Source organism: Streptomyces sp. NBC_00483 (assembly GCF_036013745.1).
Lineage (GTDB): Bacteria > Actinomycetota > Actinomycetes > Streptomycetales > Streptomycetaceae > Streptomyces.
On sequence record NZ_CP107880.1, the window covers coordinates 4,277,800 to 4,335,470 of the forward strand.

Annotated in this window: 46 protein-coding genes and 1 tRNA gene (1 of these 47 running past the window's edge); 19 read left to right on the forward strand and 28 right to left on the reverse strand. The window is 70.6% G+C overall.

Annotated features, from left to right (window positions below; translation table 11 throughout):
* Positions 1-187 precede the first annotated feature (187 nt).
* From OHA73_RS18860 to OHA73_RS18875, 4 genes are all read right to left on the reverse strand, one after another.
* Entirely contained in the window at positions 188-1,006 is an 819-nt protein-coding gene (locus OHA73_RS18860; protein ID WP_327655605.1) for a hypothetical protein, read from the reverse strand.
* 151 nt (positions 1,007-1,157) lie between these two features.
* Positions 1,158-4,691, reverse strand: a complete 3,534-nt coding sequence (mfd, locus tag OHA73_RS18865) for a transcription-repair coupling factor (protein ID WP_327655606.1) — start codon at positions 4,689-4,691, stop codon at positions 1,158-1,160.
* Between the two features lie 292 nt (positions 4,692-4,983).
* A complete protein-coding gene (locus OHA73_RS18870; RefSeq protein ID WP_327655607.1) occupies positions 4,984-7,575 on the reverse strand; it encodes an ABC transporter permease in 2,592 nt (863 codons plus the stop codon).
* Positions 7,572-8,360 (reverse strand): ABC transporter ATP-binding protein, encoded by a 789-nt coding sequence (locus tag OHA73_RS18875; RefSeq protein WP_327655608.1) that lies wholly within the window; start codon positions 8,358-8,360, stop codon positions 7,572-7,574. The genes OHA73_RS18870 and OHA73_RS18875 overlap by 4 nt, the downstream gene beginning before the upstream one ends.
* A gap of 298 nt (positions 8,361-8,658) precedes the next feature.
* Between OHA73_RS18875 and OHA73_RS18880 the strand changes: the two genes are divergently transcribed.
* The 3 genes from OHA73_RS18880 (at position 8,659) to OHA73_RS18890 (ending at position 12,385) form a co-directional block, all read left to right on the forward strand.
* Positions 8,659-10,227, forward strand: coding sequence for an MFS transporter (locus tag OHA73_RS18880; RefSeq protein ID WP_327655609.1), 1,569 nt, complete (start codon positions 8,659-8,661; stop codon positions 10,225-10,227).
* Between the two features lie 116 nt (positions 10,228-10,343).
* Positions 10,344-10,751, forward strand: a complete 408-nt coding sequence (locus OHA73_RS18885) for a DUF485 domain-containing protein (RefSeq protein ID WP_266711038.1) — start codon at positions 10,344-10,346, stop codon at positions 10,749-10,751.
* Positions 10,748-12,385, forward strand: coding sequence for a sodium/solute symporter (locus tag OHA73_RS18890; protein ID WP_327655610.1), 1,638 nt, complete (start codon positions 10,748-10,750; stop codon positions 12,383-12,385). Before OHA73_RS18885 ends, OHA73_RS18890 begins: the two co-directional genes overlap by 4 nt.
* 15 nt (positions 12,386-12,400) lie before the next feature.
* Here the strand turns inward: OHA73_RS18890 and def are convergent, their stop codons facing one another.
* From def to OHA73_RS18915, 5 genes are all read right to left on the reverse strand, one after another.
* A complete protein-coding gene (def, locus tag OHA73_RS18895) occupies positions 12,401-13,003 on the reverse strand; it encodes a peptide deformylase (RefSeq protein WP_327655611.1) in 603 nt (200 codons plus the stop codon).
* Between the two features lie 160 nt (positions 13,004-13,163).
* Complete coding sequence (locus tag OHA73_RS18900; protein WP_327655612.1) at positions 13,164-14,066, reverse strand: cellulose-binding protein; 903 nt, start codon at positions 14,064-14,066, stop codon at positions 13,164-13,166.
* A gap of 152 nt (positions 14,067-14,218) precedes the next feature.
* A complete protein-coding gene (locus tag OHA73_RS18905; protein ID WP_327655613.1) occupies positions 14,219-15,217 on the reverse strand; it encodes an LCP family protein in 999 nt (332 codons plus the stop codon).
* A gap of 68 nt (positions 15,218-15,285) precedes the next feature.
* Positions 15,286-18,228, reverse strand: coding sequence for an SUKH-4 family immunity protein (locus tag OHA73_RS18910; protein WP_327655614.1), 2,943 nt, complete (start codon positions 18,226-18,228; stop codon positions 15,286-15,288).
* A gap of 7 nt (positions 18,229-18,235) precedes the next feature.
* Positions 18,236-19,228 carry an HNH endonuclease gene (locus OHA73_RS18915; protein WP_267070165.1) on the reverse strand — a complete coding sequence of 331 codons (993 nt, stop codon included), beginning with the start codon at positions 19,226-19,228 and terminating at the stop codon, positions 18,236-18,238.
* A gap of 299 nt (positions 19,229-19,527) precedes the next feature.
* On the opposite strand from OHA73_RS18915, the gene OHA73_RS18920 reads away from it, so the two are divergent.
* Both OHA73_RS18920 and OHA73_RS18925 read left to right on the forward strand, forming a co-directional pair.
* Entirely contained in the window at positions 19,528-20,091 is a 564-nt protein-coding gene (locus OHA73_RS18920) for a YwqJ-related putative deaminase (RefSeq protein WP_267070164.1), read from the forward strand.
* Positions 20,091-20,588, forward strand: coding sequence for an SUKH-3 domain-containing protein (locus OHA73_RS18925; protein WP_266711046.1), 498 nt, complete (start codon positions 20,091-20,093; stop codon positions 20,586-20,588). Before OHA73_RS18920 ends, OHA73_RS18925 begins: the two co-directional genes overlap by 1 nt.
* A 1,186-nt stretch (positions 20,589-21,774) precedes the next feature.
* Here the strand turns inward: OHA73_RS18925 and OHA73_RS18930 are convergent.
* A complete protein-coding gene (locus OHA73_RS18930; protein WP_267070163.1) occupies positions 21,775-23,091 on the reverse strand; it encodes a sensor histidine kinase in 1,317 nt (438 codons plus the stop codon).
* Positions 23,092-23,338: 247 nt separating this feature from the next.
* On the opposite strand from OHA73_RS18930, the gene OHA73_RS18935 reads away from it, so the two are divergent.
* The 6 genes from OHA73_RS18935 (at position 23,339) to OHA73_RS18960 (ending at position 28,111) form a co-directional block, all read left to right on the forward strand.
* A tRNA-Gln gene (locus OHA73_RS18935) sits at positions 23,339-23,410 on the forward strand.
* A 121-nt stretch (positions 23,411-23,531) separates the two neighbouring features.
* Entirely contained in the window at positions 23,532-24,992 is a 1,461-nt protein-coding gene (glmU, locus tag OHA73_RS18940) for a bifunctional UDP-N-acetylglucosamine diphosphorylase/glucosamine-1-phosphate N-acetyltransferase GlmU (protein ID WP_323187263.1), read from the forward strand.
* A 130-nt stretch (positions 24,993-25,122) separates the two neighbouring features.
* A complete protein-coding gene (locus OHA73_RS18945) occupies positions 25,123-26,100 on the forward strand; it encodes a ribose-phosphate diphosphokinase (protein WP_266711048.1) in 978 nt (325 codons plus the stop codon).
* Between the two features lie 196 nt (positions 26,101-26,296).
* Positions 26,297-26,893, forward strand: a complete 597-nt coding sequence (locus tag OHA73_RS18950; RefSeq protein ID WP_267070162.1) for a 50S ribosomal protein L25/general stress protein Ctc — start codon at positions 26,297-26,299, stop codon at positions 26,891-26,893.
* 88 nt (positions 26,894-26,981) lie between these two features.
* Positions 26,982-27,581 carry an aminoacyl-tRNA hydrolase gene (gene pth, locus OHA73_RS18955; protein ID WP_266711050.1) on the forward strand — a complete coding sequence of 200 codons (600 nt, stop codon included), beginning with the start codon at positions 26,982-26,984 and terminating at the stop codon, positions 27,579-27,581.
* 74 nt (positions 27,582-27,655) lie between these two features.
* Positions 27,656-28,111: a hypothetical protein gene (locus tag OHA73_RS18960; protein ID WP_266711051.1), complete on the forward strand. Its 456-nt coding sequence runs from the start codon at positions 27,656-27,658 to the stop codon at positions 28,109-28,111.
* A gap of 23 nt (positions 28,112-28,134) precedes the next feature.
* On the opposite strand, the gene ppc is transcribed toward OHA73_RS18960, so the two are convergent.
* On the reverse strand, positions 28,135-30,873 hold the full coding sequence (gene ppc, locus OHA73_RS18965; protein ID WP_327655615.1) for a phosphoenolpyruvate carboxylase: 2,739 nt from the start codon (positions 30,871-30,873) through the stop codon (positions 28,135-28,137).
* 294 nt (positions 30,874-31,167) lie between these two features.
* Here ppc and OHA73_RS18970 point away from each other — a divergent pair, with 294 nt between their 5' ends.
* Positions 31,168-32,157 carry an acyl-CoA desaturase gene (locus OHA73_RS18970; protein ID WP_266711053.1) on the forward strand — a complete coding sequence of 330 codons (990 nt, stop codon included), beginning with the start codon at positions 31,168-31,170 and terminating at the stop codon, positions 32,155-32,157.
* Between the two features lie 23 nt (positions 32,158-32,180).
* Positions 32,181-32,870 (forward strand): TetR/AcrR family transcriptional regulator, encoded by a 690-nt coding sequence (locus OHA73_RS18975; protein WP_266711054.1) that lies wholly within the window; start codon positions 32,181-32,183, stop codon positions 32,868-32,870.
* A 71-nt stretch (positions 32,871-32,941) separates the two neighbouring features.
* Here OHA73_RS18975 and OHA73_RS18980 read toward each other — a convergent pair whose 3' ends face one another.
* Both OHA73_RS18980 and OHA73_RS18985 read right to left on the reverse strand, forming a co-directional pair.
* Positions 32,942-33,310: a glyoxalase gene (locus OHA73_RS18980; protein ID WP_327655616.1), complete on the reverse strand. Its 369-nt coding sequence runs from the start codon at positions 33,308-33,310 to the stop codon at positions 32,942-32,944.
* The gene (locus OHA73_RS18985) at positions 33,307-34,101 is read right to left on the reverse strand and encodes a trans-aconitate 2-methyltransferase (RefSeq protein ID WP_327655617.1); all 795 of its coding nucleotides are present in this window, start codon (positions 34,099-34,101) and stop codon (positions 33,307-33,309) included. Before OHA73_RS18985 ends, OHA73_RS18980 begins: the two co-directional genes overlap by 4 nt.
* Positions 34,102-34,189: 88 nt before the next feature.
* Between OHA73_RS18985 and tamR the strand changes: the two genes are divergently transcribed.
* Positions 34,190-34,687, forward strand: coding sequence for a MarR family transcriptional regulator TamR (gene tamR / locus OHA73_RS18990; protein WP_266711058.1), 498 nt, complete (start codon positions 34,190-34,192; stop codon positions 34,685-34,687).
* Between the two features lie 18 nt (positions 34,688-34,705).
* On the opposite strand, the gene OHA73_RS18995 is transcribed toward tamR, so the two are convergent.
* Positions 34,706-35,455, reverse strand: coding sequence for a LuxR C-terminal-related transcriptional regulator (locus OHA73_RS18995; RefSeq protein ID WP_266711060.1), 750 nt, complete (start codon positions 35,453-35,455; stop codon positions 34,706-34,708).
* 287 nt (positions 35,456-35,742) lie between these two features.
* Between OHA73_RS18995 and OHA73_RS19000 the strand changes: the two genes are divergently transcribed.
* Positions 35,743-36,198, forward strand: a complete 456-nt coding sequence (locus OHA73_RS19000) for a GNAT family N-acetyltransferase (RefSeq protein ID WP_267070159.1) — start codon at positions 35,743-35,745, stop codon at positions 36,196-36,198.
* A gap of 3 nt (positions 36,199-36,201) precedes the next feature.
* Here the strand turns inward: OHA73_RS19000 and galK are convergent, their stop codons facing one another.
* Genes galK through galT form a run of 3 tightly spaced genes read right to left on the reverse strand, consistent with a single transcriptional unit; the run spans position 36,202 to position 39,420 of the window.
* Positions 36,202-37,365, reverse strand: coding sequence for a galactokinase (galK, locus tag OHA73_RS19005; RefSeq protein WP_327655618.1), 1,164 nt, complete (start codon positions 37,363-37,365; stop codon positions 36,202-36,204).
* Between the two features lie 19 nt (positions 37,366-37,384).
* Positions 37,385-38,356 (reverse strand): UDP-glucose 4-epimerase GalE, encoded by a 972-nt coding sequence (gene galE, locus OHA73_RS19010; RefSeq protein ID WP_327655619.1) that lies wholly within the window; start codon positions 38,354-38,356, stop codon positions 37,385-37,387.
* Positions 38,356-39,420: a galactose-1-phosphate uridylyltransferase gene (gene galT, locus OHA73_RS19015; protein ID WP_266711068.1), complete on the reverse strand. Its 1,065-nt coding sequence runs from the start codon at positions 39,418-39,420 to the stop codon at positions 38,356-38,358. Before galT ends, galE begins: the two co-directional genes overlap by 1 nt.
* 259 nt (positions 39,421-39,679) lie before the next feature.
* Between galT and OHA73_RS19020 the strand changes: the two genes are divergently transcribed.
* Both OHA73_RS19020 and OHA73_RS19025 read left to right on the forward strand, forming a co-directional pair.
* Entirely contained in the window at positions 39,680-41,362 is a 1,683-nt protein-coding gene (locus OHA73_RS19020; RefSeq protein ID WP_266711070.1) for a sodium:solute symporter family protein, read from the forward strand.
* An 18-nt stretch (positions 41,363-41,380) separates the two neighbouring features.
* A complete protein-coding gene (locus tag OHA73_RS19025) occupies positions 41,381-41,683 on the forward strand; it encodes a hypothetical protein (RefSeq protein WP_443063095.1) in 303 nt (100 codons plus the stop codon).
* Between the two features lie 233 nt (positions 41,684-41,916).
* Here OHA73_RS19025 and OHA73_RS19030 read toward each other — a convergent pair whose 3' ends face one another.
* From OHA73_RS19030 to rsmI, 9 genes are all read right to left on the reverse strand, one after another.
* On the reverse strand, positions 41,917-42,606 hold the full coding sequence (locus tag OHA73_RS19030; RefSeq protein WP_266711072.1) for a helix-turn-helix transcriptional regulator: 690 nt from the start codon (positions 42,604-42,606) through the stop codon (positions 41,917-41,919).
* Between the two features lie 249 nt (positions 42,607-42,855).
* Complete coding sequence (locus OHA73_RS19035) at positions 42,856-44,493, reverse strand: outer membrane protein assembly factor BamB family protein (protein WP_327655620.1); 1,638 nt, start codon at positions 44,491-44,493, stop codon at positions 42,856-42,858.
* Between the two features lie 174 nt (positions 44,494-44,667).
* Positions 44,668-46,491: an ABC-F family ATP-binding cassette domain-containing protein gene (locus OHA73_RS19040; RefSeq protein ID WP_327655621.1), complete on the reverse strand. Its 1,824-nt coding sequence runs from the start codon at positions 46,489-46,491 to the stop codon at positions 44,668-44,670.
* Between the two features lie 276 nt (positions 46,492-46,767).
* On the reverse strand, positions 46,768-47,670 hold the full coding sequence (locus OHA73_RS19045) for a 4-(cytidine 5'-diphospho)-2-C-methyl-D-erythritol kinase (protein WP_327655622.1): 903 nt from the start codon (positions 47,668-47,670) through the stop codon (positions 46,768-46,770).
* The gene (rsmA, locus tag OHA73_RS19050; protein ID WP_266711080.1) at positions 47,667-48,533 is read right to left on the reverse strand and encodes a 16S rRNA (adenine(1518)-N(6)/adenine(1519)-N(6))-dimethyltransferase RsmA; all 867 of its coding nucleotides are present in this window, start codon (positions 48,531-48,533) and stop codon (positions 47,667-47,669) included. The genes OHA73_RS19045 and rsmA overlap by 4 nt, the downstream gene beginning before the upstream one ends.
* Before the next feature lie 788 nt (positions 48,534-49,321).
* The gene (locus OHA73_RS19055; RefSeq protein WP_327655623.1) at positions 49,322-50,629 is read right to left on the reverse strand and encodes a ubiquitin-like domain-containing protein; all 1,308 of its coding nucleotides are present in this window, start codon (positions 50,627-50,629) and stop codon (positions 49,322-49,324) included.
* A gap of 163 nt (positions 50,630-50,792) precedes the next feature.
* Positions 50,793-51,725, reverse strand: coding sequence for a TatD family hydrolase (locus tag OHA73_RS19060; RefSeq protein ID WP_327655624.1), 933 nt, complete (start codon positions 51,723-51,725; stop codon positions 50,793-50,795).
* 24 nt (positions 51,726-51,749) lie between these two features.
* Positions 51,750-52,190 (reverse strand): hypothetical protein, encoded by a 441-nt coding sequence (locus tag OHA73_RS19065; RefSeq protein ID WP_266711086.1) that lies wholly within the window; start codon positions 52,188-52,190, stop codon positions 51,750-51,752.
* Between the two features lie 198 nt (positions 52,191-52,388).
* Complete coding sequence (gene rsmI / locus OHA73_RS19070) at positions 52,389-53,273, reverse strand: 16S rRNA (cytidine(1402)-2'-O)-methyltransferase (protein ID WP_267070154.1); 885 nt, start codon at positions 53,271-53,273, stop codon at positions 52,389-52,391.
* Positions 53,274-53,336: 63 nt separating this feature from the next.
* Here rsmI and OHA73_RS19075 point away from each other — a divergent pair, with 63 nt between their 5' ends.
* A complete protein-coding gene (locus OHA73_RS19075) occupies positions 53,337-55,100 on the forward strand; it encodes a dolichyl-phosphate-mannose--protein mannosyltransferase (RefSeq protein ID WP_327655625.1) in 1,764 nt (587 codons plus the stop codon).
* A 147-nt stretch (positions 55,101-55,247) separates the two neighbouring features.
* Here OHA73_RS19075 and OHA73_RS19080 read toward each other — a convergent pair whose 3' ends face one another.
* Positions 55,248-56,495: an XRE family transcriptional regulator gene (locus OHA73_RS19080; protein ID WP_327655626.1), complete on the reverse strand. Its 1,248-nt coding sequence runs from the start codon at positions 56,493-56,495 to the stop codon at positions 55,248-55,250.
* 158 nt (positions 56,496-56,653) lie between these two features.
* Positions 56,654-56,989, reverse strand: coding sequence for a winged helix-turn-helix domain-containing protein (locus tag OHA73_RS19085; RefSeq protein WP_327655627.1), 336 nt, complete (start codon positions 56,987-56,989; stop codon positions 56,654-56,656).
* A 424-nt stretch (positions 56,990-57,413) separates the two neighbouring features.
* Here OHA73_RS19085 and OHA73_RS19090 point away from each other — a divergent pair, with 424 nt between their 5' ends.
* Positions 57,414-57,671, forward strand: partial view of a DUF3307 domain-containing protein gene (locus tag OHA73_RS19090; RefSeq protein WP_327655628.1) — the 5' portion only. Its footprint extends 141 nt past the window's final position; the window shows 258 of its 399 coding nt (coding positions 1-258); its start codon is at positions 57,414-57,416; its stop codon lies beyond the right edge, outside the window.

The window sequence follows — 57,671 nt, forward strand, 5'->3', positions numbered from 1 at the left end:
TCAACCGACATCGCCTGCGGGCCGATTCGACTCGACGTTGTCACTGGCGTCAAGGTCGGACGATCCCCGCATGAACACCACGAACACCGGCGCGGGCACCGGCATCGGCCGGCGGATCACGGCGCAGGTGGCGGTGCGGGAGCGGCTGGCGGCCGGCGGCCGGCGGCGGCTCTGTCGCAGGTGTCCGTCAGGTGTTGACCCAGCGGTTGCGGCTGCCGTCCGGGGCGCACTTGATGATCCGGCCGTTCTCGGCGTGCGTGGTGCTCCCGACGTCGGCGTTGCGGCAGAACTGGCCCGCGCTGTAGCAGTTGCCCGCGCTGGAGACGATCTCGCAGGCCGGGGCGGCCGGGGCCTGCGTCCTGGAGTGCGTGGGGGCGGGCGGCGGGGCCTTGGTCCTGGTGTGCGTCGGGGCCGGGGCCTGCGTCTTGGTGCGGGGCGGGGTGGGCGTCGGGGTCGGGGTCGCCGAGTGTGTCGGCTTCGGTGTCGCACTCGGCGTCGCGCTGTGCGTGGCGGACGGCCGCGGCGAGGACGTGACCGGGGCAGGCGTCGTCGTGGACGCGGCGGGACGCACCGACCGCGAGTCGGCGACGTCATCGGTCTTCGGGGACGTACCGGCGCCGAAGGCACCCACGGCGACCATCAGGGCGACCGCGGCTCCGGCGACGGCCGCCAACGACCCGCCCAGCGACGGCTGTTGGACCATCCGCGTGCGCGGCGTGCGCAGTCCGGCGAGGACGGCCCCGCCGAGGGCGAGGACGACGGCCACGACCGCTCCGGCGCCACCGGTGCCGATCACCACGGCCACCACCGCGCCGACGAACGCGACGGCGGCGAGCCCCGCGTCCCCCGCCGAGCGCCGGCGCAGCGCGGTCCACGCGAAGGGCAGCCAGGCGAGCAGGCCGAAGCTGAGCACGGCTATGAGGGCTCGCCCGGCGCATCGGGCGCCGAAGTTCGCAAGGGGCTCGCCGCCCCGGGGAGCAGCCGGCGGGGCTGGTGTGTACGACATGCGCATCCCGTATGTGATGGAAATGTGAAGGATCGGGGGAGAAAGATAGCGCATGCACGGACCGCGGCGGCCCGGAACGCGGAAGACGGTGGTGGGCCCGGACCCCCGCAAGGGTCCGGGCCCACCACCGTCGCCGCTGAGACTCCAGGTGCTACGAACCCAGGATCGTCGTCAGGAACTCCCCGACCCACGCCAGCAGTTCCCGGCCGACCACCGGCTTGCCGCCCATCTTCTTCGGCTTCGGGCGCGGCACGAGGAGCTGGTGGGTGGCCGACTTGATGACCGTGCCGGGGTAGAGGCGCTTGAGGCGGAGTTCCTGGGACTCCCGCAGCTCCACCGGCGCGAAGCGGATGTTGTTGCCCTGGAGCACGATCTCGCCGACCCCGCAGGCCCGCGCCAGCATCCGCAGGCCCGCCACGAGCAGCAGGTTCTCCACCGGTTCCGGCAGCTTGCCGTAGCGGTCGACGAGTTCCTCGCGGACCTGCTTGACGTCGTCCTCCGTGTTCGCGGAGGCGATGGCGCGGTAGGCCTGGAGGCGCAGGCGCTCGCCGGGCGCGTAGTCGTGCGGTACGTGCGCGTCGACCGGGAGCTCGATCTTGACCTCCAGCGGCGGCTCCTCCTCGACGCCGCCTTCGAGCGAGGCGCGGTAGTCCGCGACCGCCTCGCCCACCATGCGTACGTACAGGTCGAAGCCGACGCCCGCGATGTGCCCGGACTGCTCGCCGCCGAGCAGGTTGCCCGCTCCGCGGATCTCCAGGTCCTTCATCGCGACGTACATGCCCGCGCCCATCTCCGTGTGCTGGGCGATGGTGGCGAGGCGTTCGTGCGCGGTCTCCGTCAGGGGCTTCTCGGGCGGGTAGAGGAAGTAGGAGTAGCCGCGCTCGCGACCTCGGCCCACGCGGCCGCGCAGCTGGTGGAGCTGGCTCAGGCCGAAGTTGTCGCCGCGCTCCACGATCAGCGTGTTCGCGTTGGAGATGTCGATGCCGGACTCGACGATCGTCGTCGAGACGAGGACGTCGAACTTCTTCTCCCAGAAGTCCACGACGACCTGTTCCAGGGCCTGTTCGGACATCTGGCCGTGCGCCGTCGCGATCCGCGCCTCCGGCACGATCGCCCGGAGCCTGGCCGCCGCCCTGTCGATGGACTCGACCCGGTTGTGGATGTAGAAGACCTGGCCCTCGCGGAGCAGCTCGCGGCGGATCGCGGCGCCGATCTGCTTCTCCTCGTACGGACCGACGAAGGTCAGGACCGGGTGGCGCTCCTCCGGCGGCGTCGTGATCGTCGACATCTCGCGGATGCCGGTGACCGCCATTTCGAGCGTACGGGGGATGGGGGTCGCCGACATCGTCAGCACGTCGACGTTGGCCCGGAGCTTCTTCAGCTGCTCCTTGTGCTCGACGCCGAAGCGCTGCTCCTCGTCGACGATGACGAGGCCCAGGTCCTTGAACTTGGTCTCGGAGGAGAACAGGCGGTGCGTGCCGATGACGATGTCGACCGAGCCGTCCCGCAGCCCTTCGAGCGTCGCCTTCGACTCGGTATCCGTCTGAAAGCGGCTCAACGCCTTGACGCTGACGGGGAATTGGCCGTACCGCTCGGTGAACGTGCCGAAGTGCTGCTGCACGAGGAGGGTCGTCGGCACGAGGACCGCGACCTGCTTGCCGTCCTGGACCGCCTTGAACGCGGCGCGGACCGCGATCTCCGTCTTGCCGTAGCCGACGTCGCCACAGATCAGCCGGTCCATCGGGACCGTCTTCTCCATGTCCTCCTTGACCTCGGCGATCGTGGTCAGCTGGTCGGGCGTCTCCACGTACGGGAACGCGTCCTCCAGCTCCCGCTGCCAGGGGGTGTCCGAGCCGAAGGCGTGGCCGGGCGCCGCCATGCGCGCGCTGTACAGCTTGATCAGGTCGGCGGCGATCTCCTTGACCGCCTTCTTGGCCTTCGCCTTCGTCTTCGTCCAGTCGGCGCCGCCCAGGCGGTGCAGCGTCGGGGCCTCACCACCCACGTACTTGGTGATCTGCTCCAGCTGGTCCGTGGGGATGTAGAGGCGGTCGCCGGGCTGGCCGCGCTTGGCGGGCGCGTACTCGACGACGAGGTACTCGCGGGTCGCGCCCTGCACCGTGCGCTGCACCATCTCGATGTAACGGCCGACACCGTGCGCCTCGTGCACGATGTAGTCGCCGGATTCGAGGGTGAGCGGGTCGATCGTCTTGCGGCGCCGCGCGGGCATGCGGGCGCCTTCCTTGCCTGCGGCCCGCTGCCCGGTGAGGTCGGTCTCGGTGAGGACGGCGAGCTTCAACCCCGGGTCCACGAAGCCGAATTCGAGGCTGCCGCAGGACACCTGGACGACGGACGGGGCGAGTTCACCGAGGTCCTTCTCCAGGCGGGCCGCGATGCCCTCGCCGCCGAGCACCTCGACGGTGCGGGCCGCGGGGCCGTGGCCCTCGGTGACGTAGACCGCGCGCCACCCGTCGGCGAGCCAGCCCTTGGTGTCGGCGAGCGCGCGGGCGGTGTCACCGCGGTACGTCTCCGGAGCGTGCATGCCGAGCTGGAGGGTGTCCGCCTCCCCGTCCACGGTGTCCGCCGCGAACGGGGACACCGACCACCACATCATCCCGAGCTCGCGCGCCCGGTCCCGGACGTCCGCGATCGCCCACAGGGACGCGGCGCCCACGTCGATGGGGGCCTTGCCGCCGGTGGCAGAGGCGGCCCAGGAAGCCTGGAGGAATTCCTGGCTGGTGGCTACGAGGTCGGCGGCCCGGGTCCGTACGCGCTCCGGGTCGCAGACCATGGCCATCGATCCGGCCGGCAGCACGTCGAGCAGCAGCTCCATGTCGTCGACGAGGACGGGGGCGAGGGACTCCATGCCCTCGACCGCGATCCCCTCGGCGATCTTGCCGAGCAGTTCTCCCAGCTCAGGGTGTTGTTCCGCGAGGTCCGCCGCGCGGGCGCGGACATCGGCGGTGAGCAGCAGCTCGCGGCAGGGCGGCGCCCACAGGCCGTGCTCGGCGATTTCGAGGGAGCGCTGGTCGGCGACCTTGAAGTACCGGATCTCCTCGATGTCGTCGCCCCAGAACTCGACGCGGAGGGGGTGCTCCTCGGTCGGCGGGAAGACGTCGAGGATGCCGCCGCGCACGGCGAACTCGCCGCGCTTCTCCACGAGTTCGACCCGGGCGTACGCCGCCGCGGCCAGCGCCTGGACGGTCTCCTCCAGGTCGGCGCTCTGCCCGCTGCGCAGGGCCACGGGCTCCAGGTCGCCGAGGCCCTTGACCTGTGGCTGCAGCACGGAGCGGATGGGTGCGACGACGACGGAGACCGGGCCCGTCTCCGGGTCGTCGGACGTGGGGTGGGCGAGGCGGCGCAGCACGGCGAGGCGGCGGCCCACGGTGTCCGACCTCGGGCTGAGCCGCTCGTGCGGCAGCGTCTCCCACGACGGGTACTCGACGATGCCGCTCTCCGGCAGCAGCGAGCGCAGCGCGCCGGCCAGGTCCTCGGCCTCGCGCCCGGTGGCGGTCACCGCCAGGACGGGGCGCTTCGCCTCGCGGGCGAGCGCGGCGATCGCGAAGGGGCGGGACGCGGGTGGGCCCACCAGGTCGACGTGCATCCGGTTGCCGTCCCCCGCGGCCTTCACCGCTTCAGCGAGGGCCGCGTCCTTGACGACGGCGTCGAGCAGTCCGTGCAGGCTCATGGAGAAGATCCGTCCCGGGTCAGTGGGCAACGCGAAGGGCCCGACACGTGGTACGGGCCGGGGGTTCCAGCGTACGTCGTCCTCCGGGGGCTCACCCGTTTGAACGTTTCCGGCTACCCGGGGTTGCGGACTCGGGGCTCTGCCCCGGACCCCGCGCCTCAAACGCCGGCGGGGCTGGAAAGATCGGGGCTCCGCCCCGGACCCCGCTGCTCAATCGCCGCAGGGGCTTGAATGGCCCAGCCGCCCAAAGGCCCCCGCGGATGAAGCTCCGCGGGGGCAGGAGGCCGGACGGCTATTCCGTCGCGATTGCGTTCAGGACGTTCATGCGGCCTGCCCTGAAGGCCGGGATCAGGGCCGCGAAGAGGCCCACGAAGGCGGAGGCGATGAAGACCGCGATGATCGTCGGCCAGGGGATCTCCAGGACGCCGAGGCCCTCCAGGGCGAGCAGCTTCTGTGCGGTGGCGCCCCAGCCCATGCCGAGCCCGAGGCCGAGGAGTGCGCCGAAGACGGCGATGACCACCGATTCCAGGCGGATCATGCGGCGCAGCTGGCGGCGCGAGAGGCCGATGGCCCGCATCAGGCCGATCTCCCGGGTCCGCTCGACCACCGAGAGGGCCAGCGTGTTCACGACGCCGAGCACCGCCACGATGATCGCGAGCGCGAGCAGCCCGTAGATCATGTTCAGGAGCTGGCCTATCTGGTCCTTCAGCGTCTGCTTGTAGTCGGTCTGGTCCTTGACCTTGACGGTCGGGTCGGCGGCGACGGAGGCCTTGAGCGCCTTGTACGCCTGGTCGGCCTTGCCGGGCTCCGCCTTCGCGAACATCATCCCGTTCAGCGGCACCCGGTCCGCCGGCAGGTATCGCGTGGCCGTCGCGACGTTCGTGTACATCGCGCCCTTGTCGAAGACCGTGTCCTCGTCCGAGGTGATCGCCGCGACCTTGAGCCTGGCGGTCCGCCCGTGGTCGAAGGCGACGGTCATCGTGTCACCGGCCTTGATGTGGTGGCGCTCGGCGAACTCCGAGCCGACCGACATCGCGTTCTTCCCGTACGCCGCCGAGAGCTGCCCGGAGGTCATGTCGCGCCGCAGGTCCTCGGCGTAGCTCGGGCTCGCCGCGGAGATCTCCTCCTTCTCCTTGGCGCCGGAGGGGGTGGTCAGTGTCGCCTTGACGAACTTGACCTCGGTGACATGGGAGACGCTCCCGCCCTTCTGGACCTTCTTCATGGCTGCGGCGGCCTGCGGTGTGATGTCGCCGTTGCTCGGCTCGACGATGAAGTCCGCGCCGACCGACTTGTCGAGCTGGTCGGTCGCCGAGGCCACCATCGAGGAGCCGACGACGGAGAGGCAGGCGACGAGCGCGAGGCCGATCATCAGGGCCGCGCCCGTGGCGCCGGTGCGGCGCGGGTTGCGCAGCGCGTTGCGCTCGGCCATGCGGCCCACCGAGCCGAACATCCTCAGCAGCACGGCGCTGATGGCGCGGACCACGATGCCGGCGAGCAGCGGGCCGATGACGACGAAACCGATGAGCGAGGCGACGATCCCCGCGCCGAGGAACAGCGAGCCCTCGCTCGCCTTGTCGGCCTGCGCGGCGAGGTACAGCGCGTACCCGCCGCCGCCCGTGAGGACGAGGCCGATGACTGCGCGTACGGCCCCCGCCTTGACGTCGGCCGGGGTGCCCGCGTCGCGCAGCGCGGCCATCGGGGAGACCTTGCCCGCGCGGCGGGCCGGCAGATACGCGGCGAGGACGGTGACGACGATGCCGAGCAGCAGGCCGATCGCCGGGGTCGTCCACTTCACCGTGAGGTCGCCGGTGGACAGCTCCATGCCCATGGACGACATGAGCTTCATCAGGCCGACGGCCAGGCCCACGCCCGCGCCGACGCCGACCACCGAGCCGACGACGCCGAGCAGCAGCGCCTCGACCAGCACGGACCGGTTGACCTGCTTGCGCGAGGAGCCGAGGGCGCGCATCAGGCCGATCTCGCGGGTGCGCTGGGCGACCAGCATCGAGAACGTGTTGATGATCAGGAAGATGCCGACGAGGAAGGCGATGCCGGCGAAGCCGAGCAGGGCGTACTTGATGACGTCCATGAAGGAGCCGACGTCCGCGGCGTTGGCGTCCGCGGTCTCCTGCTGGGTCTGGATCTTGTACGCGCCGCCGGTGCCGAGGGCCGCGGCGACGTCCTTCTTGAGCTGCGTGTCGCTGACGCCGCTGTCCGCGGCGACGTTGATCTGGGTGAACTGCCCGGTCTTGCCGATGAGTTCACGCTGGGAGGTCGCGGTGTCGAAGTAGACGACGGCCGCGCCGGGGTTGGTCACCTTGAAGGCGGCGATGCCGGTGATCTTCGCCTTGAAGTCGCCGGTGGCGGCGATGGTGCGCAGCTCGTCGCCCAGCTTCAGGTGGTGCTTGTCCGCCGTGTCGGAGTCGACCATGACCTCGGTGGGGCCACGCGGCGAGTGCCCGGTGGTGATCTCCATGGACCGCAGGTCGTTGTGCGTCCAGTTGCCCGCGATGGTCGGGGCGCCGGTGGTGGACCCCATGTTCTTGTTGTCGGAGTTCACCACGGTCACGTTCATCGAACTGACCGCGCCCTCGGCCGACTTGATGCCCTCGGACTTCTTCACGGCCGCGAGCGCGGACGCGGGCAGCGACTCGGGCCGCCCGGTGTCGCTGCCCTCGGCCCCGGAGCCCTTGGGGCTGACGGTGACGTCGGACGCGGTGGCGCTGAAGAGCTTGTCGAAGGTCTTGTCCATCGTGTCGGTGAACACGAGCGTTCCCGTGACGAAGGCGACCGAGAGCAGCACGGCGACCGCCGAGAGAGCCATCCGGCCCTTGTGCGCGACGAAGTTGCGCAGCGAGGTCTTCATGACCGTGTTGGCACTCATGATGTGCGACCTCGGGCGTCGAAGTCCTTCATGCGGTCCAGGACGGCCTCGGCGGTCGGGCGCGCCATCTCGTCGACGATGCGGCCGTCCGCGAGGTAGAGGACGCGGTCCGCGTACGAGGCGGCCACCGGGTCGTGCGTGACCATCACGATCGTCTGGCCCAGCTCGTCGACGGAGCGGCGCAGGAAGCCGAGGACCTCGGCGCCGGCGCGCGAGTCGAGGTTTCCGGTCGGCTCGTCACCGAAGATGATCGACGGCCGGGAGGCCAACGCCCGGGCCACGGCGACCCGTTGCTGCTGTCCGCCGGAGAGCTGTGTGGGCCGGTGCTTCAGGCGGTCGGCGAGCCCCACGGTCTCGACGACCTGGCGCAGCCACGCGGCGTCCGGCTTGCGGCCCGCTATGTCCATCGGGAGCGTGATGTTCTCGACCGCGTTCAGCGTCGGCAGCAGGTTGAACGCCTGGAAGATGAAGCCGATGCGGTCCCGGCGCAGCTTGGTGAGCTTCTTGTCCTTGAGGCCGGTGATCTCGGTCTCGTCGAGGAAGATCTGCCCGGACGTGACCGTGTCCAGGCCCGCCAGGCAGTGCATCAGCGTCGACTTGCCGGAGCCCGAAGGGCCCATGATCGCGGTGAACCGGCCGCGGGCGATGTCCACGTCGACGTGGTCGAGCGCGACGACTCGGGTCTCCCCCGTCCCGTACGCCTTCACGAGCTGAAGCGCCCGCGCGGCGACGGCCGAACGCTGTCCAGTGTCCCTGTACCCGGGAATGGTTGCAGCCGTAGTCACGGTAAGTCTCCTAAGTCGGTCACGCCTCGGATGCGTGGGATCAACGCCTTGTGCGGCCAAGTCTGGTGGAGCGGGGTATCCCGGCGCGTTGTGGAAAAGCCCCGTCTTTTCCGGGGGAAAACCCCACCACCCAAACGCTACGAACCCCCCTGTGCCCGCTCGTCCTCCAGCGGGACGAACCGACCCTGGCCCCTTGTACGGAGGCTCCCTTAGGGGAGGTCCACCCCTCGGTGGACGTCTACTCAGGGGCGCCTCCACCCGCATAAGCTCCTGACGTAGATACGTGCAGGGGGAACACATGCAGGGGACCACCGACCGACGCCGCGGAGCCGTCGTCGCCGCGCTGATGCTGAGCATGGCGCTCGCCGCGCTCGACACGACCATCGTCTCGACCGCGGTGCCGCAGATCGTCGGCGACCTCGGCGGCTTCTCCGTCTTTTCCTGGCTGTTCTCGGGCTATCTGCTCGCGGTCACCGTCACCCTCCCCGTGTACGGGAAGCTGTCGGACACCTTCGGCCGCAAGCCCGTGCTGATCGCGGGCAGCGTGCTGTTCCTGGTCGGCTCGCTGCTGTGCGCGTCCGCGTGGAACATGGGCGCCCTGATCGCCTTCCGGGTGGTGCAGGGCCTGGGCGGCGGCGCGATCCAGGGCACCGTGCAGACCCTGGCGGCCGACCTCTACCCCCTGAAGGAACGCCCCAAGATCCAGGCCAAGTTGTCGACCGTGTGGGCCACTTCGTCGGTCCTCGGCCCGGCGCTCGGCGGGCTGCTCGCCTCGTTCGCGGGCTGGCGCTGGATCTTCCTGATCAACCTGCCGGTCGGCGCCGTCGCGCTCTTCCTCCTCGTACGGCACCTGCACGAACCCCGGGCGGACCGGGAGAACGCGGCGCGGCCGCGGATCGACTGGGCGGGCGCGCTCGCGGTGTTCGCGGCCGGCGGGGCGCTGCTGACCTGGCTGGTGCAGGGCGGGGTCGCATGGGCGTGGGGGTCGGCGCCCTCGATCGCCCTGCTCTGTACGGGAGTTGCGCTCATCGGCGCCGTCTTCCTGATCGAGCGGCGGGTGGCCGAGCCGATCCTGCCGGGCTGGGTGTGGCGGCGGCGCACCATCGCGGCGGTCAACCTGGCGCTCGGCGCGATGGGCCTGCTGATGGTGGCGCCGACCGCGTTCCTGCCGACGTACGCACAGTCCGTCCTCGGCCTCTCCCCCACGGCCGCCGGCTTCGTGCTCTCCGTCATGACGCTGAGCTGGCCGGTCTCGGCGGCCCTGAGCCAGCACGTGTACCGCAGGATCGGCTTCCGGGACACGGCCGCGATCGGGATGGCGGGGGCGCTGGTGCTGCTCGCCGCGTTCCCGCTGCTGCTGCCGTATCCGGGTGAGGTCTGGCAGCCCACGCTGCTCAGCCTGCTGCTCGGCGCGACCCTCGGTCTCTTCCAGCTCCCGCTCATCGTCGGCGTGCAGTCCACGGTCGGCTGGGCGGAGCGCGGCACCGCCACCGCGTCGGTCCTCTTCTACCGGCAGATCGGGCAGACGGTCGGCGCCGCCGCTTTCGGAGCGGTCGCCAACGGGGTGATCGCGGGGCGCCTCGGCTCCGGCGCCGACCTCGACGCGGTGGCGCGCGACTCGGGCGCCGACGAGGTGCGCCGGGCGATCGACGCGGCCGTCGACTCGGTGTACGTGGGCGCGGCCTGCGCCGCCGGAGTCGCCCTGCTCGTCCTCCTGACGCTGGCCCCGCGGCGCTTTCCCGTCCTGGAATCGGAGGCTCCCGATCCCGTAGCGGAGAAGAGCGGGCAGGAAAAGTCATCCGCGGCACAACTCCCCCACCAGCAACACTCACCTCACGTACAAGAAAAGTCGCCCGGCACCGACTGATCGTTCACCCAAACGCTCCCCAACTCGTCTACCTACGAGTAACGTTCCGGCTCCCCACACACTCCCTGCGGTCCGCCCAGTCCCCGGCGGACCCGAGCCACGCAAGGAGAACAGGGATGTCGTCCCAGCCGCACCCGTCGCAGCCCTATCCGTTCCAGGCGTACCCTCCTCCCCACACGCGCGCCCCCGCTCACCCCCACTCGCACCGTCTCCCGCGCCATCCGGACGCACCCAGCGGCGAACTGCGCCTGCTGCGCACCGCCTACCGCTGGCAGCGCCGCGTCGCCACCCTCACCGCCCTCGGGTACTTCACGCTGTTCCTGCTGCTCTCCGCGTTCGCACCGGGCCTCATGAACCGCTCGGCCACCGGCGGCCTCTCCACGGGACTGCTCATCGGCCTGTGCCAACTCCCGGTCACCTGCCTGGCGTTGGTCCTGTACGAGTACTCGGCGCGACGCCGCGTGGACCCGCTCGTCCACCGGATCCGCCGTCAGTGCCGCAAGGGCGGGGGCTACGCGCGATGACCACGGGCCCGGCCGTCGCCGCCGCGTCCACCGACGCCATGTCCCTGGTCGCGTTCACCGCGGTGGCGACGATCACTCTGCTGCTGTGCGTCCTGACCGGCCCCGACCGCGACGGCCTCGAGGAGTTCTACACGGGCTTCGGCCGCCTCGGCCCGATCCGCAACGGCCTGGCCATCGCGGGCGACTACATCTCCGCGGCCACGGTCCTCGGCACCGGCGGCATCATCGCGCTGCTCGGCTACGACGGCGTGGTGCTCGCCCTGAGCACCGCGCTCTCCCTGATGCTGCTGATGTTCCTGCTGGCCGAACCGCTGCGCAACGCGGGCCGGTTCACGATGGGCGACACGCTGGCGCGGCGAATGCCGGGCCGCTCAGTGCGGATGGCGGCCTGCGTGGCCACGATCGCGGCCCTGATGCCCATCATGCTGGTCCAACTGGCGGGCGCGGGCGACCTGTTGGCGTTCCTGCTCGGCTTCACCAACGAGACCTTCAAAACGGCCGGCGTGATCGCGCTCGGCGCACTCATGATCAGCTACGCGGTGATCGGCGGCATGAAGGGCACCGCCGTCATTCAGATCTTCAAGATCGTGATGCTGCTCGGCTCGGGCCTGGTGATCGCCCTGCTCGTCCTGCGCCGCTTCGACTGGGACCCCGGAACCCTGCTCGCCGCCGCCGCCCGCGGCAGCGGCGCGGGCAACGCCTATCTGAGCTCGGGCCTCCAGTTCACGCACGGCCCCGCACCCCGCCTCGACATGATCACTTCGGAGCTGACGGTGGTCGTCGGCGGGGCCGCGCTGCCCCACGTCACGATGCGCATGTACACGGCCCGGCACGCGCGCGAGGTGCGCCGCTCGATGACCTGGGCGGTGTCCGCGGTCGGCCTGTTCGTCCTGATCATCTCCGTGGTCGCCTTCGGCGCGACGGCGATGCTCGGCAGCCAGGCGATCACGCAGGCCGACCGGCAGGGCAACACGGCCTATCTGCTCGGGGCGCGGGCCGTCTTCGGCGCGACGACGAGCACGGGCGAGTCCCTGCTGTTCACCACCGTCACCACGGCACTGTTCCTGACACTGCTCGCCTCGGTCGCGGGCATGATCCTGGCCTGCGCGAACTCCCTCGCGCACGACGTGATCGCCTACAGCAAGCGGGGATTGACGGACCGTTCGGAACTGACCATCGCCCGGATGTCCGCCCTCGGCGTCGGCGCCTTCGCGATCGCCCTTGCCTGCGCGTTCCAGCACCGCAATCTGCAACCGCTGATCACGCTCTCGTTCTGCCTGGGCGCCTCCGCCCTCGCACCGGCCCTCGTCTACAGCCTCTTCTGGCGCCGCTACACGCGCGCGGGTCTGCTGTGGACACTGCTCGGCGGCACGGCGGCCTGCGTCGTCCTGATGACCGGCACCAACCTGGTGTCGGGCTCGCCGACCTCGGCGTTCCCCGGCATGGACTTCAACTGGTTCCCGTTCACGACGACGGGCGTCGTGTCCATCCCGCTGGGCTTCCTGTTCGGCTGGCTCGGCACGGTCCTCACGGACCGGCGCAGGGCCGACACGCAGCGGCAGCAGTACGAGGCCGTGGAGGCGTGGATCCTGGCGGGCTCGGCGACGGCGCCGAGCGAGAGTACGCGGCGCTGAGAGCGCCCCCGGGCGCTACTTCCCGAGCCGCTCCGCCAACTCGGCGCGGCGCGTGAGTACGCCGTCCTTCAGCTCCTCCATCTCCCGCAGCGCGTCCCGGCGTTCGCGCTTGGCGAGGCGGTCGATGTAGAGGCGGCCGTACAGGTGGTCCGTCTCGTGCTGGAGGCAGCGGGCGAAGTAGCCGCGGCCCTCGACGACGACCGGGTTGCCGTCCTTGTCCTGGCCGCGCACGACGGTGTGGTCGGCGCGCGCCACCGCCTTGTAGGGGCCCGGCACGGAGAGGCAGCCCTCCATGTCGTCGACGAGCCTGCGCTCCGCCGGCGGCTGCTCGTCGAGCACGGGGTTGCAGATGTGGCCGGTGTGCCGGACACCCCAGTCGTCCTCCATGTCGTAGACGAAGAGCTGGAGGTCCACGTCGACCTGGTTGGCGGCGATGGCCGCGCCGTGCGCGACGTGGTTCGTGGCGAACATGTCGTCGATCAGGCGGTCGAGTTCGGGCGTGCCGAAGAGGGTGTCGGTGACGGGTTCGCAGCGGCGGCGCAGTACGTCCTCGCCCACGATCGTGATGCGCCGGACCGCACCGCGCTCCACCTCCGGTGGCAGCTGGCCATCACCCATGTCGACTCAACCTTTCGCATCCGCGCACCACTTGACGACCGCCCACCTTAGCGAGGCACTCGTCCGCCCTCACGCCACGGGGCTCCGCCCCGAACCCCGCGCCTCAAACGCCGGCGGGGCTTGAAATGCCGGAGCCCCGTGGCGTGGGAGCGGGTGGGTGTCACTCGGCCTCGGCGGACGCCTTGCCCGTAAGCGTGGCCAGGGAAGCGCGGACGTGTTCCATGTGGGACCGCATCTCCTCGCGCTCCCCCTCGTGGCCCTCGAGGATCGACTCCGTCTCCCGCTCGATCCGCTCCGCACGCGCACGCGCTTGCGCCAGCAGCTCCGCCGCCGCGGCCTCCGCGTCCTCCTGGCCGTGCCGCGCCTCCTCCTCGGTCTCACCGAGCACCCGCTTCGCCTCCGAAAGGCGTTCCTCGGCCTCGGCGACGGCGCCCGCCTCCCACGCCTCGGACGCGGCCACCTGCTCGGCCGCCTCCCGGTCCGTCTCCTCGATCCGCTCGGCGTGCTCCTTGGCCTGGTCGGCGAGGTGCGCGTCCGTGCGCTCACGCATCTCGCGCAGCGCCGCGAGCGCCTCGCCCCGCATCTCCTTCACGTCGCGCCGCGCGGACACCCGGATGTCGTCGGCCTCGGCCTGCCCGGCCGCGATACGCCGCTGCGCGTACTCCTCCGCCTTGCCGCGCACCTCGTCGGAGTGCGCCTGCGCGTCGTCACGCGCCTCGTCCGCCGCCGCGCGTGCGGCATCGGCCTCGGCCTGCGCGTCGGCCAGCGCGGCGCCGCGCACGGCGGTGTCCTCCTCCTCGGCCAGCTCCAGGAGGTACTGGGCCCGCTTGCCGAGCGTTTCGTACGTCTGCGGGGCGAGGTTCGCGACGGCCTCACGCAGCCGCTCGGCCTCCTCCTCCATCTCCTTGGCGAGGACGGTCAGGCGCGCGGCCCGCTCCCAGGCCTCGTCCCGTTCCCCGGAGAGCTTGGCGGCGGCGGCCTCCACCTGCTCGGGCCGATACCCCCGACCCCGTACGCCGACGAAGCCGTACTGCGACGACTCCGCTCCACCCGCACCGCTCATCTGGATCCCCTCTCCGGCAAGGCACCGACCGGCACCGGCAAGCCCGATCTACGACATTTTGCGCGATTGGCGCACATCTTGATGGAACAACCCGAGGCGGCCACATTCCGACACACGTGACGCCCAGGTCGACCCACTCGGTCCAGGATGCGTCAATTGCCGTCGAAAGTCGGAATCGCCTTGTCCTCGCGCAGTGCGGTGAAGAGCTGATCGGCCTCGCTCTCGTTCCACATCACCACGTCCCCGACCCCCGAAACATCGGGCTCACTGCCCACAGGAACGGTCGTCGTCGAGGCCGGATCGGACATCTTCACGCCCATGTTCGCCAGCGCGCCGACCCCGGTGTCCTTGTCGACGGTCAGCGCGTCGAGCGAGGCGCTCATGAACGGGATGAGCCTCCACGGCGGGACCAGCACCCGCAGGCTGAGCGCCTTGTGGGCGATCGCGTCCACCAGCTGCTGCTGCCGCTTGACCCGGCCCAGGTCGCCGGTCGGGTCGGAGTAGCGGGCACGCGCGTACTGCAGGGCCTGCGTGCCGTTCATCGTCTGGCAGCCCGCGTCGAAGTCGGCGCCCGACTTCTCGTCGTGCAGGCCGCCGTCGGCCACACAGATCTCGACCCCGCCGAGCGAGTCGACGACGTCGACGAGCCCCAGGAAGCTGACCTCCGCGTAGTGGTCCATGCGCAGCCCCGTCGACTGCTCCACGGTCTGCGTGAGCAGCTTCGCGCCGCCCACCGAGTACGCGTAGTTGATCTTGTTCTGGCCGTACCCCGGGATCGGGACGTACGAGTCGCGCGGGATCGAGACGAGATACGGGCCGTTGTCCCCGTAGTGCAGCACCATGATCGTGTCGGTGCGATTCCCCTCGTCGTTGCCGACGTGCAGGTCCTTGCGCTGTTCGGGCGTCAGGTTCTCCCGCGAGTCCGAACCGACCAGCAGCCAGTTCGTGCCCGCGCCCGGGGCCGGACGGCCGTCGTAGTCACTGAACGCGTCCGTCGTCTGCAACCGCGAACCCGCCCAGAAATACAGGCCGATGCCGTACGCGGCGAGCACCACGAGGACGACGAGCAGGGTCAGCCCGACCCGCCGGGGCCAGCGCCGCCGCGGCCGCGTCGCCCGCACCGTCGTCGGCTCACTCCACTCAGCTGCCATGTGCGCATGATCGGGGCGCCCGGCCCGTCGCGCAGGTCGAGCGCCCCGTCACCGCCGTACGCGGCCGCCTACAGCAGCCCGTCCCACATCTGCTCCAGCAGCACCGACCACCAGGTCTCGGGCGAGCCGAGCGCCGCGGAGTCGATCGCGCTCAGCTCCGCCTGGAAGTCGACGGTCCAGCGGCCCGCCTGCTCCTGGTTGAGCCCGAAGCGCAGCCGCCACATCCGGCCCAGCAGGGCGATGGAGCGGGCGAACTCCGGCAGCCCGCTGTTCACGAACTGCGGCGGGGCCGGGGCGCCGTCGGGCCCCGCCTCCACCGGCACGGCCACGATGTTCGCCGTCCCGTACTGCACGCACAGCGCCTTGCCGAAGTCGCTGCCCATCACGAGGTACGAGCCCGCGTCCGACGCCGCCTGCACGCCACGCTCCTGCGCCAGCTCGGCGAGCGTCGGCACGGGGCGGCCCGGCTGGGCCTGCGCCCAGAAGAACGGCCCGAAGTCGGACGGAAGACCCGCGACGACGAGCGTGTGCGCCACGGTGTCAGGGACGCCCTGCCGCGACACGGCCCGCTGGTCGAACCGGAACACACCGGGGCCGAACGCCGCCGCCAGCTCCTGCGCGATCGCCTCCGGCGGGACCGGGGGCGCGGGGTGCGCGGGGTGCAGCGGGGCGCGCACCGGTGCCGGGCGCGCCGGGCCGTCGGCGACCTGGTGCAGCTCGCCCTGGTGCGCGAGGAGCTGCTGCATGCCCTGCTGACGGCTCGCGTGATCGGTGCCGTACGGCGCGATCGACGTGATCCGCGCCTGCGGCCACTGCTCCTGGATCATGCGCGAGCAGTACGCGCCGGGCAGCGAGCAGGACTCGAGCTCCGTGTGGAGTTCGAGAACCTGGTCCGGCGGCACGCTCATGCCGCGCAGCTCGTGGAAGATCTGCCACTCCGGGTGCGGTGTCCCCGGCGCGGACCGCCGGATGAGCTGCTGCTCGGACCCGTCGGGCGCGCGGTACCGCAGCACGGCCTGATAGCCGGGCCCCACGGTCGGCTGCCCCGCCGGCTGGGCGGGCTGCTGACGCTGCTGCGGCTGCGGATACCCGTACGCCGCCGGGGGCGCGCCCGGAATCTGCTGACCGGGAGCGGGCGGGGGCATGGGGCCGGGGCCGGGGCCCTGCGGGGCGGGGCCCGAGAGCATCGTGGCGGCGTGGTGCACGCCCTCGCCGGGAGCACCGGGAGCGCCGGGGGGCGGGGGCGGAGTCGACGGGTCGGGGCCCTGCGGGCCGGGGCCCGAGAGCATCGTCGCCGCGTGGTGCACGCCGTCGCCGGGAGCACCAGGAGCACCAGGGGCGCCGGGGGGCGGAGGCGGGGCCTGCCCCGCGGGGCCGCCGGGAGGCGGACCCGAGAGCATCGTCGCGGCATGATGCACGCCCTCGCCGGGAGCACCGGGAGGCGGGGGCGGGCCGGGCTCTCCGGGCGTCTGCGGCGGCCCGTCCGGGCCGGGCGGCGGCGGCATCATCTGCGTAGGGACGTAGCCACCCGCCGGGGCACCGGGCGGTCCCGGCGGCGGCGGAGTCTGCGCGCCGCCACCCCGCGGGGGCTCGGCCTTGCTGGTCGCGGCGTTCGCGATGTCACCGGCACCGGGCGGCAGCGGCCGACCGCCGGCGTCGCGGGCCCCGGGACCGTCCTGCGGGTAACCGTACGAAGCCCCCGGAGGCGGCGGCCCGGGAACCGCGGTCCCCGGAGCGGGCGGCGGGAACGAGGCCCCGGCCGCGCCCTGCGGATAGCCATAGGAATCGGCCCGCTCGGCGGAAGCGGGAGCTACGGGCGGCACCGACGGAGGCTGCCCACCCGCGTCGGGCGCACCCTGCGGGAAGCCGTACGAGGCCGTGGGAGCGGGCGGAGCCGACGGAGGCTGGGAGCCCGCATCAGGCGCGGCCTGCGGGAAACCGTACGAGGGAGCCTGAGCAGGCGGAGCCGCCGGAGGCTGGGAGCCCGTGTCAGACGCCGCCGGCGGGAAACCGTACGAAGGGGCCGGAGCAGGCGGAGCCGAGGGGGGCTGCGCACCCGCGTCGGACGCAGCCGGCGGGAAACCGTACGAAGAAGCGGGCGGAGCCGACAGAGGCTGGGAGCCCGTGTCGGACGCGGCCGGCGGGAAGCCGTACGAGGGAGCCTGAGCAGGCGGAGCCGAGGGGGGCTGCACACCCGCGTCGGACGCAGCCGGCGGGAAACCGTACGAGGGAGCCGACGGGGGGTGCGCACCAGCATCAGGCGCGGCCTGCTGGTTGGCGTACGTCACAGGGACGTCCGACGGAGGCGGCGGAGGGGGCGGCGGGATGGGGCCCACGATGCGGGCCGTCTGCGCCTCAGGCGCGACACCGGGCGGCGGCGCGTCCTCGGCGAGCGGCGGCGAGAACACCGTGTCGGGCAGCGGAACCGAACGGTCCTCCTCGTCGCCCATCCCGTTCGTGTCCGTACCGGCCCACGGCGTCGCATCGGCCGGGACCGGGACCGGGGGCACGGCGTCCTGCGGCTCGGCGTCGTCCCGCGCAGGAATCGCATCCGCGGGCGTCGCGTCGGCCGGAGCCGAAGCCGCGGCCTTCGCCAGGCCCGGCGCAGCCGAAGCCACCGGCTCGGCCGGCGCGTCCGAACGCCGGTCCGCCTCCTCCTGCAACCACTCCGGAGGAGTCAGCAGGAACGACGTCTGGTTCAGGTCCACCCGCTCCGGCGACCGCGGAGCCGACGGCTCGGCCGGCGCATCCGGCAGCCCGTACTCCTCCTCGTACCGCCGGATCACCTCACCCACCGGCAGCGAGGGCCACAGCGAGGCGTCCCCACTGTCCCGCGCGATCACCAGGCGCTGGCGCCCGCCGTCGGACACCGGACCGGCCTCCCGGTCCTCCGCCCACACGACGAAGCCCAGCTCGAACTCCCGCACCCGCACCTCACGGTGCTGATACGCGGGCATCTCCCCGTTGATCCATTCCTCGGCGCGCTCCTGCGCCTGCGCGAACGTCACCATCGCAAGCTCACTCCCCACCGGCGACCGGAACGGCACGCGCGAAGCCGCCGTCCACCATCAGATTCGCCACCGTCTCCAACTCCGGCGGACTGCCCGCGAGTCGGGACAGAAAACCGTCGAAGTCCGCACCGCAGGGCAGCAGCAGCCGCTCCACCCGCTCGGCCACCGGCAGCACCGCCGTCTCGCCGCTGTCCCGCGCGTCGTCGTACGCGCAGAACCACACGGAGCCGACCGCGTCGCCCCGCACCTGCACGGCGAGCAATCCGCCCTGCACGAACGCGACACCCAGATAGTCCTTCGTCAGGTGATCGCGCAGACACTTGTTGACATACACCAGGTCGTTCACGGCCGCCTCGTCGCGCACCGTGAAGAACGGCTGGTCGACCAGGAGGCCCAACTCGGCGTCCAGGCCCGTCCCGACGGGCGCGCAACCGCCGCCCGCCTTCAGGAACGAGCGGTACGCGCCCGGCAGCCGGTACCCCAAGTCCTCTTCGGCGGAGAGGACTTGGCTCTCCGAGACCGCGACCCCGGACTTCGGGAGACCGAAGTGCACGGGCCGCGTGTCCTGCAACGGCCGCGTGCCACGCTTGTGCTGGTCCACCGGCGCCGTCGCCAGACCACCGTGGTGTCGAAGGAGCGCCTTCACCTCGACCGGAACGAGTTCGAGGCGCCGCGAGCCGCGCGCGTGGTGCCACGTCCAGCCGTGCGGCGTCGCCACCGGCGGGATCATGTCCCACAGTTCGTGCCCGGACGCGGCGAGCGCCGCGTTCGCCGACACGTAGTCCGTCAGCCGCAACTCGTCGACACCGAAGCCCTGCGGCGGATCCGCGATCTCCGCAACGGCACGGGCATACGGGGAGAAATCCGGGAAACCGTCATCATCCACGCGAACTCCGCGCGGATGACGGGCAGCGCGGACCGGGTCCGGGAAGTGCACGACCTGCCCGGCATAAGCCGCGTTCGGCGGCGCGGCCTGCTGCCCGAGCCGACCTGTCGTCATGGCTGTTGCCCCCTGCGGCGCTGGTGACGGTTGCGGATCTGTCCCGGTGCTGTCCCGGGTCTGTTCCGGACCTGCTCCTGATCCGTACGAATCAAACGACAGCCTATGCGGTTGTGCGACACCGGTCACCGGGCCTCCGGTTCCATGACCAGCAGTCACCTGAGCATCACCACCACGTGACGATCGGGCGTGACAGGGCCGAGATCGGGGTCCGGCTTCCGCACCCGCGGGCCCGTTTGGCAGTCTGTGCAGGCAACCAGGGGGATTGCAGTGGGGAACTGCAGGAGGGGAAACAACAGATGCGCAGCGGTACCGCAGAGGAAACTGCACCCGCGGACGAGCAGCCCGGCGACGACCCGCGCGTCGGCTGGAGCGCCACCGACGCCGGCGCCGTACCCACCCTTGGCGTGCGCCGGGACGGCATACTCCCCACCGTCGCCGCCGCCCTCTCCGTCCGCGGCACCACCCTCACCGCGACGGCGGCCCGCGGCGAAAAGGCCCCGGCCCTGCACCCGTTGGTCCAGGACTTCCTGGATACGTTGACCAGCGCGCAGCGCGACCGCTTCACCGGGCGCTGCGCCGAGGCCATCCTCGTCTCCCGGCACCTCACGGCGAGCGACACCGAGCGCGCGGAGAAGTCGAAGCGGGCCCGCCGCAGGCCCATGACCGTCGGAGAGGCCCGCAAGGCCCTCAAGCAGTCCAAGCTCACCACCCGGCGCATCCGCGAGGACGGGGACCCGCTGCACGGCGGCTTCGCCCGACCCTGCCGCGCCTGTACGGCGCTGACGGCCCACTTCGGCGTCCACGTAGTGGCCCCCGAAACGGACAACACCCCGCACGACGACAACGAGGCCGCGCACTGATGCCCCACCCCACCTCCCAGGACGCCCGCTTCTCCGACCTGGTCGACGCCACGTTGCGGGTCGCCGGATGGCAGCCGGGCCGCTGGGACATCAAGCAGGCGGAGTTCTGGGCGGACGCGCTGCGTACGCACGTCTCCCCCGCCGGCCACCGCCACTCGGTCTTCCCCGCGGCGGTCGAGGCCTGGGCGGAATTCGGCGGCCTCCACCTCACACCCACGGGTCCCGGCCGCCACATCGCCCCCGCCCAGCCGCACCTGGACCCCCTGCACGGCCTCCACGCGGCCCGCACCCTCGGCGACCTCGGCCGCGCCCTCGACACGGAACTCGCGCCGCTGGGGGCGGAGTCGGGCACGGAGGCGTTGCTGGCGATCGACACGGAGGGCCGCATCTTCGCCCTCGACCACAGCGGCGACTGGTACCTGGGCCCCGACATAGACGAGGCCCTCTCGACCCTGATCACGGGCCTCCAGCCTCCACGCCTGTCGCCTCCGGGGTGACTGGGCCTGCCCGCCGACCCCTTGCCGGGGTGACCGGGCCTGGCCGCCGGCCCTCGCAGGGTGACCGGGCCTGGTTGCCTACCTCCGCCGGGGTATTCGAGCCTGGCCGCCGACCCCCTCCGGGTACCGGGCCTGCCCGCCAACCTCCTCCGGGGCGACCGGGCCTGGTTGCCTACCCCCGCAGGGGTAACCGGACCTGCCCGCCGACCCCCGCCGGGATAACCGGGCCTGCCCGCCCGCGGCGTGACGCTCTCGGGCGGCGACGCGCCCTCGGGCACCAACGGTCCGCCGGGCAACGTGGCACACACGCCCGTAGCCACGCCCCGCCCATCTTCCACCCGCCCGCCCCCTCCGGGGGCTCCGGCCCAGAGGGGTGCGACCCAGAGGCTGCGGCCCAGAGGGCTCCGGCACCCCCCGGCTGGCGACCGGTACCGCGCAACGCGGGCGTGGGGCCCAAGTCCCGGCTCCGCACAACCCCTGGCGCAGCGCACCGTTCACGGCAGACGCCGGGCACGGCCACGGCCGACCCAGCCTGATCCGTCTCTCCCCCGCTCGTCTCCCACCGCCCGCCCCCTCCGGGGGCTCCGGCCCAGAGGGGCGAGGCACCCAGCCATTGCGGTCGTCCGACCGCCACCCCACCTCGGACACCTGCCGCCGCCCGCAGCTCCCCACCATTGGCAGTCGGCCGACCGCCGCCTTGGCCGATCTGCCTTCCCCAAGCTCTACGACAAGCTCCGGTCCGAGCAGGGGCGACAGGGTGGGCAAAGCGCCCCCGGCGCAGCACAAGGTTCGCGGCAAGCGCGGCCCACAGCCCGGCGAAAAGCCCCGGCGCCGCGCAACCATCACGCCGGGCGCCAGGCCGAAGCCCCCGGAGGGGGCGGGCGGTGGGAGCTGAGCGGGCACCGGCACAGCCGGACAGGGACCGGCGTCGCGCAACCATCACGCCAGGCACCAACTCTGGCACCGCTCACAAGCCCTGGTGCCGCGCAACGATCACGGCGGGCGCTACCCCCGGCCCGGGTCAAAACCCCGGCACCGCGCAACCAGCACGCCAGGCGCCAACTCCGGCACCACCCACAAGCCCTGGCGCCGCGCAACGATCACGGCGGGCACCACCCCGGCCCCGCCCAAAACCACGGCACCGCCCAACCACCACACCAGTCACCCCCGGAGGGAACCCGCCCCCCTACAACACCGCCGGCAGCACCGCCGACACCCGGAAGCCGCCCGCGTCCGTCGGGCCCGACACGAACACGCCGCCGAGCCCGGCGACACGTTCCTTCATGCCCACCAAACCGTTTCCTCCGGACGGCAGCCCGGCCGACGCGGCAGCGCCCGGCTCCGGTGGCGGCTCGTTCTCCACCTGCATCGCCACTTCCGCGCCCCGATGCGCGAGCCGGACGTACGTCTTCGCGCCCGCCGCGTGCTTGTGCACGTTCGTCAGCGCCTCCTGGACGACCCGGTAGGCCGTCTGCTCCACCGCCGCCGCATACCCCCGCGACTCCCCCTCCACGGACACCTCGACGACCATCCCGGCCTCCCGCGACTGCCCGACCAGATCCTCCAGCTCGGCGAGCCACGGCCCGACCTCCACCTCCGCCTCGGCCCGCGAGGCCGCCGCCGCGGCGGCCACCCCCACCGCCTCCAACGGCATCCGGTCCACCCGCCGCGGCACCGGCTCCCCGGCCCGCAGCACCCCCAACATCTCCCGCAGCTCGGTGAGCGCCTGCCGCCCCATGTCCCCGACCAGCGCCGCGTTCTTCACGGCCTTCTCGGGGTCCTTCCGCGCGACCGCCTGCAACGCCGCCGCGTGCACCACCATCAACGACACCCGGTGCGCCACCACGTCGTGCATCTCCCGCGCGATCCGGGTCCGCTCCTCGCCCCGCGCCCACTCGGCACGCTCCTCGGCCCGCTCGGCGAGCAGCCCCAACTCCCGCTCCAACGACTCGTTGCGCTCCTGCAGCGAATCCATCAGCCGGCGCCGCGCACCCACGTAGAGCCCGAGCAGCAACGGCGGAGCCGTCACCCCGAGCGCCGTGGTGATCGCGAGGAACGGCACGACCCAGTTGGCCACCTGGAACGTGTCCGCGTGCGCCGCGGAGTCCTGCTGCACCCGCACCACCGACACGATCAGCGTGCCCAGGAACGACATGCCCGCGAGCGCCCCGATGATCCGCCGCGGCACCTCCGACGCCGCAAGCGAGTACAGCCCGACGACCGTCAGCATCACGCCCATCTGCGCCGGCGTCACCGCCACCGAGATCAGCACGACGGCGATCGGCCACTGCCGCCGCAGCACGAGCGTCGAGCCGGTCAGCACCCCGAAAAGGATCCCCACCCAGACCGGCAGCCCGGCCTTGTGCGCGAACGGCACCCCTTCCACGGCACACTCCACCGCGGACGCCACCGCCAGCACCACATCCAGCGCGGCAGCCCTGCGCCGCGCCCACCACCACGGCCCCCCGGCCGCGGCTCGGTGAACTTCCCCCGCTGTGGTCATGCCCTCCAGACTACGGGCGCCGGGTGCCCGATTTCCGGCGAGTTTTACGCAGTGGTCTCCACCACCCCACTCCTGCCCGCACCGGAGGAGCAGCGCGCGCGTATGAACGCCGACTTGGCACGGCCGCCCGGCCATCCGCGTCCCGCGAGCAGCCGACATGTACCGTCGCATCGAAGGCTCTTGGTACGGCATAGTGTTGGGAGCCCGACCGACAGCCTGACGTAATGTCCGGTTTAGGTAGAAACATTCCCCCGTGGTGTAATTGGCAGCACTGTGGCTTTTGGTGCCATCTGTCCGGGTTCAAGTCCTGGCGGGGGAGCTCTAGGCGGTTGCGGGGCCCGATCGAAACGGTCGGGCCCCGCCCCCATGCCCGGCCCAAAACGCCCCGGTATCCTGCGGATGTCCACCCCACAACGCATCCGACGCCGAAGGGCCCACCCGTGAGCAGCGCCAACACCCCGGCAGCCGTCGTCGTACTCGCAGCGGGTGAGGGCACCCGTATGAAGTCGGCCACCCCTAAAGTCCTGCACGAGCTCTGCGGCCGCTCACTGGTCGGCCATGTGCTCGCCGCCTCCCGTGAGTTGAACCCCCAGCAGCTCGTCGTGGTCGTCGGCCACGAGCGGGAGAAGGTCTCCGCGCACGTGGGCGCGGTCGACTCCGAGGCCCGCACCGCCGTACAGGCCGAGCAGAACGGCACGGGGCACGCCGTACGGATGGGGCTCGAAGGGCTGGCCGGCGGGAGCGCGGACCTCGACGGCACCGTCGTCGTGGTCTGCGGCGACACCCCGCTGCTCACCGGCGGGACGCTCCAGGCCCTGTCCGCCACGCACGCCGCCGACGGCAACGCCGTGACCGTGCTGACCGCCGAGGTCCCCGACGCCACCGGCTACGGCCGGATCGTCCGGGACAACGTCTCGGGCGCCGTCACCGCGATCGTCGAGCACAAGGACGCGACCGAGGCGCAGCGCGCGATCAGTGAGATCAACTCGGGTGTGTTCGCGTTCGACGGGCGGCTGCTCGTCGAGGCGCTGAAGCAGGTGCGGACCGACAACTCCCAGGGTGAGGAGTACCTCACCGATGTGCTCGGGATTCTGCGGGAGGCCGGGCACCGGGTCGGTGCGTCCGTGGCGCGCGATCACCGTGAGATCGCCGGGATCAACAACCGGGTGCAGCTGGCCGAGGCCCGCCGCACTCTCAATGACCGGCTCCTTGAGCAGGCGATGCTCGCGGGTGTGACGGTCGTCGACCCGGCCAGCACCTTCGTAGATGTCGCCGTGACCTTCGAGCGGGACGCCACCGTTCTGCCGGGCACTCAGCTGCTGGGCGCCTCGCATCTCGCCGAGGGCTCCGTGGTCGGTCCCAACTCCCGTCTCACGGACACCCGTGTCGGTGCGGGCGCGCACGTCGACAACACGGTGGCGTACAGCTCCGACATCGGGCCCGAGGCGTCCGTCGGTCCGTTCGCGTATCTGCGGCCCGGTACCCGGCTCGGCCTGAAGTCGAAGATCGGGACGTTCGTCGAGGCGAAGAACTCGTCGATCGGTGAGGGCACGAAGGTGCCGCATCTTTCGTACGTGGGTGACGCGACGATCGGCGATCACACCAACATCGGTGCCGCGAGCGTCTTCGTGAACTATGACGGGGAGAGCAAGCATCACTCCGTCGTCGGGTCCCACTGCAAGACCGGTTCGGACAACATGTTTGTGGCTCCTGTCACTATCGGGGACGGTGCGTACACCGCCGCCGGGTCCGTGATCACGAAGGATGTGCCGGCCGGCTCGTTGGCCGTGGCGCGGGGCCAGCAAAGGAATATCGAGGGTTGGGTGGCCCGAAAGCGACCGGGGAGCTCGGCTGCCAAGGCGGCGGAGGCGGCTTCCAGGAATCCGGAATCCGCGGACTGACGTGGTCTGACCGGAAACAGGTGCGCCCGACACGGCGTACCGTGATAGGTGCTCACGATTCGCCTGGCTCGCTGCTAATGGGACGCGCGGGCAGCTGCGGCGGACGAACTCGTCTGAGGAGACTAGTGCTGTGACCGGGATCAAGACGCAGGGCGAGAAGAAGTTGATGCTCTTCTCTGGCCGCGCCCACCCCGAGCTTGCCGAGGAGGTCGCGCACCAGCTCGGTGTCGGGATCGTCCCGACCAAGGCGTTCGACTTCGCCAACGGCGAGATCTACGTCCGCTACCAGGAGTCCGCTCGCGGTGCCGACTGCTTCCTGATCCAGAGCCACACGGCTCCGATCAATAAGTGGATCATGGAGCAGTTGATCATGATCGACGCGCTGAAGCGTGCGTCGGCCCGCTCCATCACTGTCATCGTGCCGTTCTACGGTTACGCGCGGCAGGACAAGAAGCACCGTGGACGTGAACCCATCTCGGCGCGCCTGGTCGCGGACCTGATGAAGACCGCCGGTGCCGACCGCATTCTGACGGTCGACCTGCACACGGACCAGATCCAGGGCTTCTTCGACGGCCCGGTGGACCACCTGTTCGCGCTGCCGATCCTGGCGGACTACGTGGGCGCGAAGGTCGACCGCAACAAGCTGACGGTGGTCTCCCCCGACGCCGGCCGCGTGCGCGTCGCCGACCGCTGGTGCGACCGCCTCGGCGCCCCGCTGGCGATCGTCCACAAGCGCCGCGACAAGGACATCGCCAACCAGGTCACCGTGCACGAGGTCGTCGGTGACGTGAAGGGCCGCGTCTGCGTGCTCGTCGACGACATGATCGACACCGGTGGCACGATCTGCGCCGCCGCCGACGCCCTGTTCGCGCACGGTGCGGAGGACGTCATCGTGACGGCGACGCACGGTGTGCTCTCCGGCCCGGCCGCGGACCGCCTGAAGAACTCGAAGGTGAGCGAGTTCGTCTTCACGGACACGCTGCCGACGCCGGGCGAGCTGGAGCTCGACAAGATCACGGTGCTTTCGATCGCGCCGACGATCGCCTCCGCGGTGCGCGAGGTCTTCGAGGACGGCTCGGTGACCAGCCTCTTCGAGGGCGAGGCCTGATCTCGTAGCGGATCTCCTCACTGAAGATCCATTTGGGTGCGGCCTCCCCCGCCGGGTAAACTGCTGAAGTTGCTCGGCGAGGGAGGCCGCACTTCTGTTCTCAGAAGGTCGGCTGTCCGTTATCGACGCGCTCTTCGTAGCAGGCCGTTCGTGGCCGGGTGACTATTTCCCCTAGTTCTACGAGGAGTTGAAGAGCATGTCCGAGGTCAAGCTTTCCGTCGAGACCCGCACCGAGTTCGGCAAGGGTGCCTCGCGCCGTCTGCGCCAGGTCGAGAAGGTTCCCGGTGTCGTCTACGGCCACGGCGACGAGCCGAAGCACATCACGCTCGACTCGCACGCCCTGATGCTGGCCCTGCGTACCCCGAACGTCCTGATCCGTCTGGACGTCGACGGCGGCAAGTCCACCGAGCTGGTCATCCCGAAGTCCGTGCAGCGTGACGCGATCACGAGCTTCCTGGTCCACGTCGACCTGCTCCAGGTGAAGAGCGGCGAGAAGGTCACCGTCGAGCTCCCCGTCCACACCGAGGGCGAGCTGGCCCCGGGTGGCAACCTGCTCGAGCACGTGCTGAACACGCTGTCGGTCGAGACCGAGGCGACGCACATCCCCGAGTCGGTCACCGTCTCCGTCGAGGGCCTCGAGGCCGGTGCCTCGATCCACGCCAAGGACATCACGCTGCCCAAGGGCACGACGCTGGCCACCGACGAGGACGCCGTCGTCCTCCAGGTCCTGTCCGCGCAGGCGGAGGAGGCCCCGGCCGACGCCGAGGGCGACGAGGCCGCCGCGGAGGCCTGAGCCTTCAGGGTCTGACCTGTACGGGGTGGTGGGCGCGGCCCACCACCCCGTATCGCTGTATCGCGACGTATCGACGTACACCTAAGGAATGTGCATGTCCGACGAGAACGCTCCCTGGCTGATCGCCGGGCTGGGCAACCCTGGGCCCGAGTACGCGATGAACCGGCACAACGTCGGCTTCATGGTGGCCGATCTCCTCGCACAGCGGATGGGCGCCAAGTTCAAGCGGGCGACCAAGGGACAGGCACAGGTCATCGAGGGGCGGATCGGCCCGCCTGGGCCCCTGAACCGCCGGGTGATCCTCGCGAAGCCGATGTCGTACATGAACGTCTCGGGTGGTCCCGTCACCGCGCTGTGCGACTTCTACAAGGTGCCGACGGAGCACATCGTGGCGATCCACGACGAGCTGGACATCGACTACGGGGTGCTGCGCCTGAAGCTGGGCGGCGGCGACAACGGGCACAACGGTCTGAAGTCGATCACGAAGTCGCTGGGCAGTGACTACCACCGGGTGCGGTTCGGGATCGGGCGTCCGCCGGGCCGGATGCAGGTCGCGGACTTCGTGCTCAAGGACTTCTCGTCGACGGAGCGCAAGGAGCTCGACTACTTCGTGGACCGGGCGGCCGACGCCGCGGAGGCGCTCGTGATCGAGGGCCTGGAGCGGGCGCAGTCGACTTACAACTCCTGACCTGTACGGACTTGTCGGGGCGGGATTCCGCCGGGAGTTGACCGTACGCAGGGTGATGGCCAAGGATCCCGGCCATGTTGCCTGTTGCCCGTCAAGTCGCGGCGGCCGTGGTCGCCGCGCTGTTGCTGATCGCCGGTGTCTGGGCATCGTGGGGTGCGGCGCAGCACGTGATCTTCCCGACGGGCCGTGAGCGCGGCACGATGACGGTGACCCGGTGTGCGGACGGAACGTGCACGGGCCCGTTCTCGCCGGCCTCCCCCACCGCCGTGCGGCATGCGAGCGTGACGATCGACCGCTCGATCGGGGAGAAGAAGGGCGCGCGCTTCCCCGTCGTCCTCAAGCCGGATTCGACGTCGGCGGTGCGCGCGGGTACCGCCGGATTTCTGCACGCCTGGGTGCCGCTCGGCGGCGGGCTGCTGCTCGCGGCGGTGGTGCTCGCGGGCGGGATACGCAACCGGCGCCTCACGTGGATCACGGGAGGCGCCGGAATCGCGCTGCTGACGGCGGCCTTCGTCGCTGTCAGCTTCTAGTCGCTTCTTGAACGGCCCCAGGGTCAGCCGGTGTTGCGCAGGCCCGCGGCCACACCGTTCACGGTGAGCAGCAGGGCGCGGCCGAGCGTCGGGTCCGGTTCCTCGTGCGCGGCCGCCGCGTCGCGCTGCCGCTTGAGCAGGGCGACCTGGAGGTACGAGATCGGGTCGAGGTAGGCGTCGCGGATCGCGAACGTCTGCTTCAACACGGGCTGCGCGGCGAGGAGTTCGTCCTCACCCGTGATGCGCAGCACCTCGGCGACGGTCAGCTCGTGCTCGGTCACGATGGCGTCGAAGACGTGCTTGAGGTTCTCGGGCACGAGGGTGTCGACGTAGTGCCGGGCGATCCGCAGGTCGGTCTTCGCGAGCGTCATCTCGACGTTGGAGATGAAGTTCTGGAAGAAGTGCCAGCGCTCGTTCATCTCGTCGAGGACGGTGTCCAGGCCCGCCTCGCGCAGCGCCTTGAGGCCGGAGCCGACGCCGAACCAGCCGGGCACGATCTGCCGCGACTGGGTCCAGCCGAACACCCACGGGATGGCGCGCAGTCCGTCGAGCGAGACGCCCGAGCCGGGGCGGCGGGAGGGCCGCGAGCCGAGGTGCAGGTCGGCGAGCTGGTCGACCGGCGTGGACGCGAGGAAGTAGTTCGGCAGGTCCGGGTCCTCGACGAGCTTGCGGTACGCCGTGTGGGCGGCGTCGCTCACGACGTCCATGGCGGCGTCCCAGCGGGCGAGGGCCTCGTCGGACTGGCGCGGCGCCGTGTGCAGGGCGGAGGCCTGCAGTGTGGCCGCGACGGTCAGTTCCAGGTTCTCGCGGGCCAGGGACGGCACGAGGTACTTGTCGGAGATGACCTCGCCCTGCTCGGTCACCTTGATCTCGCCCTCCAGGGTTCCCCAGGGCTGGGCGAGGATCGCGTCGTGCGAGGGGCCGCCACCGCGGCCGACGGTGCCGCCGCGGCCGTGGAAGAGGCGCAGGCGCACGCCGTAGCGGTGCGCGACGTCGCGCAGGCGGCGCTGGGCGCGGTGGATCTCCCACTGCGAGGTGGTGATGCCGCCGAACTTCGAGGAGTCGGAGTAGCCGAGCATGACCTCCTGCACGTCCCCGTTGAGCGCGACGAGGCGCCGGTACGACGGGTCGGAGAGCATGTCCTCAAGGATCGTGTCGGCGGCCTTCAGCTCGTCCGTCGTCTCCAGGAGCGGCACGATGCCGATCTTCGCCCAGCCGGCGTGCAGGTCGATGAGACCCGCCTCGCGGGCGAGCACGGCGGCGGCGAACACGTCGTCGGCGCCCTGGCACATCGAGATGATGTACGACTCGATGACCTCGGGCCCGAACACGTCGAGCGCCTTGGTGATGGTGTGGAAGACGCCGAGCGTCTTCTCGCCCTCGGCGTCGAGCGGCGCCGGGGTCGGGGCCAGCGGACGGCGGGAGCGGAGCTCCTTGGCGAGCAGCTTGCCCCGGTAGTCGCGCGGCATGTCCGCGTACCGCCAGGACTCCTCGCCGAGCCGGTCGAAGAGCTGACCGAGCGTGTGGTGGTGCGCGTCGGCGTGCTCGCGGACGTCCATCGTGGCGAGCTGCAGACCGAAGGCGGAGAGCGTACGGATCGTACGGTCCATGCGGCCTTCGGCGAACAGTCCGGCACGGTGCTCGCGCAGCGACGTCTGGATGAGCTTGAGGTCGTGCAGCAGCTCGGCGGTGCCGAGGTAGTCGCGGCCCTCCTGGTGCGGGGTGTTGTTGGCGAGCCGCGTCTTGGTGTTCTCCAGCTTCTGCCGGATCGCGGTGGCCTTGAGCCGGTAGGGCTCCTCCGCGTTGAGCCGCTTGTAGCGGGGGCTGATCTCCGGGAGGCGCTCCAGGTCGCACTGGAGCGAGGTGAGCAGCTCCTCGGTGGCGCCCGTGTAGCGGATCGAGTTCGACAGGAAGCCACGCAGCTCGTCGATCATGTCGAGCGCGTCGTTGATCCCGTGCTCGTGCTGGAGGATCAGGACGTCCCAGGTGACCGCCGGCGTCACGTTCGGGTTGCCGTCGCGGTCGCCGCCGATCCAGGTGCCGAAGGTGAGCGGGCGGCTGTCCTCGGGGAGCTTGAAGCCGACGCGCTCCAGCTCGGCGGTGAGGTCCTCCAGGACGTCGCCGACGGCTCCGGCGTGCAGCTCGTCCAGGTAGTAGATCGCGTTGCGGGACTCGTCCGTGACCTCGGGGCGGACCACGCGCAGCTCGTCCGTCTGCCACACCAGGTCGATGTTCTCGGCGAGGCGGGTGTCGTAGCGGCGCCGGTCGGTCTCCAGGACCGGGGTCTCCAGGAGCTCGGCGACGCGGCGCAGCTTGTTGAGGACGCTTCGCCGGGCGGCCTCCGTCGGGTGCGCGGTGAAGACGGGGCGTACGTTCAGGTGCTTGACCGTGTCGCGCAGGTGGTCCGGGTCGGCGTCCTTGAGCCGGTCCGCGGTGCGGGCGAGCAGTCCGCCCTCGGCGGCCCGCATGGCGCGCAGCTCGCGGCCACGGTGTACCTGCTCCGTCACGTTGGCCAGGTGGAAGTACGTGGAAAAGGCGCGGACCAGCTTGGCCGCGGTGTCCAGCTCGGTGCCGCGCAGGAGCTCGGCGGCGGCCTCGCCGTCCTCGCGGGTCAGGCGGCGGACCTTTTCGACCAGGTCGAGGAGCTCCGGGCCCTCCTGGCGGACCAGGGTCTCGCCCAGCAGGTCACCGAGCCGACGGATGTCGGCGCGCAGCTCGGCGCTGGTGCTCGTCGCAGCGGTCTGTTCGTCGGCACTGCTCACAGGTGCGGCTCCTTGCAATGGTGAAGCAGGTGGTGAAGCACGTCGGGAGGAAGGATCCCCGGATCCGGGTACTAGACCCGGGGTGGAGATTCAGAGCGGACCGCGCTGTCCGACCGATTCCAAGGATATGTGCCACCGCCGACGGCGAGGCTCGGAGCCTCTTGCCGCCCGGCTGCACGCTTACGTACTTACGGTGCCGTAGGTTACGGAACCGTAGGCAAGCTGTCCGCGGATCCCCGTGGATCTCCTGACCCGTCTCAGCCCGTCTCAACCCTCGACTTACAGGGGACTCCCATGGCCACCAGTACCGATGTGATCGAAGAAGCTCCCGGTCCGGCGTCAGAACCCCCCGCCACCTCGTCCTCCGCGACACTCGGCGGCGAAAAGAAGCGCTCCGTGGAACAGATCACACTGCTCCTGTTCATCGTCCTCCCGTTCCTCGCCGTGCTCGCGGCGGTGCCGCTGGCCTGGGGCTGGGGGGTGAGCTGGCTCGATCTCGGCCTGCTCGTCGCGTTCTACTTCATCGGCTGCCACGGCATCACGATCGGCTTCCACCGATACTTCACGCACGGCTCCTTCAAGGCGAAGCGCCCGCTGCGGATCGCGCTGGCGGTCATGGGCTCGCTCGCGGTGGAGGGCCCGGTCGTGCGCTGGGTCGCCGACCACCGCAAGCACCACAAGTTCTCCGACGCCGAGGGCGACCCGCACTCGCCGTGGCGGTACGGGGAGACGGTCCCCGCCCTCCTGAAGGGCCTGTGGTGGGCGCACATGGCCTGGATGTTCGACGAGGAGCAGACCTCGCAGGAGAAGTACGCGCCGGACCTGATCAAGGACCCGGCGATCCGCGCGATCTCCCGCCAGTTCATCTTCTGGACGATGCTGTCGCTGTTCCTGCCCGCCCTGATCGGCGGTCTGGTGACGATGTCGTGGTGGGGCGCGTTCACGGCGTTCTTCTGGGGCTCGCTCGTCCGCGTTGCGCTCCTTCACCACGTGACGTGGTCGATCAACTCGATCTGCCACGCCGTCGGCAAGCGCCCCTTCAAGTCCCGCGACAAGTCGGGCAACGTGTGGTGGCTGGCCGTCCTGTCCTGCGGCGAGTCCTGGCACAACCTGCACCACGCGGACCCGACGTCGGCGCGGCACGGGGTGGAGCGCGGCCAGATCGACTCCTCGGCCCGCCTCATCCGCTGGTTCGAGCAGCTGGGCTGGGCGCACGACGTGCGCTGGCCGTCGAAGGACCGCATCGCCTCACGCCGCAAGGAGAAGGTCGCCGATGCCGCGTGAGCGCGGCACGGCATGATGGGGACGTGGAGACCGACTCAAGCACCCCTGGCAACGCGAGCAGCGACCGGCCCGAGCGGCCGGAGAAGGCTCGGCGCACGCGCAGAACGCGGATGACGGGGGCGGAGCGGCGTCAGCAGCTCCTGGAGATCGGTCGCGTCCTCTTCGCCGCGAAGGGCTTCGAGGGCACGTCGGTGGAGGAGATCGCGGCGAAGGCCGGGGTCTCCAAGCCGGTGGTGTACGAGCACTTCGGCGGCAAGGAGGGCCTGTACGCGGTGGTCGTGGACCGCGAGATGCGCCAGCTCCTGGACATGGTCACGAGTTCACTCACGGCCGGGCATCCGCGCGAGCTGTGCGAACAGGCCGCGTTCGCGCTCCTCGACTACATCGAGGAGTACACGGACGGCTTCCGCATCCTGGTCCGCGACTCCCCCATCCCGCAGTCCACGGGCTCCTTCGCGTCGCTGATCTCCGACATCGCGACGCAGGTCGAGGACATCCTCGGCCGCGAGTTCAAGAACCGCGGCTTCGACCCGAAGCTGGCGCCGCTGTACGCGCAGGCGCTGGTCGGGATGGTCGCGTTGACGGGGCAGTGGTGGCTGGACGCGCGCAAGCCGAAGAAGGCGGAGGTCGCTGCGCATCTGGTGAATTTGGCGTGGCATGGTCTCGATGGGCTCGAGCCGAAGCCGCGGCTCATAGGGCACAGGAAGAGTTGACACGCGGCAACGGCGTTGCGGTCGCGGGGCTCCGCCCCGGGCCCCGCTGCTCAAACGCCGCAGGGGCTGGATTATTGAGGCTCTGGCTCCAGAATCTCCAGTCGGTTTCCTACCGGATCCGAGCAATAGAAGCGCCGCCACCCCGGCAGTAGGTCGTCCCACTCGACCGCCACGCCACGCCCCGCCAGCCGTCGCGCGTACGACTCGATGTCGCGGACCAGGAGGCCCGGGTGGGCCTTCTTGGCCGGGTGGAAGTCCCGGTCGATGCCCAGGTGGAGTTCCGCGGCCCCGGCCCGGAACCAGCAGCCGCCCCGCGCCGCGAGCGCCGGTGGCTTGGGGAGTTCGGTCATGCCGAGGTCGTCTACGTAGAAGGACCGCAGGACCTCCTCGCTGCCCGGCGGCGCCGCGAGCTGTACGTGGTCCACCCCGACGAGCGTCATGAGCGCCTCGCCACCACGAAGATCCGCCGGAACGGCAGCACCGTGCCGTGCTCCGTCGCCGGGTACGCCTCGCGGAGCAGATCCCGGTACTCGGCGACGAAGGCGTCGCGCGCCTCCGGGTCGTCCGCGAGCGCGGTCAGGACCGGGCGCAGGCCCGTGCCCTTGACCCAGTCCAGGACCGGATCCGCGCCCGCCAGCAGGTGCATGTACGTCGTCTCCCAGGCGTCGACCTCGCAGCCGAGGCCGGCGAGCCGCTCCAGGTAGGCCGCAGGCGTGAGCACCGCGTCCCCGTGGCGCAGCACCCCGGCCAACCGGCCCTTCCAGTGGGCCGATTCCGCCAGCTCCCGCATCAGGACGTGGCTGGGCGCATCGAAGTTGCCGGGCACCTGGAAGGCGAACGTTCCGCCGGGGGCCACCGCGTCGATCCACCGGGGGAAGGCCTCGGCGTGGTCCGGGACCCATTGCAGCGTCGCGTTCGACATCAGCAGGTCGTACGTCTCCGTGGGCGCCCAGTCGGCCGCGTCCGCGTAGGCGAAGTCGAGGCGGTCACTGACGTGGGCGCGGGCCTGTTCCAGCATCTGGGGCGAGTTGTCGTAGCCGGTGATGCGGGCCGTGGGCCAGCGTTCGGTGAGCAGCGTCGTGACGTTGCCGGGGCCGCAGCCGAGGTCGGCGATGCGGGCGGGCTCCCCCGGCAGGGCGGGGACGCGGGCGAGCAGGTCGACGAAGGGGCGGCCGCGGTGGTCGGCGTGCCGGAGATACTGCTGGGGGTCCCAGGTGGGTGTGGGCGTCATGTCGTCAAGCGTCTTCCGCATGTATCTCGATGTCAAGATAGTCGACCTCAAGAGACTTCATGTCGACACACCCCCTACACTGATCGTCATGGAGGACGAGGTCGACCGTCTGGTCTCAGCGTGGCGCCGAGAGCGCCCCGACCTCGACGTGGAGCCCCTTGAGGTGCTCAGTCGGGTCAGCAGGCTCGCGCGCCATCTCGACAGGGCCCGCCGCCTGGCCTTCTCCGAGCACAACCTGGAGCCGTGGGAGTTCGACGTCCTGACGGCGCTGCGCCGCGCGGGCACGCCGTATCAGCTCTCTCCCGGCCAGTTGCTCACGCAGACGCTGGTGACGTCCGGCACGATGACCAACCGTATCGACCGGCTCGCCAAGAAGGGCCTCGTCGAGCGACTGCCGGACCCCAGTGACCGCCGCGGCGTCCTGGTCCGGCTCACGGACGAGGGCCGCGACCGTGCCGACCAGGCCCTGGCCGGGCTGCTCGACCAGGAGCGGGCGATCCTGGCGGAGCTTTCGCGTACGCAGCGGGGTGAACTGGCGGGTCTACTCCGCCAGTTGACCGCGCCGTTCGACAACATCCCGGGCTGACGCCCAAGACGTAAGGCCTCAGCTGGCCGCCTCCAGGTCCGCCGGGCCCACGCCCGCCCTGCGGGCCAGTGCGACCGCCGCGAGGGTCGAGTGCACCCCGAGCTTGCCCAGTACGTTCTGCATGTGTGTCCGCACCGTGTGCGGCGACAGGAACAGCCGCTCCGCCACCGCCTTGCGGCCGAGACCGGCCACCATGCAGCGCAGCACCTCGCGCTCCCGCGGCGTCAGGGACTCGACGAGCCGCTCGGACTCGGTGCGGTGCTTGCGCGCCGCGGTCAACTCCCGCAGTACGCCCGTGAGCAGCGCCGGCGGCAGATGTGTCTCCTCGCGCAGCACGCCCCGTATGACGGTCAGCAGGCGCGACAGGGAACAGTCCTTGGCGACCCAGCCGGACGCCCCCGCCTGGAGCGCGAGCGCCGCACGGCGCGGATCGTCCCGCTCGGCGAGCACCACCGTGCGAACGGCGGGCTGGCCCGAACGGACGCCCGCCACCAGGGAGATGCCGTCGACGAGGCCGTCCTGCGAGGCGCTGTCGGGTACCGCCGTCGGCGCGCGCATGCCCTGGAACGATGCCGCGCCCAGGTCCGCGTCGATAAGCAGCACATCGAAGCGGCGTCCCTCCGCGACAGCCCTGTCGAGGCAGCGCAGGGCCGCGGGGCCGCTTCCCGCGGCCGACACGTCGACATCGGGCTCGGCGGCGAGCGCCGCCGCGAGCGACTCGGCGAAGATGCGATGGTCGTCGACCACCAGGACCCGGATACGAACCACGTGATTACCCCCTTCCCCGAGCTCCCTGAAGGAGCAGGGGATACCCCATCGCCGGGGTCGGACCAACACAGGTACGGCGCCCGGAGTACGGGTCGCCGCAACGGCACGGCCGCCGCCGTGCGCACAACCGCTACCCCCGCTCCGGGCGTCGTACCCGGCTGTCTCGCCCCCTGATCGGCACCGGCCCCCACCGGTGCTGTCCTCAGAGTAGAGGCGACGGCCCCCAGGGGAAGTCAATTCGCAGAACTGGTTGTCGGTTGGCGGAGCAGCGACTGTCCTGCGCGTTTATGGTGATGCGCATGTTTCGCATCGAGACAGAAGTCGACAAGGAGCGCACCCTTCTGCTCCGGTCGCTGCTGAGGGAGACCAATACGGCGGCGTCACCGGACCTTCGTGAGCTGCGCGGCACCCCTGCCGACCAGCATGTCCCGCTCCAGGTATGGGTGTTGGACGAGGACGGCGCACTGGCGGCGGGGCTCGACGCGTACACGTGGGCGTTCTGGCTGCACGTGGATCTGCTGTGGGTCGCCGAGCAGCACCGCGGGGCGGGGCTCGGCTCCCGGCTCCTCGCGGAGGCGGAGCGCCTCGCGCACGAGGAGCGCGAGTGCCGGGGCTCCCGTGTCGAGACCTGGGACTTTCAAGCCCCGGGCTTCTACCGGCTGCATGGATACGACGTGGTGTCCGTGATCCCGGACTACCCGCCCGGGGTCAAGGAGTTCACGTTGACGAAGCGGCTGGGGTAGCCGTTACGAGATACGGCGCGCCCCTGCCGAAGGCACTGCCGGGAAGACTCGCGGCGCCGTGAAGCCGGCCTCCGCGAAGGCGTCGGTGATCGACTTCGTGACGGTGTCGGCCTCGTCCGACTCCACCAGGACGATCGCCGAGCCGCCGAAGCCGCCGCCCGTCATCCGGGCGCCGATCGCGCCGGACGTCATCGCCGTGCCGACGACCAGGTCCAACTCCGGGCAGGAGATGCGCAGATCGTCGCGGAGCGAGACGTGGCCCTGGACGAGGATCGGGCCGATGGCGCGGACGTCGCCGGAGTCGAGCAGCTCGATGACGCGCTCGACGCGGTGGTCGTCGGTGACGATGTGGCGGACGTAGCGGACGACCTTCTCGTCGACCCCGGCCAGCTCCAACTCCGCGACGGACCTGCCCAGTTCGGCGTACGGGACATCGCGCAGGTGACTCACGCCGAGGACGCGCGCGCCCTCCTCGCAGCCCGCGCGGCGCTCCGCGTACGCGCCGTCGCCCAGCTCGTGCTTGACGCGGGTGTCGACGACGAGCAGCTGGAGGCCGTGGGCCGCCAGGTCGAAGGGGACCTGGCGGATGGACAGGTCGCGGCAGTCGAGGTGCAGCGCGTGCCCCTCGGTGGCGCACGACGAGGCCATCTGGTCCATGACGCCGCACGGCACACCGACGAAGGCGTTCTCGGCGCGCTGCGCCAGCACCGCCAACTCGGCGCCCGTGAGCCCTAGTTCGTACAGGTCGTTCATCGCGTACGCCGTGACCACCTCGAGCGCGGCCGACGACGAGAGGCCCGCGCCGGTCGGGACCGTGGAGGCGAGGTGGATGTCCGCGCCGGTGAGCGCGTGGCCCGCCTCGCGCAGCGCCCAGACGACGCCCGCCGGGTACGCGGCCCAGCCGCCCTGGCCGTACTTCGACAGCGGGGCCAGGTCGTCGACGCGCAGTTCCACGACCGGGGCATCAATGTCGGCGGAGTGCAGGCGCAGCACGCCGTCCTCGCGCCGGGCCGCCGCGGCGACCGCGGTGTGCGGCAGCGCGAGCGGCATGACGAAGCCCTCGTTGAAGTCGGTGTACTCGCCGATGAGGTTGACGCGGCCGGGGGCCGCCCACACTCCGGCGGGCTCGTACCCGTACAGGTCCTTGAACTGCGCGTCGACGGACATGAGTTGAAGCCCCTGATTCCTACTGGCGGGCCTGGGCGAAGGCCCAGGCGTCGGCGACGATGCCCGCGAGGTCCGCGCGGGACGGGTTCCAGCCGAGGCGCTCGCGCGCGGTGTCGGCGGAGGCGACCAGGACGGCCGGGTCGCCGCCGCGGCGCGGGGCGACGACCTCGGGGATCGGGTGCCCGGTGACCTGGCGGACGGTCTCGATGACCTCGCGGACGGAGAAGCCGTTGCCGTTGCCGAGGTTGCAGATGAGGTGCTCGCCGGGCTGCGCGGCGTCGACGGCGAGCAGGTGCGCCTCCGCGAGGTCCGCGACGTGGATGTAGTCGCGGATGCAGGTGCCGTCGGGCGTCGGGTAGTCGTCGCCGAAGACGTTGATCGCCTCGCGGCCGCCCTGCGCGACCTGGAGGACGAGCGGGATGAGGTGCGACTCGGGGTCGTGCCGCTCACCGCAACTGCCGTACGCGCCCGCAACGTTGAAGTACCGAAGGGACACTGCAGCCAGTCCGTGCGCGGCCGCCTCGCCCGTGATCATGTGATCGACCGCGAGCTTCGAGGCGCCGTACGGGGAAGTGGGCGCGGTCGGGTCGGTCTCGGTGATCGGGGTGTTCACCGGCTCGCCGTACGTGGCCGCGGTCGAGGAGAAGACGAGCTTGCGGACGCTCGCCGCGCGCATCGCGGCGAGCAGCTCCATCGTGCCGCCGACGTTGTTGGCCCAGTACTTCTCGGGCTTCACGACGGACTCGCCGACCTGCGAGAACGCGGCGAAGTGCAGCACGGCGTCGTAGGAGGAGTCGAGCCACTTGGCGGCGTCGCGGATGTCGCCCTCGATGAAGGTGGCGCCCGCGGGGACGCCCTCGCGGAAGCCGGTGGAGAGGTTGTCGAGGACGGTGACCTCGTGACCCGCCTCGATCAGGTGCTGCGCGACGACGCTGCCGACGTAGCCCGCACCGCCAGTGACCAGGTACTTCTTGGAATCGGCCTTACCCATTACTCGCTCGCTACCTCTCGCAGTCGCTCGGCCGCGGTCTCCGGCGGCACATCGTTGATGAACACGCTCATGCCGGACTCGGAACCCGCGAGAAACTTCAGCTTGCCGGAAGTGCGTCGGACGGTGAAGAGCTCGAGGTGCAGCGCGAAATCATCGCGGTTGACGCCCTCGAACTCGTCCAGCGAGCCGAACGGGGCCTGGTGCCAGGCCGCGATGTACGGCGTCGCCGGCTGGTCAGCGCCGAAGATCCGGTCGAAGCGCCTCAAGAGTTCCAGATAAATCTTGGGGAACTCTGTGCGTGCGTCGTCGTCGAGCGCGAGCAGGTCCGGGACCTGGCGCTTGGGGTAGAGGTGCACCTCGTACGGCCAGTGGGCGGCGTAGGGCACGAAGGCCACCCAGTGCTCGCCGTCGAGGACGATCCGCGAGCCGTCCTCCACCTCCTTCTCCACCACGTCGGCGAAGAGGTTGCGGCCCCCGGTCTGCTCCTTGTGCTCGGCGGCGGAGCGCAGCATCAGGGCCGTGCGCGGGGTGGTGAAGGGGTAGGCGTAGATCTGGCCGTGCGGGTGGCCGAGGGTGACGCCGATCTCGGCGCCGCGGTTCTCGAAGCAGAAGACCTGCTCGACGGAGTCGAGGTGGGAGAGCTCGGCGGTGCGGTCGGTCCACGCGTCGAGGACGAGTCCCGCCTGCTCCTCGGTGAGGTCGGCGAAGGACTTGTCGTGGTCGGACGTGAAGCACACGACCTCGCAGCGGCCCGCGTCCCCCGCGAGCGAGGGGAAGCGGTTCTCGAAGACCACCACGTCGTACGAGGAGTCGGGGATCTCGCTCAGCCGCTCGCCCTCGGAGGGGCACAGCGGGCACTCGTCGGCCGGCGGGTGGTACGTGCGGCCCTGGCGGTGCGAGGCGATCGCCACGGAGTCGCCGAGCAGTGGGTCGCGGCGCACCTCGGAGGTGGTGACGGTGGGGTCGAGGGGGCGGCGGTCGGCCGCGTCCCGGACGACGTCGTCGCGCGAGTCGTAATAGATGAGCTCACGACCGTCGGCGAGCCGGGTCGACGTCTTCTTCACGTCCGATGCTCCTCATCACACCAACCAAACAGAACCAAACACAACAAAGCATAAGCCAACAGTGGCGTCAAGAGAAGCGGGCCGCACCGACTGCCCGCAGCGGGCTGTGCGCTTTCTGTGCTGTCTCGTGCCGTCCCGAGGGGTCAGAACGGGATCTCGATCACAATCCAACAAAGAACGTCAGCGGAACTGTTCACTTATTGAAGCCGGAGGCGTAGGTTCCGGACTGTTTCAGTTCGCGCAACGAAGCGAGATCTACATGCTGTCCCCCACAACAACCCTGGCCGAGGGGCTCCGGCTGCCCACCAATGGCCTCGACTACGCGATCATGGCGATCTACTTCGTCGTGGTGCTGGGCATCGGCTTCGCCGCTCGCCGGTCCGTGAAGACCAGCCTGGACTTCTTCCTCTCCGGACGCTCCCTGCCCGCCTGGGTCACCGGTCTCGCGTTCGTCGCCGCGAACCTGGGCGCCACCGAGCTCCTCGGCATGGCGGCCAACGGGGCGCAGTACGGGCTCTACACGGTGCACTGGTACTGGATCGGCGCCATCCCCGCCATGGTCTTCCTCGGCCTGGTGATGATGCCCTTCTACTACTCGTCGAAGGTGCGCTCGGTCCCTGAGTTCCTGCTGCACCGCTTCGGCCCCTCGTCCCACCTGCTCTCCTCGATCATCTTCGCCGTCTCCTCGGTGCTGATCGCGGGCGTCAACCTGTACGCGATGGCCCTGGTGCTCCAGGCGCTGCTCGGCTGGCCGCAGTGGCTGGCGATCGTCATCGCGGGCCTCTTCGTCCTCGCGTACATCACGATCGGCGGGCTCTCCTCGGCGATCTACAACGAGGTCCTGCAGTTCTTCGTCATCCTCGCCGCGCTCATCCCGCTGACCATCGTCGGCCTCAAGCGCGTCGGCGGCTGGGACGGCATATCCGACTCGCTGTCCAGCTCGCACGGTGATTCGTTCATGACGGCCTGGCAGGGCACGGGCATCGGCGACGCCAACCCGCTCGGCGCCAACTGGCTGACCATCGTGCTCGGCCTCGGCTTCGTGATGAGCTTCGGCTACTGGACGACGAACTTCGCCGAGGTGCAGCGCGCGCTGTCCGCGAAGAACCTCTCCGCCGCCAAGCGCACCCCGCTGATCGCCGCGTTCCCGAAGATCCTCATCCCGATGGTCGTCGTGATCCCCGGTCTGATCGCCCTGGTCATGGAGCCGTCCATCGGCAAGTCCGCGGACGGCCTCCAGTACAACGACGCCATCCCGGTCCTCATGCGCGACCTGCTGCCCAACGGTGTCCTCGGCATCGCGGTGACGGGCCTGCTGGCCGCCTTCATGGCGGGCATGGCGGCCAACGTCTCGTCCTTCAACACGGTGTTCACCAACGACATCTGGGCCGCGTACATCAAGAAGGGCCAGAGCGACCGGTACTACCTCGGGACGGGTCGCGTCGTCACCGCCGTCGGCGTCGTGATCGGCATGGGCACCGCGTTCATCGCGGGCAGCTTCAGCAACATCATGAACTACCTGCAGACGCTGTTCTCGTTCTTCAACGTCCCGCTGTTCGTGGTCTTCATCATCGGCATGTTCTGGAAGCGGACGACGCCGGCGGCGGGCTTCTGGGGGCTGCTGTCCGGAACCGTGGCCGCGATGGTGAACTACTTCTACTTCTACAAGCAGGGCGTCATCGAGATCCCCTCGGACCAGGGCGCCAACTTCGTCTCCTCGATCGTCGCCTTCGTGGTCGGCGCCGTGGTGATGTTCGTGGTCACGCTCTGCACCAAGTCCAAGCCCGCCGAGGAGCTGGCCGGTCTCGTGTACGGCACGAAGTCGCCGGGCATGGAGGAGCCGCCGGCCGAGGGTGACGACGCCTGGTACCGCAAGCCGGCCCTGCTGGGCTGGGGAGCGATCGTCCTCGCCGTCATCTGCTACATCCCGTTCTCCTTCTGAGGTCCGAGGTAACACGACATGAGCGACGAAATGAACCAGCACGTCGAGGAAGTGAAGGAGCTTGAGGCCAAGTCTGCGACGGCGGCCCGCCTCTTCGACGTGCGACGCATCATCGGCGGCCTCTTCGTGGTGTACGGCGTGATCGTCACGATCGCCGGCCTCACGGCGTCCGACGCCGACCTCAAGAAAGCCCAGGACATCAACATCAACCTGTGGACCGGCATCGGCATGCTGCTCCTCGGAGTGTTCTTCCTGGTCTGGATGAAGCTGCGCCCCACGGAGCCGCCGACGACGGAGGAACTGGCGGAGGCGTCCGAGTAGCGCCACCGGACTGTGACGTCTGACTACGGGATTCCCGTAGTCAGACGTCACAGTCGGTCGCTCCAGCAACGCACAAGGCCCGTTCCGCCTGAGCGGAACGGGCCTTGGACTTCTGGAGCGCCGGGCAGGCCTTGCACCTGCATTTCCCCGCAGGAAGCGGGGCGTCTTTCCTTGGACCACCAACGCATGGTCACCCGCCGCGAGTTGCGGCGACCAACAAGATCAACTGTAGCTCAGGACTCGGGTTCTGGCGAGCCCACCGGGCCCGCCCGGTCCAGCAGGCCCGTGCGGGCCGCGAGTGCCGCCGCCTCCAGGCGGGAGCCGACGCCCAGCTTCATCAGGACACGCTGGACGTGCGTACGGGCCGTGGACGGGGCGATGCCCATGCCCGCCGCGATCAGCCGGGTGTCCTCGCCGTCCGCGACCCGCACCAGGACCTCGACCTCGCGCGGTGTGAGCATCTGGAGCAACCGCTGCCCCTCGTCGTCCGGTTGGGCCGCCGGGTTGAGCAACTCCGCGAACGCGCCCTGGAGCAGGGCGGGAGCCACCGCGGCCTCCCCCGCCCGCGCCTTCATGAGGGCGCGCTCGACGCCCTCTATGCGCTCGTCGTGCCGTACGTAACCGGAGGCGCCGGCGGCAAAGGCCGACGCGATACCTCTTGGCGAGGGGACGGGGCCGAGAACCACCACCGCCACCTGCGGGCGCTCGCGTTTGATGCGGATCACCGGGTCGAAGGTGCCGGGTTCCGCGGGGGTCGCCGTGCCCAGCAGGCAGACCTCCGGCGCCCGCGAGATGACCAGATCCGCCGCGCCGGCCGCAGGCGCGGCCGCCGCGAGCACCCGGTGCCCGCGCAGCTTCAGGGCCGAGGCCAACGCCTCGGCCAGCAATCGGTGGTCGTCGACCACCATCAGCCGCACTCCCATCGGGCCAACCCCCCAATCCACCCCGGGTGTCCCCGCGAACCCCCGGGCCCCCCAAGGACAGGCGAGCCCCCCGACTCCCCGTCCTCCTTCATCCCCCGGAAGCTACACGCTTGTTCGAGGATGCGCGCCCCCTACCGGCCAGAAGCGGCCCTCAATGCTGAAATCCAGTGCATTGAGGGATGTTTGGGAGTACAGGAACGCAAAGCCAGCGCCAAGAAGCTTTCGCTCAGGGCGACTTCGCGACCATTTTCATCCGGTACCGAAACCGACCGCCGTGTACCGTTGGCCGCCGTCCGCGTAGGGTTCGCCGATCAAGGGCTGACCGAGGAACAATCTCCCCTTGGAATAGTGGAGTTCGGAATTCGATCGGCCGGGCGCCATGCCGCCGATCATGTTCCGGACGGCGGGCGTGGCCGGCGTTTCCACCAGGGTCGACTGCTTCATGGTCCCGGGGTCGATCGTCACGATCTGGCTGCCCTTCTTGGCTGCCCCCGTCTTGAACGCCAGGATGTTTCCGCCGTCCATGCGCACCGGGAAGATGTCGTGGTGGTCGCCGCCCGTGACGCGGTCGCCCGTGCGTTTCCCGGTCTCCAGGGAGTACGACACGATCTCGTTGGCCGGCCCCGATCCGCTGTCGGTCTCCTGCGACCGGGTCGCGAAATAGATCCGCCCATTTCCGACGGTGATCTTCGCGCAGCCCTCGGTCTTTCCGACCTCACAGGCGAAGTCGTACTTCTTGGCGTCGATGGAGATCTTGCTCGCGAGCCTTCCGCGGCTGTCCAGGGCGAATACGTCGGTGATGGTGCCCGCCGTGTCGGCGCCGTTTCCCACGCCGAAGACGACCGGCTTGGTGGACAGGACCTTTACGTCGGCAAGGCCCTTGGCGAGCTTGTAGGACCACCGGGGCTGGCCCGTCACCGGGTCCAGGAGCTGGACGTCGTACGTCGCGTGGCCGTACGTACCGCACTTGCGGACCGTCACCAGCTGGGCGCCGCCGTGGTAGCCGACGTCCTGGCACTCCCCGGTGTCGGGCTGCCACAGGATGTTGCCCGACTTGATGTCGAAGGCGGCGCCGCCGTCGAGACCGCCGCCCGCCGCGAGCGTGTTGCCCGAGAGGGAGAGCTCCTCGAAGATCCGCCGGTTCGAGCCCTGGCCCAGGCTCTGCGTCCAGACCTTGTGCCCCGTGTTGACGTCGAAGACCGTGATCTGGCTGCACGGCTTGTGGTCGCCGTTCGCGGGCCGCTCGCCCGCCTCGCTGACCACGGCCGCGAGCGCGTCGTCGGTGACGGTGTCCGTCCCCGCGCACGTCTGCCCCGACAGCGGGAGCGTCCAGGTCTTCCTGCCGCTCGCGGCGTCGTACCCGACGATCTGGTTCAAGCCCGCCTTGGCGTACGTCCTGTCGGTCAGCCAGGAGCCCTGGACGCTGTCCACCTGCCGCTTCGCCACCTTCGGCGCGGGCAGCCGCAGCGTCACCTTCGCCGACGGGTCGGCCGGGGCCTGCTCCGCCCCGGAACCGCCGAAGCCGTCGCCGCTCTTGTCGCCGCCGGAGCCCGTGGCGCCCACGCCGGGGTCGTCGCCCGACGTCGTGGCGTAGAGGAAGCCGCCGCCGACGATCAACGCGATGGCCACGACCGCGGCGCCTATGACGAGCGCGATCGGCGGCACCTTTTTACGGGTGGGGGGCTGCGGGTGGCCGTATGGGGACTGCTCGTACTGGGCCTGGTCGTACTGGGCCCGCTCGTACGGCTGTTGCCTCACGGGCGGGAGCGGTGTGCGCAGGGTGCCGTAACCGGGGGTGGTGTACGGCGATATGGGCGGTGGGGCGCCGAATTCGCCCTGCGGGGACGGGGGTTCGTTCGGCGGGCGGGGTGGGGGTGGCTGGGTCATGACCTGGGTACCTCGGGGACGTTGAGTTTCGGCAAGGCCAGTCGCCGTGGGCCGGATCGCACGTTCTCGTTCCGGCGGCCCTTTTCTATCACTCGCGCCTGTCACTCGCGGCCGACAGGCAACGGGCCGATCCTTCCCCGTACCCAGGGGAGGACCGGCCCACGAGGCGCTGGGTCACGCGTCCTCGGCGAGCTCCAGCCAGCGCATCTCCAACTCCTCGCGCTGCGCGACCAGATCACGCAGCTCCGCGTCGAGCTTCGCGACCTTCCCGAAGTCGGTGGCGTTGTCGGCGATCTGCGCGTGCAGCTTGGTCTCCTTCTCGGAGATCTTGTCCATCTGCCGCTCGACCTTCTGGAGTTCCTTCTTCGCGGCGCGTACATCTTTAGAAGACCCAGTGGCCGCGGAGGGCCCCACCTTCTCGGCCGCGGCCGGTGCGGCCGCGGGGGCGGGCGACGCGGCCTCGATCATCCGCTGCCTGCGCTCCAGGTACTCGTCGACGCCGCGCGGCAGCATCCGCAGGGTGGCGTCGCCGAGCAGGGCGTACGTGTTGTCGGTGGTGCGCTCCAGGAAGAACCGGTCGTGGGAGATCACGACCATCGAGCCCGGCCATCCGTCGAGCAGGTCCTCGAGCTGGGTGAGGGTCTCGATGTCGAGGTCGTTCGTCGGCTCGTCGAGGAAGAGGACGTTCGGCTCGTCCATCAGGAGGCGCAGGATCTGAAGGCGGCGGCGTTCGCCACCGGACAGGTCGCCGACCGGCGTCCACTGCTTGTCCTTCGCGAAGCCGAACTGCTCGCACAGCTGTCCCGCGGTCATCTCGCGGCCCTTGCCGAGGTCGACGCGGTCACGGATCTGCTGGACGGCCTCCAACACCCGCAGCGTGGCGGGGAGTTCGGTCACGTCCTGCGAGAGATAGGCGAGGCGGACCGTCTTGCCGACGGCGATCTTTCCGGCGGCCGGCTGTACGTCGCCCTCGCTGCGGGCGGCCTCGTCGAGGGCGCGCAGCAGGGACGTCTTGCCCGCGCCGTTCACACCGACCAGGCCGACGCGGTCGCCGGGGCCGAGCTGCCAGGTCAGGTGCTTGAGCAGCACCTTCGGGCCGGCCTGGACGGTGACGTCCTCGACGTCGAAGACCGTCTTGCCGAGGCGGGCGTTCGCGAACTTCATCAGCTCGCTCTTGTCACGCGGCTCCGGGACGTCCGCGATCAGCTCATTGGCCGCCTCGATGCGGTAGCGCGGCTTGGAGGTGCGGGCGGGGGCGCCGCGGCGCAGCCAGGCCAGCTCCTTGCGCATCAGGTTCTGCCGCTTGCTCTCCTCGGTCGCGGCGATCCGCTCACGCTCGGCGCGCGCGAACACGTAGTCCGAGTAGCCGCCCTCGTACTCGTAGACGTCGCCCTTCTGCACGTCCCACATGCGGGTGCAGACCTGGTCGAGGAACCAGCGGTCGTGCGTGACGCAGACGAGGGCGGAGCGGCGGGCCCGCAGGTGCTGGGCGAGCCAGGCGATGCCCTCGACGTCGAGGTGGTTCGTCGGCTCGTCGAGGACGATCAGGTCCTGCTCGGCGATGAGCAGCTGGGCGAGCGCGATACGGCGCCGCTCGCCGCCGGAGAGCGGGCCGATCACGGTGTCGAGTCCCTGCGGGAAGCCCGGCAGGTCGAGCCCGCCGAACAGCCCCGTGAGTACGTCGCGGATCTTGGCGCTGCCCGCCCACTCGTGGTCGGCCATGTCGCCGATGACCTCGTGCCGGACGGTGGCCTTCGGGTCGAGCGAGTCGTGCTGGGTGAGTACGCCCAGGTGCAGGCCGCCGTTGTGGGTGACGCGTCCGGTGTCGGACTCCTCCAGCTTGGCGAGCATGCGGATGAGGGTGGTCTTGCCGTCTCCGTTGCGTCCCACGACGCCGATCCGGTCGCCTTCCTGTACGCCGAGGGAGACGCCGTCGAGGAGGGCACGGGTGCCGTAGACCTTCGAGACGTTCTCGACGTTGACCAGATTGACTGCCATTTCGCTCCGCTCCGGGGGGTGGGCCACGGGGGTGGGCCGGTCTTCAAGCGTAGTGGGGGTGCGGGAGTGCCTTTGCGGCGCGGGCCGCCGGGGTGCCGGTCACGGGGCGCTGCCGCGGACCTGGGCCGGTCCTACGCCGCGGGGCGCTGCCGCGGACCGCGGCCGGTCCTACGCCATGGGGCGCTGCCCCGGACCCCGGCCGGTCCCCACGCCACGGGGCGCTGCCCCGGACCCCGCGCTGAAAGATCGGGGCTCTGCCCCGGGCCCCGTGCCGAGTCAGAGGAGTGTCGCGCCCGGGGCCGGGGAGGAGGCCACGCGGGCCGTGCGGCACACGCCCGCCTCCGCCAAGCCCGCGGCCACGCGTCGCGCTGAGGCCTCGTCCGCCGCGAGGAACGCCGTCGTCGGGCCCGAGCCGGAGACCAGCGCGGCCAGCGCCCCCGCCGACGTACCGGCGTCAAGCGTGTCCTTCAGGGACGGGAAGAGGGAGAGCGCCGCGGGCTGGAGGTCGTTCGTGACCGTGGCCGCGAGCGCCTCGACGTCGCCGGTGCGCAGCGCCTCCAGAAGGGCGGGCGCGGCGACGGGGTCGGGAGCGTCGGGGCTGAGGCGGTCGAACTCGCGGTAGACGGCCGGGGTCGACAGGCCGCCGTCCGCCGCCGCGAACACCCACCAGAACTCCCCGCCCACGTCGAGGAGTTCGAGCTTCTCGCCCCGCCCCGTACCGAGCGCCGCCCCGCCGACCAGGCTGAACGGCACGTCGCTGCCCAACTCGGCGCAGATGTCGAGGAGTTCCTCACGGGACGCGTTCGTGCCCCAGAGCGCGTCGCAGGCCACGAGCGCGCCCGCCGCGTCCGCGGAGCCGCCCGCCATGCCGCCGGCGACCGGGATGTCCTTGGCGATGTGGATACGGATGGTGGGTTCACCGAGGCCGTGCCGCGCCGCCAGGGCGTACGCGGCGCGCGCGGCCAGGTTCGTACGGTCCAGGGGGACCTGGCCGGAACCGGGTCCCGTGCAGGTGAGTTCGAAGGCGTCCGCCTCCGACACCGTCACCTCGTCGTAGAGGCCCACGGCCAGGAACACGTTCGCCAGGTCGTGGAAGCCGTCGGGGCGGGCGCCGCCGACCGCGAGCTGGACGTTGACCTTGGCGGGTACGCGTACGGTCACCGACGTATCCGATGTCACTGCTGCTTGGCCTCCGCGATGCGGGCGAATTCGTGGACGGTGAGCGCCTCGCCGCGCGCCTGCGGGGAGACGCCAGCGGCGACGAGGGCCTCCTCGGCGGCCTGCGCCGAACCCGCCCACCCGGCGAGCGCCGCGCGCAGCGTCTTGCGGCGCTGGGCGAAGGCGGCGTCGACGACCGCGAAGACCTCTTGCCTGGACGCGGTGGTGGGGATCGGCTCGGTGCGGCGTACGAGGGAGACGAGGCCGGAGTCGACGTTCGGGGCGGGCCAGAAGACGTTGCGGCCGATCCGGCCGGCGAGTTTGACCTCCGCGTACCAGTTGGCTTTCACGGACGGGACGCCGTAGACGCGGGAGCCGGGCCCTGCGGCGAGCCGGTCGGCGACCTCGGCCTGCACCATCACGAGGGTCCGCTCGATGGTCGGGAAGTTCTCCAGCATGTGGAGCAGGACGGGGACCGCGACGTTGTACGGAAGGTTCGCGACGAGGGCGGTGGGGGCCGGGCCGGGAAGCTCGGTGACCTGCATCGCGTCGATGTTGACGAGGTCGAAGGCGTCCTTCTTGGCCGGAAGGCGGGCCGCGATGGTGGCGGGCAGGGCCGCGGCCAGTACGTCGTCGATCTCCACGGCCGTGACGTGGCGGGCCGCTTCGAGGAGGGCGAGGGTGAGCGAGCCGAGGCCGGGTCCGACCTCCACGACGGCGTCGTCCTCGGTCACTTCCGCGGTGCGGACGATGCGGCGGACGGTGTTGGCGTCGATCACGAAGTTCTGGCCGCGCTGCTTGGTCGGCCGGACGTTCAGCGCCGCGGCGAGTTCGCGGATGTCCGCGGCGCCGAGGAGGGGGCCCTGGGGGTCACTGGTGCTCACCGTTCAAGGGTAGCTGTGCCGGGGTGGGGCCCTTCGCCCGTGTTGCGCGGCACCGGGGTCTTACCGTGCCGTGGTCGGCGCCTCCCGTCCTGGTTGCGCGGCACCGGTGCCTTCCGGCTGCGCCGGTGCCCGGCCATCTCCCACCCTCCCGCCCCCTCCGGGGGCTTCGGCCCGTCCCGGGGCCCGGTCGCTGTGCCGGGGCGGGGCCCGCCGTAAGAGGTGCGCGGCACCGGGGTGCCGCCTTGCCCACCCTGCCGCCCCAGGCGGCAGATTGCCCAAGGCGGGTGCGGTCGACCGCAACGGGTGGGGGACCGTCCCAGGCGGCAGATTGCCCAAGGCGGGTGCGGTCGACCGCAACGGGTGGGGGACCGTCCCAGGCGGCAGATTGCCCAAGGCGGGTGCGGTCGACCGCAACGGGTGGGGGACCGCCCCAGGCGGCAGATTGCCCAAGGCGGGTGCGGTCGACCGCAACGGGTGGGGGACCGCCCCAGGCGGCGGATTGCCCAAGGCGATGGCGGTCGACCGCAACGGGTGGGGAACCGTCCCAGGCGGCGGATGGCCCAAGGCGGGTGCGGTTGACCGCAGGGGGTGGGGAGCCGTGGTTGCCGGCGGATCGCCCAAGGTGGTGGCGGCACCCCGTGCGGCCTACGCCCCCGGAGGGGGCGGGTGGGTGGGAAATGGGCGGGAGCCGGGCCATTGCCTGCGGGTGGGCAATTCAAGCCCCTGCGGCGCTTGAGCAGCGGGGTCCGGGGCGGAGCCCCGAGGCCGTAACCCCCGTGCCGCCACCGCTAGAGACGCGCCCCGCAGTGGGGCCAGGGGGAGGCCCCACGGCTGACGTAAAGCCGCTTCGCCCGGTACGTCTGCTCCGCGGCAGGCGCGTCCTGGGGGCGCCCCGAGCCGCCGAGGCTCTGCCACGTCTGCGTGTCGAACTGGTAGAGGCCCCCGTAGGTGCCGGTCGCGTCCGTGGCTCCCGGCCGACCGCCCGACTCACACGCCGCGAGCCCGGACCAGTTGAGGGAGTCCGCCCCGGCCACGGACGTCGGCATCGGCTTCGTACCCACCCTGACCTGCTGCGTACGCGGCTCCCGCACGACCTCCTGCCGCACGCGCCGCGGCTTCCCCCGGACCCCGTTGACGGTCCGCACCGAGTACGTGACCCGCTTCATGCCGGGCTCACCGGCCTGCGTGACGACCTCCGTGCCCTGGAACTGCGAGGCGTCCTCCGTGCGCTCGGTCGCGTAGGGGATCGGTTCCTCGCGGACCTCCTTCTCCCCCGTCACCCGCATCACCGTGATGACCTGCCCATCGCGCGGGAAGCTGCTCTGCGGCACCGACGTGGTGTCCTGCCCGCGCAGCGTGACGCCCGCGTCCTCGACGGCCCCGCCCACGGTCGCCGCGTTCGTGCGGATGGTGCGGCGGTTGCCGTCGGCCATGATCGTGACGCTGCGTTCGGTGCGTACGTCGAGGTCGAGTCCGTGGCGGGCGATGCGCTGGGAGCGGGAGGCCGAGACGTAGGCGCCCTCCGCCCGCACCCCGAGCTGTCTGAGCGCCCCGTGCACGGTCCGCTCCGTCGTCCACACCTCGCGGCGTTGCCCGTCGAGGGTGAGCCGGACGGGGCGCCCGTACCGGACCGCGACCTCGTCCCCGCTGGCCAGATCGGCCGTCTCGCCGGGCGCCACGACGTCGTGGTCGCCGACGTCCACGCCCTCCTCGGCGAGGAGTTCGGTGACGTCGTCGGCGAAGGTGTGCAGGGTGCGCTCCTTGCCGTCGACGCTGAGGTGGATCGCCTTGTCGTCGGCGACGAAGGCGGACGTGCCGCCCGCGAGGAACGCGACGACCAGCGCCTGCGGCAGCAGCCTGCGCAGCGACTCGGGGCGCTGCGCCACCTTCTTGCGGCGTGCGGCACGCCGCGCGGCGGCCCGCCCGCCGGTCGGCGCGGCGGCAGGGGCGGGAGCGGAGGCGGAGGCGGGGACCTGGGTCCCCTCCTCGTAGGCCTCGTAGGCCTCGTACGCCCCGCGCTCCCCATACGTCTCGTACCGCTCGTACGGCTCGTACGTCTCGTACCGCTCGTACGTCTCCTGCGGCGTAATGCTCACGACGACGCTCCAGGCCACTCACAGGTGTCCGGTCCCCGGTGAGGGGCGGATCGGGCCAGCAGAACCTAGCGGAGCGTCGGTCACTCTCCAAAGCACCCCGACTACTCTGCGTGGCTACTTTGCCCGAAGGTGAGCGGACGCGAGCGCCCGTGACCGTTATCGCTCAGTAATCGAAGGCACGCGCGGTGTTGGCGGAGACCGACGTCGCGAGGGCTCCCTCCGTGACGCCCTTGACCTCGGCCATGGCGCGCAGCGTGACCGGAATGAGATACGGGGCATTAGGCCGACCGCGGTACGGGGCGGGCGTGAGGAAGGGCGCGTCGGTCTCGACCAGGACCAGCTCCCGCGGGGCCACCGCGAGCGCGTCGCGCAGCGGCTGCGCGTTCTTGAACGTCACGTTTCCCGCGAACGACATGAAGTAGCCGTTCTCCGCGCAGATTTGGGCCATGTCCGCGTCGCCGGAGTAGCAGTGGAAGACGGTGCGCTCGGGCGCGCCCTCCTCCTTCAGGACGCGTAGCACATCAGCGTGGGCCTCACGGTCGTGGATGACCAGCGCCTTGCCGTGCCGCTTGGCGATCTCGATGTGGGCGCGGAAGGAACGCTCCTGCGCGGCCTTGCCCTCGGGGCCCGTACGGAAGTAGTCGAGACCGGTCTCGCCGACGCCCTTCACGTGCGGGAGGGCGGCGAGCCGGTCGATCTCGGCGAGGGCCTCGTCCAGGCCCGCGTCACCGAGCGGTTCCCTGGCCCCCTGCCGGGACCATCCCGCCCGTCTCCCACCACCACCCTTGTCCGAGGCCCCTTCGGGGCCGCCCCTCTCGATGGGGTCGCCGTGCACGATGCGCGGCGCCTCGTTGGGGTGCAGGGCGACGGTCGCGTGCACGCACGCGTGCTCCTCGGCCACGGAGGCCGCCCACCGCGAGCCCGCGAGGTCGCAGCCCACCTGGACGACCGTGGTCACACCCACCGACGCCGCCTTGGCGAGGCCCTCCTCCACGGTGCCCTCCTGCATGTCCAGGTGGGTGTGGGAGTCGGCGACCTCGATCTCCAGGGGCGCTGGCAGCGGCGGCGGGGTGACGTCTTTGGTGCTGGGGCTCATGCCCCCGATCCTACGAAGCCGGTGTCACTCGTCCCGCTTGTGGTGGTGGCTGAAGGGGTGCAGCAGGTCCGACAGATGCCAGTGGTGGTGCCCCTCGCGCTCCGCGGCGCCCGGCTCCGGCACGTCCACCGGGCCGGACTGCGGGGTGCGGTGGTGCTGCAGCGCGTCACGGGCCGAGGAGACACGGCCCGCGCGCATGATGCGTACGACGTGGCCCTCGCAGTTCACACACGTGGGCCTGGTCAGCGGCGACGGCACCCGCTCGCCCCCGACCACGTACATCACGAACTCCGCACCCTCCCCGTCGACGTGGTGCTCGATCTCGTAGGACTGCTCCCAGCCGTGCCCGCACCGCATGCAGGCGAACGAATACGACTCGTGGACGATGGATGTCGCCGCGCTGCGATTCGGGACCGGGGGCGTCTGCGCACCAATGGCTGTCTTGGAGACTGCGAACTCGCTCATGCCAGCTCCTCTTGCCCGCTGGACAAACGCTGCCCTGCGGCAGCGTGGGGACGGGTGCGTCCCCTTCAACCAGTGGACGCCTCCGCCGGGCCGCGCGCAAAAGGTCTGTCGACTATTGGATCCGATTTGGCCTTTCCCTGCCGAAACGGCCCTGCCGCGCGGTCTTCGCTTTGCTTTTCAGGTTAGTCCTTTACGCGCTTATGGGGCGGTCCGCGCCGCATTCTTTGCCGCCACGACGGCATCGAAGACCTCGCGCTTGGGCAGCCCGACGTCGGCGGCCACGGCGGCGATCGCCTCCTTGCGGCGCTCCCCCGCCTCCTCGCGCACCCGCACCCTGCGCACCAGCTCATCGGGGGTGAGGTCGTCGGCGGACTTCTCCGGCGCACCCTCGACGACGACCGTGATCTCGCCGCGCACGCCCTCGGCGGCCCACTCGGCGAGCTCCTTCAGGGGGCCGCGCTTGACCTCCTCGTACGTCTTGGTGAGCTCGCGGCACACGGCGGCGCGGCGGTCCTCGCCGAAGGCCTCGGCCATCGCGGCGAGGGTGTCGTCGAGGCGGTGTGGGGCCTCGAAGTAGACGAGGGTGCGGCGCTCCTCGGCGACCTCCTTGAGCCGGGAGAGCCGCTCGCCCGCCTTGCGCGGCAGGAAGCCCTCGAAGCAGAAGCGGTCGACAGGGAGCCCGGAGAGCGCGAGGGCGGTGAGCACGGCGGACGGACCCGGCACGGCCGTGACCCGGATGTCCCGCTCGACGGCCGCCGCGACCAGCCGGTACCCGGGGTCGGACACGGACGGCATCCCCGCGTCCGTGACGAGCAGCACCCGCGCCCCGCCGGCGAGCGCCTCGACGAGCTCCGGCGTACGGGCGGTCTCATTGCCCTCGAAGTACGACACGACACGCCCGCCGACCTGCACCCCGAGCGCCTGCGTGAGCCGCTTCATGCGCCGGGTGTCCTCGGCGGCGACGACATCGGCGGTGGCCAGCTCCTTGGCCAGCCGCGGCGGCGCGTCCGCCACATCACCGATCGGCGTGCCCGCGAGCACGAGGGTTCCGGTGGACTCGGGGGATTCTGCGGTTCCAGTCACGTTTCCAGTCTCGCAGGCACGGGGAACGGCACTCGCACAGTCGTGTTCCCTACGATGGCGCGCGTGACCAGTACCGCGTCGTCGTCCGGGGCGACTCCGACCAGCGCACCGACCGAGCAGGCCGCAAGCGTGGAGCCGCAGCAGTCGTCGTGGCTGCGCGGGCTGCGCAGGTTCGGATACCGGGCGCAGGCCAGAGGCTCAGACGTGGGCACGCGCCTGGTGCCGCCGTTCCCGCCGCTCGGGGGGCGCCTGTGGGCGTCCTTCGGGCTGAGCCGGTTCTCCGCCGCGCAGGCGGAGCGGATCGTCGGCTGGGTCGGGCCGCTGCTCGTCACGCTCGTCGCGGGCCTCGCCAGGTTCTGGAATCTGGGCAGCCCGAAGGCCGTGATATTCGACGAGACGTACTACGCGAAGGACGCGTGGGCGCTCATCCACCGCGGCTTCGAGGTGAACTGGCCCAAGGACGCCAACGACAAGATCCTGGCCACGGGCGGAAACGTACCGATCCCGCACGACGCCTCGTACGTCGTGCATCCACCGGTGGGCAAGTACGTCATCGGCATCGGCGAGTGGATGTTCGGGTTCGACCCGTTCGGCTGGCGGTTCATGACGGCGGTCCTCGGCACGCTGTGCGTGCTCATGGTCTGCCGGATCGGGCGGCGCATCTTCCGCTCCACGTTCCTCGGCTGCCTAGCGGGCGCGCTGCTCGCCGTGGACGGGCTCGCGTTCGTGATGAGCCGCACCGCGCTGCTCGACTCGATCCTGGTCTTCTTCGTGGTGGCGGCGTTCTGCTGCCTGGTGCTCGACCGGGAGCGCACGCGCGGGCAGTTGGCCGCCGCGCTGCCGGTGGACGAGTACGGGCTGCCGCACCCCGATGCCGAGGTCGCACAGACGCTGCGCCTGGGCTGGCGGCCGTGGCGGCTGCTGGCCGGCCTGTGCCTCGGGCTAGGCGCCGCCACGAAGTGGAACGGCTTCATCTTCCTGGCCGCCTTCGCCCTCATGTCGGTGCTGTGGGACGTGGGTTCGCGACGGGTGGCGGGCGCCGAGCGCCCGTACCGCGCGGTCCTGAAGCGGGACGTCGCACCCGCCTTCGTCTCGACCGTCCCCGTGGCCATCGCCACGTACGTGCTGTCCTGGCTCGGCTGGATCCTCTCCCCCACCGACGGCTCCGGCGGCTACTTCCGCAACTGGGCGGTGACCGACGGCAAGGGCGGCACCTTCACCTGGCTGCCGGACTGGGTGCGCAGCATGTGGCACTACGAGCACGAGGTGTGGAACTTCAACACCACGCTCAGCTCGCCGCACACCTACCAGTCGAACCCGTGGAGCTGGATGGTCGACGGCCGCCCGGTCTCGTACTTCTACGAGTCGCCGAAGCCGGGCGCGCAGGGCTGCCCCGCCGACGCCACCGAGAAGTGCGCCCGCGAGGTCCTCGCCCTCGGCACACCGCTGCTGTGGTGGGCGGCCTGCTTCGCGCTCCTGTACGTGCTGTGGCGCTGGTTCTTCCGCCGCGACTGGCGGGCGGGCGCGATCCTGTGCGGCATCGCGGCGGGCTACCTCCCCTGGTTCAACTACCAGGAGCGGACGATCTTCTACTTCTACGCGGTCGTCTTCGCCCCGTTCCTCTGCCTGGCCCTGGCGATGATGCTCGGCGCGATCATCGGCAAACCGGGCTCACCGGAGCGACGGCGGGTGATCGGCGCGGCGGCCGCGGGCGCCCTGGTGCTGCTGATCGCGTGGAACTTCATCTACTTCTGGCCGATCTACACAGGCGACGCGATCCCGGTCGACTCGTGGCGGTCACGGATGTGGCTGGACACCTGGGTCTAGCTGGGCAAACGAACGGGAGGGGCGCGGCCGTGGCCGCACCCCTCCCGTTTTTGTTGGTCGTTATTGGTCAACCTGGGCCGCCCTCGGACGGCCCAGCGACGGCCCCGGTCACCTTGTCCCAGAAGGAGGACAAGCGAGGTCAGAACGCTACTGCGGAAGGAATCCGGGCTTCTCTTGTCCGAGCGCGCGCAGGTGCCCCAGGTACTCCTGAGCGGCTGGCTCGGAGCTGTATCGGCGCTTCATCTCCGCAGCGAGTTCGCGGCTGGTCATGATGAGCGAGGGGACCGATTGGCGGTCGCCTTGCAGAGCGCGTTCGCCCATCATCAGGGCCTGTTCTAGGTCGCCTTCACGAGCGGCCGTGACGCCGAGCGTGACCCGCGCTTCTGAATTGCGCATAGGGCTGCGCTCGGTTCCGTCGAAGTCCGTTCCCGCCCTCAGGACTTCTTCCGCGAGCGTTCGCGCGAGCTTGTCCTCACCAACCAGCCGGTAGCAGTCCATCGAGTAGAAATCGAACTTGGCGGGGTCCACGACAAAGTGGTTGTCGAGGTTGTCGGGGTGCGGCATGCCTTCGAGCAGTCGACGTCCCTTGTCCAAGGCGACCTCGACCTGTCGGCGGTCGCCGAGACGCGCCCACGCCTTGGCTTCCTGGCCCGCGAGTTGCACTGCCACGCTGTGGTTGGGCGCAACCTCCGCGCCGGCTTGCGCCGCCGCGATTACACCGCGGTAGTCACCAGTGGTGAGAGCGAACCATGCCCGCATCTCATGAGCCCACCCGGCCACCTCTGCATGGTCTGCTTCGGACGCGAGCGAGAGCGCTGCCTGACGGGTCGACTCCGCTGCATGCCGCTCTCCGCTGTCGTACTCGACACAGCCGACGAGCAGCGCGAGCCAACCGGACAGTGCGAGAACCTCGCGATGCTGGGAGAGGGTGAGGCTCTTGTTGTGGAGTTCGACGACCCGTCGCAACCACTGCCGCCCCTCAATGAGGAGCTGAGCGCTGGGCATGAAGGGGTATTCCGAGCACAGCCGGTCCGTCGTGATCCGTAGAGCATCGAGAGTCGCGCTGTCGACGTCCGACCTGTTGAGGCGACTGACGATTTCCAGCGTCTCCATGCCGCTCGCCGCAAGGATCTCTTTCCCGCCGTCACGTCGCGAGGGCGCCGGAAAGAGTGCGTGCGTCACGGTGCCGAAGAGTTCCGCAATGATCGGTTGATAGAAGTCGTTCGGCGCCTGGCCCGACTCCCAGCGCTTCCACTGGCGAATCATGCTGTCCTCTGCGGGCAGCTCCGTGGGTGCGTGAGCCCGTAGGGCTCGGACTGCATCTCGCTGCGACCAGTCGCGCGCCATCCGCTCGGCAGCAATGCGCCGTGCCCATGCGGGCCTGTCGTCGGTCATGCGCCCTCCTCTGAGTGCCTAGTCCGAGTCTCTCCCGCGAGCAGGGGGGACAGGGAAGGGGACAGCGGGGTGTCACTGGACATGTCCCCTGACCTCCACCTCTGCCCCCAGGCTGTCACTTATGCCACACCCTCCGTGATCGACATTCTGGCTTCAGATCAAGCACCACCCGGCACGGAGCGGGATTCGAGCGCTTCGAGCCGTTCAGTCAACGTCTGGAGCTGGGAGCGAATTTCCTTGATGTCGTCGCGAACGTCATTGCCGGGCACAGACCCGTCGCTGACGAAGTTGCCGAGGTTGCCGGCCGACACGATCAACCCTTCGGCCCGGAGTGCAGCTAGCCCGTTCTGGATGGTCTGGCTGGCGTACCCGAACCGGTCCATCAGTTCGCGCTGCGACGGGATTTTTTCTCCCGGCTTCATTCTCTTGATGTCCTCGCGCAGGGCGTCCGCGACCTGCACCGCCTTGGGCTTCGGGCCTCCTGTGACAGTCATGCTCTGAGCGTACCCACCACAGCGAACTAGAGCGCATCACTGCGCGGAGGTTGTGCACCACAGCAGACTAGTGCAAGCTAGTTAGCAAGCAGCCGCCCGGAAATACAGGGCGGAAGTGGTTTGACCTGCACGAACGGGCGTTGAGTTTTCGGATTCGACGTCAAGGGGCCCGGGACAGAGCGGGCCGAGGCGCACCGGCGCCTTGTCATTCACCGGATGGCTTTAGACCGAAAGGTCACGTCTCCATACGCCTACAACGTGGTCATGCCGCGCTACCTGATACGGGCGCGGCACCCGCGAAGGAGACACCGCACTACCTCAGCTTTCGCCGCTTTGCGCGGCGGCCGGCTGCCTCCGCTGCTCGTCTCGCACGAGCAGCGCCGAGGGGAGTCGGAATACCCCTTCTTCTTCCGGGAGTTCGCACATGTTCGCATCGCTGTTCGTCCTGCTCTACGTCGCTCACCTGCTGTCCGACTACCCGCTCCAGACGGACCACCAGGCCAAGCACAAGGCCGGGGCGGGCACCTGCGGATGGCGCGCCAACCTCTCCCACGCCCTGACCCACGTCGCCGTCACGCTGGCCGCGCTCGCGGTCGGCGCCGCGGTCCTCGATCTGGACCTGAACCTCATCGCGGTGGCGGCCGGCGTCATCTGGATCGGCGCCACGCATGCCGTCATCGAC

What these genes read in the sequence shown, in the direction of transcription:
- OHA73_RS18860 (WP_327655605.1), bottom strand. Translation starts at nt 1,006, where the DNA reads ATGTCGTACACACCAGCCCCGCCGGCTGCTCCCCGGGGCGGCGAGCCC.
- mfd (WP_327655606.1), bottom strand. Translation starts at nt 4,691, where the DNA reads ATGAGCCTGCACGGACTGCTCGACGCCGTCGTCAAGGACGCGGCCCTC.
- OHA73_RS18870 (WP_327655607.1), bottom strand. Translation starts at nt 7,575, where the DNA reads ATGAGTGCCAACACGGTCATGAAGACCTCGCTGCGCAACTTCGTCGCG.
- OHA73_RS18880 (WP_327655609.1), top strand. Translation starts at nt 8,659, where the DNA reads ATGCAGGGGACCACCGACCGACGCCGCGGAGCCGTCGTCGCCGCGCTG.
- OHA73_RS18885 (WP_266711038.1), top strand. Translation starts at nt 10,344, where the DNA reads ATGTCGTCCCAGCCGCACCCGTCGCAGCCCTATCCGTTCCAGGCGTAC.
- OHA73_RS18890 (WP_327655610.1), top strand. Translation starts at nt 10,748, where the DNA reads ATGACCACGGGCCCGGCCGTCGCCGCCGCGTCCACCGACGCCATGTCC.
- def (WP_327655611.1), bottom strand. Translation starts at nt 13,003, where the DNA reads ATGGGTGATGGCCAGCTGCCACCGGAGGTGGAGCGCGGTGCGGTCCGG.
- OHA73_RS18900 (WP_327655612.1), bottom strand. Translation starts at nt 14,066, where the DNA reads ATGAGCGGTGCGGGTGGAGCGGAGTCGTCGCAGTACGGCTTCGTCGGC.
- OHA73_RS18905 (WP_327655613.1), bottom strand. Translation starts at nt 15,217, where the DNA reads ATGGCAGCTGAGTGGAGTGAGCCGACGACGGTGCGGGCGACGCGGCCG.
- OHA73_RS18910 (WP_327655614.1), bottom strand. Translation starts at nt 18,228, where the DNA reads ATGGTGACGTTCGCGCAGGCGCAGGAGCGCGCCGAGGAATGGATCAAC.
- OHA73_RS18915 (WP_267070165.1), bottom strand. Translation starts at nt 19,228, where the DNA reads ATGACGACAGGTCGGCTCGGGCAGCAGGCCGCGCCGCCGAACGCGGCT.
- OHA73_RS18920 (WP_267070164.1), top strand. Translation starts at nt 19,528, where the DNA reads ATGCGCAGCGGTACCGCAGAGGAAACTGCACCCGCGGACGAGCAGCCC.
- OHA73_RS18925 (WP_266711046.1), top strand. Translation starts at nt 20,091, where the DNA reads ATGCCCCACCCCACCTCCCAGGACGCCCGCTTCTCCGACCTGGTCGAC.
- OHA73_RS18930 (WP_267070163.1), bottom strand. Translation starts at nt 23,091, where the DNA reads ATGACCACAGCGGGGGAAGTTCACCGAGCCGCGGCCGGGGGGCCGTGG.
- OHA73_RS18950 (WP_267070162.1), top strand. Translation starts at nt 26,297, where the DNA reads ATGTCCGAGGTCAAGCTTTCCGTCGAGACCCGCACCGAGTTCGGCAAG.
- pth (WP_266711050.1), top strand. Translation starts at nt 26,982, where the DNA reads ATGTGCATGTCCGACGAGAACGCTCCCTGGCTGATCGCCGGGCTGGGC.
- OHA73_RS18960 (WP_266711051.1), top strand. Translation starts at nt 27,656, where the DNA reads ATGTTGCCTGTTGCCCGTCAAGTCGCGGCGGCCGTGGTCGCCGCGCTG.
- OHA73_RS18970 (WP_266711053.1), top strand. Translation starts at nt 31,168, where the DNA reads ATGGCCACCAGTACCGATGTGATCGAAGAAGCTCCCGGTCCGGCGTCA.
- OHA73_RS18980 (WP_327655616.1), bottom strand. Translation starts at nt 33,310, where the DNA reads ATGACGCTCGTCGGGGTGGACCACGTACAGCTCGCGGCGCCGCCGGGC.
- OHA73_RS18985 (WP_327655617.1), bottom strand. Translation starts at nt 34,101, where the DNA reads ATGACGCCCACACCCACCTGGGACCCCCAGCAGTATCTCCGGCACGCC.
- tamR (WP_266711058.1), top strand. Translation starts at nt 34,190, where the DNA reads ATGGAGGACGAGGTCGACCGTCTGGTCTCAGCGTGGCGCCGAGAGCGC.
- OHA73_RS19000 (WP_267070159.1), top strand. Translation starts at nt 35,743, where the DNA reads ATGGTGATGCGCATGTTTCGCATCGAGACAGAAGTCGACAAGGAGCGC.
- galK (WP_327655618.1), bottom strand. Translation starts at nt 37,365, where the DNA reads ATGTCCGTCGACGCGCAGTTCAAGGACCTGTACGGGTACGAGCCCGCC.
- galE (WP_327655619.1), bottom strand. Translation starts at nt 38,356, where the DNA reads ATGGGTAAGGCCGATTCCAAGAAGTACCTGGTCACTGGCGGTGCGGGC.
- OHA73_RS19020 (WP_266711070.1), top strand. Translation starts at nt 39,680, where the DNA reads ATGCTGTCCCCCACAACAACCCTGGCCGAGGGGCTCCGGCTGCCCACC.
- OHA73_RS19025 (WP_443063095.1), top strand. Translation starts at nt 41,381, where the DNA reads ATGAGCGACGAAATGAACCAGCACGTCGAGGAAGTGAAGGAGCTTGAG.
- OHA73_RS19030 (WP_266711072.1), bottom strand. Translation starts at nt 42,606, where the DNA reads ATGGGAGTGCGGCTGATGGTGGTCGACGACCACCGATTGCTGGCCGAG.
- OHA73_RS19035 (WP_327655620.1), bottom strand. Translation starts at nt 44,493, where the DNA reads ATGACCCAGCCACCCCCACCCCGCCCGCCGAACGAACCCCCGTCCCCG.
- OHA73_RS19040 (WP_327655621.1), bottom strand. Translation starts at nt 46,491, where the DNA reads ATGGCAGTCAATCTGGTCAACGTCGAGAACGTCTCGAAGGTCTACGGC.
- OHA73_RS19060 (WP_327655624.1), bottom strand. Translation starts at nt 51,725, where the DNA reads ATGAGCCCCAGCACCAAAGACGTCACCCCGCCGCCGCTGCCAGCGCCC.
- OHA73_RS19065 (WP_266711086.1), bottom strand. Translation starts at nt 52,190, where the DNA reads ATGAGCGAGTTCGCAGTCTCCAAGACAGCCATTGGTGCGCAGACGCCC.
- OHA73_RS19080 (WP_327655626.1), bottom strand. Translation starts at nt 56,495, where the DNA reads ATGACCGACGACAGGCCCGCATGGGCACGGCGCATTGCTGCCGAGCGG.
- OHA73_RS19085 (WP_327655627.1), bottom strand. Translation starts at nt 56,989, where the DNA reads ATGACTGTCACAGGAGGCCCGAAGCCCAAGGCGGTGCAGGTCGCGGAC.